The sequence below is a fragment of the Nocardia exalbida NBRC 100660 genome, assembly GCF_000308575.1.
GTDB lineage: Bacteria > Actinomycetota > Actinomycetes > Mycobacteriales > Mycobacteriaceae > Nocardia > Nocardia exalbida.
On the sequence record NZ_BAFZ01000061.1, the window covers coordinates 1 to 56,460 of the forward strand.

Here is a 56,460-nt window from a genome sequence, read left to right on the forward strand (position 1 = left end):
TCATGTAGCCGCCGTCCAGCCGCACGGCCTCCTCGGCGAACCAGCGGAAGAACTCCGCGGCGTAGACGACCTCGCCCCGCGCCTCGGCCAGCGGCTTGCCCATCTCCAGGGTCGCGATCAGCGCCAGCCGATCGGCCTCGTCGAGCAGCATCCGGTGCGCGCGCATCAGGATGTCGCTGCGCTCGCGAGGCGGCGTGCGCGCCCAGTCGGCCTGCGCGGCCGCCGCGGCGTCCAGTGCGGCGAGACCGTCCCGCGGCCCGGCATCGGCGACCGTGCGCAGCGTCCGGCCCGTGGCCGGATCGGTGACCGGCATGGTCGCCGCCGTCTCGCGCCACTGCCCGCCGATGTAGAGGCCGGTGGGCACGCTGTCGATGGCGGCCTGCTCGGCGGATGTGAGGGCGGCTTCGGTGAGCATGGCGATCGTTCCTCCCGGTCGGTCGAGGGCATTGCCCGACGCTTCGGACCCATGCTATACAGATTGTCAACAATCCTACAATGACCGATGAGGTGGTTGTGGATTGCGGCCAGCCAGGTACCGACGCCACGCTCCGGAAGGCGGATCACGATGACGGCACTGTCCCCCGTCCTCAAGCAGGCCACACCGATCACCGTCGACCACGGCGAGGGCTGTTACCTCTACGCCACCGACGGCCGCCGCTACCTCGACTTCACCGCCGGGATCGGTGTCACCAGTACCGGGCACTGCCACCCGCGCGTGGTCGAGGCCGCGCAGAAGCAGATCGCCAGCGTCATCCACGCCCAGTACACGACCGTCCTGCACAAGCCCCTGCTGGCGCTGACCGAGCGCCTGGGCGACGTGCTGCCGGACGGACTGGATTCGCTGTTCTTCGCCAATTCGGGCAGCGAGGCGATCGAGGCGGCGCTGCGGCTGGTCCGCCAGGCCACCGGCAGGCCGAATGTCGTGGTCTTCCACGGTGGCTTCCACGGCCGCACCGTCGCCGCCGCCACCATGACGACCTCGGGCACGCGGTTCTCCGCGGGCTTCAGCCCGCTGATGGCCGGTGTGCACGTCGCCCCGTTCCCGACCGCCTACCGGTACGGGTGGAGCGAGGAGCGGGCCACGGACTTCGCCCTGCGCGAGCTGGACTACCTGCTGACCACGCTCACCTCCCCCGCCGAGACCGCGGCGTTCTTCGTCGAGCCGGTACTCGGCGAGGGCGGGTACATCCCCGGCAACACCCGGTTCTTCCAGGGCCTGCGCGAGCGCGCGGACCGGCACGGCATCCTGCTGGTGTTCGACGAGATCCAGACCGGCTTCGGACGCACCGGAAAGTTCTTCGGCCACCAGCACTTCGACGTCCGCCCGGACATCATCACCATCGCGAAGGGGCTGGCCAGCGGCTTCCCGCTGTCGGGCATCGCCGCCTCCCGCGAGCTGATGGAGAAGGCCTGGCCGGGCTCGCAGGGCGGCACCTACGGGGGTAACGCCGTGGCCTGCGCCGCGGCGCTGGCCACCATCGACGTCATCGAATCCGAAGGGCTGGTGGACAACGCCGCCGAGCGCGGCCGGCAGCTGCTCGCCGGTGCGCGCGAGCGTGCCACCAAGGCCGTCGGCGACGTGCGCGGCCTGGGCCTGCTGGTCGGCATCGAATTCACCACGCCGACCGGCGAACCGGACACCGCGACCGCGGCCACCGCCCAGCGGCTCGCGCACGAGAAGGGCCTGCTGCTGCTCACTTGCGGCGCCTACAGCAATGTGGTCCGGATGATTCCGCCGCTGATCGTGACCGCCGAGCAGGTCGACGATGCCCTCGGCATCTGGTCCACCGTGCTCGACGAACTGTAGGGAGACACCGATGGCCCGCTACGTCACCATCACCCTCACCAAGGCCGGGGTGCGCTGCCGCGCCCGGCTGCTGGAGGACGAGGCACCGCTCACCTGCGCGGCGGTGTGGGATGCGCTGCCGCAGGAGGGCGACGCCTTCCACGCCAAGTACGCCCGCAACGAGGTGTACACGCTGGTGCCGCGCATCGTCGCGGCACCGCACCGCGAAAACCCGACCGTCACACCGATTCCCGGCGACGTGTGCCTGTTCGACTTCGAACCGTGGGAGATCGGCAACCCGGCCTACGGATACGAGCCCGGGTCCGAAGCCCACCACGCCCAGGGCGCAACGGATCTCGCACTGTTCTACGGCCGCAACAACCTCCTGATCAACGGCGACCAGGGCTGGATCCCCGGCAACGTCTTCGCCACCATCGAGGACGGCCTCGCCGATATCGCCGCGGCCTGCAACAACCTGTGGTTGCGCGGAGTCGAAGGCGAAACCCTCGCCTTCGCGCGGGAATCCGACTAGTACCTCGCGGCAGTTTGGGAGCAAGTGGGTCAACAGATTTCGCCGCTATGGCGGGCTTCGATCCGTCAAGGGCTGCATTGTCATCAACACCGCTTCGATCGGCGCGATGGTCGACCCGGCGCGGGCTGCGGCCGAGGCCGTCATTCTGTGCTGAAGAATCTCAGATCTAGTGACACTAGATGGTATAGCAATGCTAAAATCGACCTATGACGACCCAGACGCGGCGAGAACGAGAACGCGCGGAACGGCACCGGCTGATCATCGACACCGCTCGGGAGCTGGCCGAGTCGCAGGGCTGGGACGCGGTGACTGTGCGCAGGCTGGCGGAACGGATCGAATACAGCCAGCCTGTGCTGTATTCGCACTTCGCGGGCAAGGACGAGATCGTCACGGCGGTCGCCGAGGAAGGCATCGCGGAGATGGCCGCGTGGAGCCGCGCGGCGTTGGAGTCCGCGGGCGGCGAGCCGCGCGCAGCGTTGGCGGCGGTGGCGCGGGCCTATCTCGACTTCGCGACCGCGCGGCCCGCGCTCTACGACGCGATGTTCCTGATGAAGGTGAACCTCGCGTTCGGCGAGAATGCCTCGCAGCCGCTGCGGGACGCATTCGCCGTCATGTTCGCCGCCTTCTCGCCATTCGCGGGCGAGCATGATCCGGAGACCTTCACCGAGGTCGGCTGGAGCACCCTGCACGGCCTGGCGACCCTGGATCGCGGTGGACGTCTGCGGCCGGCTCAGCGGGATGCCCGCCTAGCGGTGTTGCTCGACCAATGGACCCGATAGGCCTCTGCCGAAGGCGCGGGTCCTCAGCCGCTGGTCGACCGCACGGGCGCGGACGCTGTCCCCACCAGCGCCGTCGTGCCGAACTCCACCCGCGAACACCATCGGGCGGCCGCCGCGCAGCAGTCTCACTGTCTGCCTGATGGCGCAGTAGCCCGTTGTCGGACACCTCGCGTACTTCGCGAGGCTGCGCACCGGGATATGCCCCGATGGCTTCATAGGCACCAGAGTCTGCCGCGGCGTGCATGAATGACGCAGTTGATGCAGCGCGCAGGAGCCGGTGGTGCGGCGCGCGCTCTGAAATCTAGCAAGGCTAGACAACATAGCGGACGAATGTTAACGTTGCTCTAGTTCCTAACGATGCTAGAAATTTGGGAAGGGAAGTCGAAATGCTCATTCTCACCGGCCAGGTCATCGCCGCCGCCGCAGTTCTCTCCAATGCCATCGTCTATGGCACCGATGTCAGCGTGGCCGTGATCACCCGGTCCGTGTACCGCAAGCTCGATGACGCGGCCGTGACCATGAGTGCGGGCTGGGGTCACTACTACGGCGACAAGCGCATGCCGGTTGTCGGTGTGGTGGGTGTGGTCACCGCCGTGCTCACGCTGCTGATCGCACTGTTGGCCGGGCAGATCGGCGCCGCCGTCTCGGCGGGGATCACGGTGGCGGCACTGTTCACCTGGCTCGCCTTCTACGTCCGCATCGCCAAGCCGATCAATTCCCAGCAGACCGCCGCCGCGCAGAGTGGCATCATCCCGGCCAATGCCCGTGCGCTGCAGGACAAGTGGGACAGTATTCTGAAGTACCGGGTCACCCTCCAGTTCATTGCCATTGCCGGACTGTGCGCCGCGCTGATTCTGTTCTGATCTCCGAACACGGGGTAGGCGGGGTCGCGCGGAGTAGGTGGTCGGCGCACCAGTAGAAAGTCCGCCGTCGCCGTCCCGCTCACGCAAGTCGCGCGGGACGCGGCAGGCAACAGCCCGCGCTTCCTCCGTCCGACAACTTCCGGCTGATCGCCGGGCACACCTGATATCGAATTCACCAAGGAGTAACGGTCATGACCTTCACCATCAATGAACAGCAGTTCCTCGCCGAGGCCGGGATCGGTCGGCTGGCCACGGTGTCGCCCGACGGTGTTGTGCAGAACAACCCGACCAGCTATCGGGTGAACGCCGACGGCACGATCGACATCGGGGGCATGGGGATGCGTGCCAGTCGGAAGTACCGCAATGTCGAGGCGGGCAGCCGGGTGTCGTTCGTGATCGACCAACAGGTTTCATCGGAGCCGTACGTGATCCGCGGCATCGAGGTCCGCGGCACGGCCGAGGCGCTCGATGACGAGGAGCCGCCGTTCCCACCCCAGGAGCGCGCGGTCATCCGCATTCACCCCGAACGGATCATCTCCTGGGGCATCGACGGCGGATCCTTCGACTTCACCAGTCGCCGCGCCGAATCGTGACGCACCATGGTGATCCCATCCGCCGCGGCGCCCCCAGTTCTTCGACGCCAATGCGCAGGCCGACGAGGCGACCATCACCCGGTCCCGGCGTCGAATAGTCGCAGTGTCGAATCCGCCGCCCGACAGTAAACCCTCCCGGCTGCGCGCCGGGAGGGTTTATCGAGTAGGCAAATTGCAACCCTCAGTCGCAGACCCGCAGCGCATCGGCCTTGTTGTCACCGCCGGCGGGCACACTGCCCTTGCTGTTGTCGGGGACCGAGACGAGCAGTTGCCACTCCTGACCGGTCCAGTTGTAGACGCCGACCGTCTTGCCGGTGCGGTTCCAATACGAGCTCAGACGATCTCCATTTCCTTCGTTACCGATGTCGTGTAGCAGGCAGTTGTTGTCGACCTGCACGAACATGCCGGTGCCGTTGCGGTGGTCGTAGCCGCAGAACAGTCCGCCCGGGCAGTCGTAGGCCGCCGACGCCGGCGTCGGCGCGAGGACCGCGCCGTACCCGGCGACCGCGAGGGTGGCCGCCGCCGCGATGCTGAGACGGCGAAACAGTGTGAGTGAGAACATGATTGACCCTTCGAAGCCGATGGGATCGAGTATCGATGCGGCGGAAATCCACCGCACCCATGATGGGTGGGCCGGGCCGCCCGCGACTATCCACCTCGCGCGAGTTCTGTCCGGGCCGCGCGGCAGGTTCGGCGTTGCGCGGCGGGTCAGGCGCGCAGCGTCACCGACGGCGGCACACCCCATCGCCGCCGGTACAGGGCCGAAAAACGGCCCAGATGCCAGAACCCCCAGTCCGCGGCCACCGCGGTGACCGTGGCCACGGTGGGGTCCGCGGCGGCCAGCGCCAAGTGCACGCCCACCAGCCGGGCTTCACGCAATCGCGCCGTCGGTGTGGTGTCGAGGTATCGGCGGAAGCCCTCCTGCAGGCTCCGCACCGAAAGTCCTACTGCCTCTGCGATATCGGTGACGGTGAGCATTTCGTGCGCATGGTCGGTAATGAGTTGTTCGGCCAGACGGATGGGACGCGGCGTCGACTTTCCTGGGACGCCGTCGAGCAGGAGCTCCGAGTAACTGTTCGGCTGGGCCAGCAGGAATTGGGACATCATCAGCTGCTCGATCTGCGGCCGCAGCCGCGGATCCAGGAACAGGCCGGGGCCTTCGGCGTCGGCCTGCAGCATGCGCAGCGATTCGAACCAGGTCCGGGCGGCCGGTGACCGCAATTGCATGGCGATGGCCATCCGCAGCGGACGATCCGGCGGCCGGCCCAGCATCCGCCGCAAATGGTCGTCCAACGCGGCACGGTCATATCGGACGAGGAGTTGCCTGCTGCTCTCGTGCCAGTTCATGTCCAGGGGCGCGTCCGGGTCCGGAACCGAGGCCAGCGCCGGGTCGGAGGCGATATCCGCGGTCCCGTTGAGTACCCGGGCCCACCCGGCCAGCGGTATCTGAACCAGGCGGAAGGTTTCGATGGGTTCGGTTCGGATCCGAACCTGAACCCCGTAATGCTTGTAGACCAGGCCGACATCGCCGTACCGGACGACATTGCAGCTGGCCTCCATGGTGGAGGCGCCCGGGTCGAGCCGGTGCTCACGCAGAATGCCGCTCATCCCCGCCCGGGCTACCTCGGGGTCGGCGGTGCGAAAATAGCGATGCCCCGACAGCGGTTCGACGAACATTCCGACTGCCCTCCAAGCAGCAGGCGCCGCGCGACCGGGCCTGATCAGTGGATGTCGAAGGTATTGTCCGTCGACACCTGCGGGCACGCATCAGGTTTCGCATTCCGCAGTGCGTCTTGTGGACGCTTCACCGGCGTCCGGAATTCCCGGCTGGGCTCGGTGTCGGCCGAATGTGCGAATACTGACGACTGGACGCTGCGACTGCGGAATCCGAAGACCGGGATCACGGTAGGTCCGGCGATCGACTGCGACCCCGGTCGCCTCATGAACGCGTCGGCGACCTGCCACATGGCGACCACAAGGTTCGAAGACGGCCGCGTCGTCGTAGCAGTGGCATTCGGCAGGATGCTGCGGATGGTGCACCTACGATCCGGTGAACATCCGGCCGGCTTCGACCTCGGCGCCGACATCACCTGCATGTGTTCGACGGGGGACGCCGAATTCGCTGTCGGACTCGAAGACGGGGTCGCTCTCCTGCGCATCAACAGCGTTCGACCTCCGAACCCACCAGCGTCTACCTGACTACCGGGCCTCGCGCCACCATGCCGCGGCCCGCGCCGCCGAAGAAATACGCCCGGCGACCGCAATCCGGATCAACAGCCGGAGGTAACACAACGAACCGTGGTTTGTGCTCGGCGGTGAGATCAGTGGGCGGTATCGCGCGTCGTCCGATCGGGCAGGACCCCGGACTGGACGAGTTCCTCGTAGATTCGCTGCTGCTCATCATCGAGATTCGAGTACAGCATGTCGTACGCCAGGTCTTCCTCGGCGAGCACCGCGACGGGATCCCAGTCGTCCCCGAGTGCCGCGAGGACGGCGCTGCGCCGTCGTGCCTCGTCCAGCGTGAGGTCGTAAGCAAAATTGTGGTCGGTCATTCGGGATCTCCAACGAGGTTCTTTCCGAGACGAATTGCTGACAATGCCCAACCGTGCCTTTCCCGGGCAATGGCCTGCATCACATTCCATGGCCGGACTTCGTCACATTTGACGCCGATGCGCGTACTCGACCCCCGCGTAGGCATCTGACCTGCACATTCGAACGGCGCAAAGTAGCGGGGGACGGGTTCTGATAGATTCCGGCCGCATGGGGTACAAGCGCGGCTGCGCACGGGTCTCTGCGGCCGGCCGGAACCCAGAATCACAGAGGACCGTTCTGCGCGCGATATATGTCGCCGTCGCGGCTCTGCTCACGTTGGTGTTATTCGTCCCGCAGGTGCGGCTGTATCGGGAAGAGCAGCCGCGTGCCGATGTCATCGCTCAATTGCGGTTTCTTCGTGCGGAATTGGGGTCGCGGCTCGGGGAGGAGATGCAGGGCATGTTCCCCGAGGGCTATTTCTTCTCCCACGTCTTGTACGGATTGGCGTGGGCTGATATCGCGCGTGGCGACACGTCGTATCGGGACGAGGCGCTTCGGGAGGCACGCTGGGCGCTGGAGCGTCTGGGATCGGCTTCGGCACGGGCGGTTTTCGATGCGCGGCTGCGCCCGGCCTACGGGGTCTTCTATGTCGGATGGTCCAGCCGGTTGCGTGGGGACGTGATCGAACTCGCCGGTGCCGGTGCGCCGGAGACGGCGCAATTCATCGCGGATTGCGAGGGACTCGCGGTCGCTTTCGGTATGGACGGGCCGTTCCTCGCGGCGTATCCGGGTCAGGCTTGGCCGGTCGACAGCGTGGTGGCCGTGTCCGCGTTGAGGTTGCACGACCGCATCCTCGGACCGCATTTCGAGCCGGTGATCGCCGAATGGCTCACCTCGGCTCGCTCACGCCTGGACCCGGCGACCGGTCTACTGCCGCACCAGGCGACTCCCGTGATGGAGGGTGCGCGCGGCTCGTCACAATCGATGATCCAGCGGTTCCTGCCGGAGATAGACCCCGCGTGGGCCGGACAGCAGTACAGCACATTCCGCCGACTCTTCATCGATACCCCACTCGGCCTGCCAGGAGTGCGGGAGTACCCGCACGGCCGCAGCGGCGCGGGCGATGTGGATTCCGGGCCACTCGTTCTCGGTATCAGCGCGTCGGCCACCGTGGTCGCCATCGGTGCGGCCCGAGTACACGGCGATCGCTCCCTCTCCGGTCCACTCACCGGCCTCGGGGAAAGTCTGGGCGTACCGGTCACTTCCGGCAACTCCAAACGCTACGCCTTCGGCGCCCTCCCCATCGGTGACGCCTTCCTGGCCTGGGCTTTCGCCGTACCGCTCGCCAGCACCGCGACATCGTTCCCGCCGGTGGTCCAATGGTGGTGGCGGGTAGTCTGGCACGCGCTCACGCTGACGGTCCTCACCCTGCTCTGGTTCCCGATGGTCCGCGGACTCGTTCGGCGCGTGCGCGCGCGTCAGCGCAGCACCTCTGCCATCCGCCAGTCGCGAGGCTGATCCAAGCGGTGATCCGGACACACGAGTAGTCATCCTTCGGAGAGTACGAGTTCGCGTCATGCCGCGGTCCGCTGTTCCCCGGCCCTTCGTGCACCACCAGGGCTCGAGGGACTCCGGGCGTCCGGTGGCTGAGATGACTCCACTGTCGGCCGTATCGCCCGTCAGCCCGGCGGGGCCGGACCATCGGATGCGGTCCGAGTCCTGATGGTCGGTTGCGAGGTCGATGAGGTTCGTGGCGGCGGCTCGGCTGTGGCAGTGACCGCGGGCTCGTGTGCGGTCAACCGGCGGGCACCGATAGTCGGATCGTGCCGAAATGTCACGGCTCTGACACGGTGTCCGGGCTGGTCGTGGTGCCGGTGGAATGAAATGCGGCGCCGGTGGGCCATCGCGGCGATCGTCTGGTCGGCCGTGGCGCCGATCCATGGTGTTCGCGATTCCTGGTAGCGAGTGGATTCGAGTTCGCAACAGGTCCCGCGGCTGGTGTTCAAGGAAGCCACGCGCTCATAGCGCGAGGGCGCTATCTCCTTGGCGGGCAAATGTAATTGCCGGGGTTCATCCGCCGTGGCTACGCTGGCACGTCGAATGAATATTCAAAATCTGGCAAATACACTGCAATGGTGCGTGCATCGCTGATGCGCAGCGTGGCGGTGAGAAGAAATGCCGGTCCCGAGCGGTGGCTCGGAGGAAGCGGTGATCTACCGGGACCGGATCAGGCGGCGGGCGGGGGCTGGTTCAGGTCCCGGACGCCGGTGATCGCATCGATGATGTTGACGATCGCGGAGGTGCCGCCGTCGAGTGCCGAGCTGCCGGAGTCGAGCATGGCGGAACCTGAGGACGAACCCGCGGAACCGGTGGACGAGCCACCGTCGGCCGAACCGGTGGCAGCGGAGCCGGTGGCAGCGGAACCGGCGGCGCCGGCACCGGCGGCGGAGGCCACCGCGACCGGGCCGAAGAACAGGGCGGCGGCGGAGACGGTGGTGGCGGCGATCAGGGCCTTGCGAGAGAACATGTACGAAGATTCCTTTCACGGTTGGATAACGACGCCATGGGGGCGTGCACCAGCAACGTTAGGAAAAAGAGATCTATAAATCCACTTCTCTTATTGTGGGGATAATCACCGTTAATAGTTGGCTAACGATACATTGTGCCGAGGTAACACCATTTGATCTTCACTTCGGATACAAATCATGATCGAATCGGTCGATATCTTTCATGGTGTCGCGTATCGCCGTGCGGCGGAGCCGATCTCGTAGCGGGGGAGTTTTGATCCCGGCTCGGAGCAACCGGGCTGTCGGCTACCCCGCGTGCCCTCCCGGATGTCGGCGTGTACCAACCGCGGCCACTGCTCCTCCACTGCCGCGCGGGTGGGCCTGACGAACATCGCCTGCCGGTCGGCTTCCGTCGGTGCCGACTCCCGGTGTTGTCTGATCGTGGAGGATCACTGGTGGGCGGGATCCGGACGAGCGACCGGCCGCCGGTCACTGCCTCTGTGCAGTACTGGCGCGGTGATCGAATCCGGTGAGGTGACCGAGGTGGTCGCCACTGTGGTCGAACGGGCGTTGCTCGGGGTGACTCGCTGATCGAGCAGGTCCGGCAGTGCTGCCGGAAACTCCACCCGCCGCGCTCGAAGCCTCACTTGCTGCCGACCGCGCTGAGCGTCGCCTAATGTGCGGAGCCGGTCAGCGCGGTGGGCGGGCGGGAGCCGTCATTCTCACGCTATCGGCGCGGGTGGGCGCCACGTCCCCCCGGGGGTGCGGTGTCGGCGGCAGGGGGTGTCGGCGCGGTCAGGGCAACTTGATCACCGACACGTACATTTCGATGATCGGCCGGTAGAGGTCGACGTCGTCGAGTTGGCTCCCGAGGACGACCGAGTCGCTGGTGGCGATGAGCATGTGCGCGAACGTCAGCGGGGGGATCAGCAGAGTTCCGCCTACCCGGTCGAGGCCCTCGGCGATGAACCTGCCCAGTGACTCGACGGCCTCGGCCCTTTTGGCCGCTACGCGTTCCCGGGCCTCGGGGTTGCGAAGCAGATACAACGTGAACTCGTAGCCCAGCGCGGCGTGATCGGTCCCGCGGTCGTGACCGAGTTGACGCCACCGCTGGGCGATCGCGTCGAGTTCGCGCGCTCCCACTTCCGACACCGAGGAGAGCACTTCGGCGAAAGTGTCGAAATAGCGACGCAAGTACCGGTCGCTCAGCGCCAAGAACAAGTCTTCCTTCGTGGCGAAGTGCTTGTAGATGGCGCCTTTCGTGTAACCCGCGGTATGCGCGATGTCGTCGAGAGTCGCTGCCGTGAAGCCTTTCTCGGCGAACACCGCCTCGGCGGCATCCAGAAGGAGCGAACGGGTGCGCTCGAGGCGGCGCTCCAACGTCCATCGCTCGACCATACGGGTCAGTGTAGCGGAGGATCTCAGAAACTACTTGGATGGTGAGATACTAAGTGGTATCTTGGCTGGACAGGCCCTCGACGGAGGGCACTTGATGACTTCTCCGTAGTCGAACGATGTCGACCACGGTCCCTGCTACATCGAGCTCATCGCCGATCCGTATCCCCCTGGTCGCACGGATGCGTGAGCGCTGTCCTGCAACTATCCGAAGGAGACAGTGTCATGAGCGGACTGTCGAACAGGAAGAACGCACCTCCCGTCACCGAGTCGCTCGGCGGAGTGGCCACGCTCGGTACCCAGGTTCGGTCCACGGTCGAGCCGGTCCGGATCTGGGCCGTTCTCGGCGGTGCGATCCTTGCGTTCCAGCTGTATGTGTGGATCCGCTGGGCGACCGGGCCCTATTTCGTGCGGGTGCCCACCGGGCCGAGCGATCCGCCGGTGTGGATGAAGACCGTCCTGATCACGTGGACAGCGGTGGTCTTGGCCGGCTGGCCGATCGGCGTCTACTACTTCATCGTCAGGCCATGGCGGCGGGAGCGGCGGATCACGACCGACGGCATGCTACTGGTGGCCTGCGGCCTGCTGTTCTTCCAGGATCCGCTGCTGAATTACTTCAACACCTGGAGCACATACAACACCTGGATGTTCAACCGGGGCTCGTGGGTGCAGCACGTTCCGGGCTGGCGGTCGTATGGGGAACCGGGCGAGATGATGGCGGAACCGCTGCTGATGAATGCGGCGGGTTACTCGTACGGAGTTCTGCTGTGCACGATACTCGGATGCTGGATCATGCGCCGGGCCAAGGCGAAATGGCCGAATATCGGCAACCTCGGATTGATCGGCGTTCTGATCGTGTGGACGTTCTTCTTCGATTTCGTCATCGAGGGCATGTTCCTGATGCCGATGGGTCTTTTCACCTATCCCGGTGCGATCCAATCGTTGTCGATCAATGCCGGTACCTACTACCAATGGCCGATCTATGAAGGGCTCATGTGGGGAGGTGTCCAGGCCGGTCTGTGCGCACTACGCTACTTCACCGACGACCGTGGCCGGACATTCGTCGAGCGGGGACTGGAACATGTCCGAGGTGGGTTCGCGCGGCAGCAACTCACCCGTTTCCTGGCGATCTTCGCCGCGTGCAGCGTGTTCTTCTTCGTGTGCTACAACCTTCCCGCTCAGTGGTTCGGCATGAATGCCGACCCCTGGCCCGAGGACATCCAGAAGCGCTCGTACTTCGACATGGGCATCTGCGGTGAAGGAACCGGGCGGCTGTGTCCTGATCCTGTTCTGCCGATCCCCGGCAAGAACACCGGCTACATCGATCCCGAAGGCCGGCTCGTTCTCCCCGACGGGGAAGAACTTCCGCAAGTCGTTCCCTTCGAGCGAGGAAATTGATATGTCGATCAGTCGAAACACCGCCGTACTCCAGGATCTGGAGGCGCCGTTCTACCGGGCGGTCGGCGACGAGGTAGAGGTCTTCCACGCCGCAGCCCGCCGCGGTTCGCCGGTGTTGTTGAAAGGCCCCACGGGATGCGGGAAGACACGCTTCGTGGAGGCCATGGCACACGAGCTCGGTCGCGAACTGATCACCGCCGCCGGGCACGAGGACATGACCTCGGCGGACCTGGTGGGCCGGTTCCTGCTCCAGGGCGGTGAAACGGTGTGGGTGGACGGGCCGCTGACCCGGGCCGTGCGCGAGGGCGCCATCTGCTACCTGGACGAAGTGGTGGAGGCCCGCCAGGACACCACCGTGGTCATCCACCCCCTCGCCGACCACCGGCGCGAACTACCGATCGATCGCCTCGGCAAGACATTGCGAGCAGCCCCGGGCTTTCAGCTGGTGATCTCCTACAATCCCGGCTATCAGAGCGTTTTGAAGAGCCTCAAGGAGTCGACCCGCCAGCGTTTCGTCGCCATCGAACTCGACTTCCCACCCGTCGATATCGAGACCGAAGTGGTCGCCTACGAAGCAGGAATCGGATCCGACGTCGCGCGTTCCTTGGTCTCACTCGGTCACGCGATTCGCCACCTGGACGGGGCACCGCTGCGCGAAGTCGCTTCCACCCGGCTGTTGATCCTGGCAGGTGGTCTCGTAGCCGAGGGGCTGAGCCTGCGCAGCGCCGTCCAGTCGGCCGTCGTCCAGGCCCTCTCCGACGATCCCGACGTCGTGCGTGCCCTCGGTGAACTCGCCGACGCCGTCCTGCCACGGACATGAACGCCTCGAATCCGGCGAACCTCGACCGCTTCCGGCTCCTCGCGACATTCGTCGCCGGTCGGTCTGTCGATGTGGCGGAAGCACCCGCGGGCCGAGCCGCTCACACCGACGGTCGGACCGTCTTCGTCTCGGCAGATCGGTCCACCGCGGAACAGCGCCGCGAGATGCTGGTCCAGACCGCCCTGCTCGGCGCGGGGAGCCTGGATCGGCATCTGGTCAGGACGCTGCGGGCACGCCCCACGGTAGCGCGCCGCTACCTGGCGCTGGAAGGTTGCCGAGTGCTCGCCGAACTCGGCGACAAGGTCCCTCTCGCAACAACACTCGGTCCCTATGAGCCACCCGGCACCGCGACCGCCGAGGAGTCGCTCGAAGTGGCCGTGGGCCGTGTGCCGGTTGCCGATCCACCCGAGTGGTTCGGTGTCATCAAACCTTCCCCGTTGCTGGCACCGACAGCCGGCCCGGGTGCACGGGCCACCGACAAGGAGCTGCGGTTGGATTTCGATCCCATCGACTTGCCCGAGGCCGACGACGATGACAGCGACAACGAGCAGGCCGCTGGAAGCAGAATTCTCAGATTGTTCGAGAATCCTCTGTTCGACTCGCGGGCTCTGTCGGATCGGTTACGCAAGCTGTTCGGCAACTCCCGTTCCGCGGGAGACGGAGCGGCAGGCGCGGAGATGCAAGTTCGCGCCGTCCGGCGGGTGCAGAAGGTGGGAGCAAATGCCCGGCCTCTGCCCACGCGTATCGGTTTCACCGTAGACGGCAAGCCCGGCGCCGCGCTCGGAGTAGGCGGCGCCCTTCATCCGGAGTGGGACGTACACTCCCAGCGATATCGACCCGAGTGGTGCCGGGTCATCGACTTCCCGTTGACAGTCGCCGCCGACATCTCCGCCGCCGGTGTCCCGCACGACGACGTGCTCCGGCGACGCCTGTCTCGCATCGGCCTCGGCTCGAAGGTGCTGCGCAGCCGCCCCGACGGTGACGAGCTCGATATCGAGGCGCTCATCGATCTCGTGGTCGATCTGCGTTCGGGATACTCGCCCGCGGAGAACATCTACCTGGAACGCCGCAAACTCGAGCGCGATCTCGGCGTCCTCATCCTGCTCGATGCCTCCGGATCGGCCACCGACACCGATCCGGCGGGCCTGACCGTCCACGACCATCAGCGACGGGCGGCCGCCACCCTGGCCCTCACGCTCGAAGAGCTCGGCGACCGCGTCGCTGTCTACGCATTTCGCTCGCAGGGCCGACACGCTGTCCACCTACCTGCGATCAAGACATTCGACCAGCGGTTCGGCGCGGTCGGACGAGCCCGGCTCAACCAACTCCAACCCTCGAACTACACACGTCTGGGCGCCGGCATCCGCGGGGCAGGCGAAATTCTCAAAAACGAAGCAGGTACGCCGAACCGGCTGCTGGTCGTCCTTTCGGACGGCTTTCCCTACGACGATGGCTACGAAGGCCGCTACGCGGAAGCCGACGCCCGCAAGGCCCTGGAAGAACTGCGCGCCGACGGCGTCGCCTGCCTGTGCCTGTCCATCGGCGCAGCCACCACCACCGACGCCCTCGAACGTGTCTTCGGCTCCACCGGTCACGCCGGCGCGACCACGCTGAGCGAACTCAGTCCGCGAATGGATGAATTGTTCCTGTCGTCCCTTCGAGAACTCGCCGCACCCAAATCGCGCTGACGACAAAGCGCGTCCGACCCGAAGGCCGACCGCCGTCTGGCGCGCATCGACAGGGGCGATCCGTGGCGGCCCCTAGCGACTCCGATCACGTCGACACCAAAAGGGAGGCTCATAGTGACACTCGATGAGGCCCCGAATATCCCTCCAGCCGCGCCCACCGCGGTCGCCGAGATCAAGAACTGGTCGAAGGAGTACGCACGGCGGCACCCGATCGCGGCGCTGCAGACCGTCGGACGGCAGGTCGCACTCGGTCGGCACGCCTTTCGCCATCTCCTCACCGACGTCGCCGGACGTCGCTTCCCTTTCGGCGAATTCGTCGCGCAAGCAGCGTTCATGGTCAAGACCTCACTGCTTCCGACGGTAGCGGTCGCCCTGCCCATCAGCGCGACGCTCTCCATCCAGTTCGGCCTGCTGGCCGGGCAGGTCGGCGCCACCGCGCTGGCCGGGGCGGCGAGCGGTTTGGCCGTGATCCGTCAGTCGGCTCCGCTGGTCACCGCCATCCTGCTCGCGGCAGCGGTGGGTTCGGCGCTGTGCGCGGATCTCGGTTCACGCAAGATCCGCGACGAGATCGATGCGATGGAGGTCATGGGCATCTCGGTGCTGCGCCGGCTCGTCGTGCCGCGACTGGCGGCGGGAATCGTCGTCGCCATGGCCCTTACCGGTGTCAGCTGTTTCGTCGGATTCCTCGCAGGCTACCTGTTCAACGTCTATGTCCAGGACGGGACACCGGGCAGCTACCTGGCGACGTTCTCCTCCTTCGCGACCGCGGGTGATCTGTACCTGGCCATGGTCAAGGCCGCGGTGTTCGGGGTGATCGTCGTGGTCATCGCATGCGAGAAGGGCTTGAACACCCGGGGCGGTCCAGGAGGTGTCGCGAACTCGGTCAACGCCGCTGTCGTGGCCTCCGTCGTCGTGCTCATGGTGATCAATCTCGGCTTCACCCAGATCTACACCATGCTCTTCCCGAGGACGACACTCTGATGGCCACCACCTATCTCCCACCCGGAGTTCGGACGGTGATCGCGCTGGCGCGACCACCGTGGTACGGGATCATCCGGCTCGGGCACATGTTCACCTTCTTCGTGCGCGCCGTGATCTCGATCCCGCTGGCCCTGCGGCACTACAGCCGGGAATCGATGCGAATCCTGTCCGACGTCACCTGGGGGAACGGCTCGCTCATCGTCGGCGGCGGGACCGCCGGGGTGATGATCATCCTGGGCGTCGCCGCCGGCGGCATCGTCGGTATCGAGGGATTCAACGCGCTGAAACTGCTGGGCATGCAGGCCGCCACCGGGATGATCGCGGCGACCGCCGCGACCCGTGAGCTGGCTCCGATCATGGCCTCCATCGCGTTCGCCGCGCAGGCGGGCTGCCGGTTCACCGCACAGCTGGGCGCGATGCGGATCTCCGAGGAGATCGATGCTCTGGATTCCATCGCGATCCGCCCGGTTCCGTTCCTCGTCTCGACGCGGCTGGTCGCATCCGTCGTGGCGATGATCCCGCTGTTCCTGGCCGGATCGGCCGCCGACTACCTCGCTGTGGAGCTGTTCGTCGGGCTCCTCGGCGGCCAATCGTTCGGCACCTACGAACACTATTTCGACCTCGTGCTCAGCGGCACCGACGTGGCCTACTCGCTGCTGAAAGCGATCGTGTTCGTCATCGTCACCACCACGATCCAGTGCTATTACGGCTACTACGCGCGCGGCGGCCCGCAGGGGGTCGGCGTCGCGGCCGGGCGGGCGATGCGCGCGAGCATCACCGTGATGGTCTCGGTGAATCTCCTGATGACGCTGGCGCTGTGGGGTTTCGACGCCGGTTCGAGAATCAGCGGGTAGCGCGATGGCGATCGTCTTCGAATCCGACGACAGGCACCTGTCCAACGCGGCGCTGTTCGTGCGCGGCTTGGTCGTCCTGGCTGTCATCACGGCCACCGTCGCGGCGATGATCGCCCGATCCGAAGGCAGGTTCGCGCGGACTGTCGAAGTCACCGCGCTACTGATCGATGTCGGCGACGGACTGCCCAGCAAGTCCGATGTCAAATACCGCGGCGTGCTGGTCGGCAATGTGCGGGAAGTGGTACCGGCAGCCCACGGCCGGGCCAACTCGGTGCGTATCGATCTGCTGGCCGAGCACGCCGACGGGATTCCGGCGACCGTGACGGCGCGTGTCGTCCCGAGCAACGTCTTCGCTGTGCCCTCGATACAGCTCATCGACAACGGCCCCGGTGCCGCCCTGGCGGAGGGGGCCCGGATCCCGGAGGACCACAGCCGCGCCGGCGTGCAGCTACAGACCTCACTGACCGCGCTGAGCCACATCGTCGCCGCCGTGGGGCGACCCCGCTCCGACCCCACCGTCGGAATCCTGGAAACCGTCGAGCGAGCGACCCGGGGCCGGGGTGAGGACGCGCTGGCAGCAGCGGCCCAGCTCGAGCGAATCGTGCGCGCTTACAACGCGGAGGCGACTTCTATCGGTGAATCGCCCCTGCTCACCGGACTATCGGAGGCGGTGCACGGGTTGCAGCAGTCCGCACCCGATCTCCTCGCCGCGCTGCACGACGCGGTCGGGCCCATGCGCAGCGTGGCCGAGCAGCGACTCCGATTGGCGGAATTGCTGACCGGCAGCATCGCGACCAGCGAACGGGTCGGCACAGCGATGACCAATCGGACCGGCACCATCATCGACCTCAACAGCAGAATGGGGCCGGTCCTGCAGATCCTGGCCGCAGGCAGCGGCAACTTCGTCCAGATGACGACATCCCAGACCCGAGTCGCACGAGTGTTCACTCACGATTTCTGGAACGCCGAGGACCAGAGCGGCACCGCCAAAGTCATCGTCGAGCTCACCCCGCACAAGCAGTACACCCGCACCGACTGCCCCCGTTACGGCGAACTGGCCGGCGCGAGTTGCCAAAACGGCCCTGCCGCGGGCCCGCCCGTCATCGGCACCCTCGACCCACCGGTGAGCGGACCTGAGCAACGACGGCGTCTCGCCGAGCGCCTGGGTCTGCCGCCCGAATCCGTCGGCCTCGCGGAGCTGCTCGGCCTGACCCCGCAGTCGCTCGCCGACCGCGCAACCGCGCCTGCCGATACCGCACCGGCCGCCCCCGCACCACCGGCAGGAGAACCACGGTGAAACATAAACGCGACCTCGCCGGACTCACCGCGTTCCTGCTCGTCGCCGCCCTGCTGACGTGGATGGTGCAGGCGACCCTGCGACGCGACGTCACCGGCGACACCCACTCCTATTCCGCGGTGTTCACCGATGTCTCCGGACTGCGAGTCGGTGATGACGTCCGGGTCGCCGGGGTGCGGGTGGGCCGAGTCGATGCCATCGACATCCACGGACCACACGCCGAGGTCACCTTCCGGCTGCACCGGGACCAAACCGTCTACGGCAACACCCTGGCCTCGGTCACCTACCAGAATCTGATCGGGCAGCGCTACCTCGGACTGAGCCTGTCCGACTTCGGGGACGCGACACCGCTCGCGCCCGGCGCGCAGATCCCGCTCGAACACACGGAACCGTCCTTCGATATCTCCGGTCTGCTCAACGGATTCCAGCCGTTGTTCAGCACCCTCGACCCCCAGGACGTCGACAACCTGACCGCCGCGTTGATCAGAGCGCTGCAAGGCGACGACGGCGCGATCGCCGCCTTGATCACCGAAACCGCGACTCTGGCGCAATCCCTCGCCGGACCCGACCAGATCCTCGGCACACTCATCGACAACCTCTCGGTGGTGATGACCACCCTGGCAGCGCAGAGCACCGGAATGCGGACGGCCCTCGCCCAGACCCGCAAACTCTTCGATGCACTGGAGGCCCGCCGCGACACCCTGATCGAGCAGACCGACCGCATCGCCACCGTCGTGTCCGATGCCGCGAGCGTCGTCGACGGCGCCGCCCCGTCGCTGAACGAGTTCATCCGTCGCGAGCCCGGCTTCGCACGACATTTCGTCGATGGCCGGGAACGGTTCGCCTACCTCGGATTCAACCTTCCGCTGCTGTTGCAATCCATGGTCCGCGCCACCGACAGTGGCGCATTCGTCAACGCCTATGTCTGCGACATCGGATTCGGTCTCGTCCCCGGAGTCGACCCGGTGATCTCGCGCATCCTGGGCGCCACCTCGCCCTCCGGCCATTCCCAGAACTCCGCCATCTGCAGGTAGAACCATGATCGAACAACTGCGCTCAATCACCCGCCGCCCACGGCTTCCCGGCACCACAGGCGTTGTGGCCGAAGTGGACACCTCGTTGCGCATCGGGCTCACCGCCGTCGTCTCGCTGGTGCTGGTGCTGGTCGCCGTGGTCGTGCTCAACTCGCTACACCTCGGCTCACGGACCTACCGCGCCGACTTCGCCCAAGCTGCGGGTATCGGCGCAGGCGACGCGGTCACCTGGGCCGGAATCCCCGTGGGCACGGTGACCGGCACCCGGCTGGCCGGTGACCATGTCGAGGTGACCATGACGATCGACAACGGTGACGTCACCCTGGGCGCGGACACCGAAGCCGCGATCAAACTGACCACCCTGCTCGGCTCCCGCTATGTCGAGCTTCGCTCCACCGGCACCGGCGAGCTTCGCGGCAACCGGATTCCCCTGTCCCGCACCACCGTCCCCTACGACCTCGAGACCGCCCTGCAAGACGCCACCACCACCTTCCATCAACTCGACGCCGACCAGATCGCCCGGTCGATGACATCTCTGTCACGCGAACTCGACGGCGTGCCATCCGTGCTCCCCGGCATCCTGCGCGATGTCCGATCCCTGTCGGCCGTCATCGCGCAGCGTCGCGACCAGATCGGCGCACTGCTCGCCGGCACCGGCCGGGTCAGCGCCGTCATCACCGAACAGCGGGCCGGCCTGGCCGCGGTGATCGGGCAGGGCCGCACCGTGCTGCAGCAGATCAACGCACGGCAAGCCGCGCTGCGTCGGCTACTCGAAGCGACGACCACCCTGGTACACCGGCTCGAACCCGTCGCTGTCGGTGAGCATGCCGAGATCGAGCAACTGCTGAACGACCTGCACGACATGACCGCGATGATCGCCGGCCACGACGACCTGCTGCGCAACATCCTGCAGATCCTTCCGGTTCCGTGGCGGCTGTTCGCCAACGCCACCGGGACGGGAGCGGAGCTGAACGCCAACGCCCCCGACGGAGCCTTCATCGACTCCTGGATGTGCGCGTTGAGCGCCACCGCTGTCACGGTCGGCGAAGCCCCCTACCTACAGGACTGCCGATGAGTGTCACTCTCGCCACCGTCAAACTGGCCGTGGTCACACTGACCGCCGCTTGCCTGGCCGGATGCTCGGCCGGACCCGGCGCGGACACCACCACCCTCACGGCCCGCTTCGCCAACGCCAACGGCCTCTACGAGGGCAACTCGGTATCGGTACTCGGGATGCGCGTCGGCCGGATCGTCCGCATCGACGCGCGCGGGACCGACGTCGAAGTCGAGATGACCATCGACAGCGGAACCCGGCTTCCGGCCGATGTGCAAGCGGTCACGATCTCCGACTCGATACTCACCGACCGCCACGTCGAGCTGACACCGGTCTACCGGGGTGGGCCCACCCTGCGCGACGGCGCGGTGCTGGACACGACCCGCACGAAGACTCCCGTCGAGTTCGACGCCCTGCTGTCGATGGCGCAGAAACTGTCGGCCTCCCTGGGCGGTGACGGCGCCGGCTCGGGCCCGGTCGCGGACCTGATGAACCTCGGCGCCGCGGCGACCAGCGGCAACGGCGACGACATGCGCGCCGCGCTCGGTGAACTCGCACACGCGCTGCAACCGGGCGAGGGCCACGGCGCCGCCACCCGCGACGCGATCACCAAGGTCGTCACCAACCTCGACGCCCTGACCGCGGCAGCCGCGCGCAACGACCGGACGTTGCGCGAATTCGGCTCCGCTGTAGCGCAACTCAGCGATTTCCTGGCCGAGCAACAGTTGGGCGCAGGCACAGCCGGCGCAGCACTGAACCGGATCATCGCGCAAGTCACCGACCTGCTGATCCGCCACCGGGACACCATCGCCGGGTTCACGACCGACGCGAACACCCTGTCGACGTCACTGGCCGCCTACGACTACAACCTCGCCGAATTCCTCGACGTGTTTCCCTTGGTCACCGACAACGCCTACAACGCCATCGACCACAACGTCGGCGCGCTACGCGCAGCGGTCGACATCAACAGGCTTCTGCTCGACGGCCAGATGGTCAAGCAGGTCTGCAATCTGTTGCAGCTGAACGATCTCGGCTGTGCGACCGGCACCATGCGGGACATGGGACCGGATTTCGGGATCACCGCCATCCTGGCGGGACTGGCGGAAAAGCAGGGCCGATGACACGACCGAAGCACATGCGCCTCCTCCTCGCCACCGTCGCCGCGCTCGCCCTGTCGGCCACCGGATGCGCCACCGGACTGGACCGGCTACCGTTGCCCGCCCCGGGGTCGAGCGGCGACACCTACACCCTGACGGCGACTTTCGGTAATGCCCTCAACCTGCCGGCCAAGGCGAAGGTGAAACTCAACGGCGCCGACATCGGCCAGGTCGAATCCATGTCGGCGCGCGACTACACCGCCGTGGTGACCCTGCGCATCACCGCCGCGGTGCACCTGCCCGTAGGCGCCTCGGCAGAGCTGAGATCGGCCACACCCATGGGCGATGTATTCGTCGCACTGAAACCACCTCCGGCCCCGGAACCGGGAACCGCGATGCTCGGCGACGGGCAAACGATTCCGATCGAGTCGACCTCGGCCGCCAGCACGATCGAGGAAATGCTCACTCGCGCGTCGCTTCTGGTCAGCGGCGGCACCATCGACTACCTCACCCGAGTGATCTCCGCACTCGGTGAATATGTCGGGGGCCGCGGCGAGCGACTCGCCGCGCTGCTGGAGCAGACCCGCACTTCGCTGGCCACCCTCTCGGCCCGATCCGCGCAAATCGACGACGTCCTGCGCTCCGCGGCCGATCTCGGCGCGACCCTCGCCACCCAGCAAGCCACCCTCGCCGACACCGTCGCCGCGGCAGGACCCGCCATGCGGGTCCTCGCCGACAACACCGACTCGTTCGTCACCCTCGTCGACCGCATTTATACGATCACCGCGCAACTCGCGCGGTTCCCCAGCCTCCAAGGCACCAACGACACCAGCATGGCAGTCAACCTCGATCAATTGGCCGCCGGCCTCAACGCCGCGGCGGTCAACCCGGAAGCCGACCTGGACGAGCTGAACACCATGCTGGGGATCGTCATCAAGATGATCAGCGGCCCGAACGGGCACGTCGATGTCGACGTCGCCCAGCTCGCCGTCGGCGCGGTCCCCGACCCGGGCTTCCCCGGCACACCCGGTGCCAGGCTTCCCGACGCCACGGACTGGACGGCCTTCGTGGGCTCGCTGCAGCACATGCTCGATCGACTGGGCACCCGGCTGTACGGCGCGCCACGATGACCACGAGTTCCCACCCCGGCAAAGGGGAACGGCCCGCCCGGCTGCTCGTGGGCATCATCCGGCGCGCGCATCGACACCGGCTCGCGATGTCACTGGCCGGTCTGCTGGCGATCTTCGTCGGCGCAGGCGGATATCTCCTCATCGGCACCCTCGATATCGACCCGCTCGACCAACCGTATCGAGTGCGTGTCGAACTGGTGCGGTCCGGCGGGCTGCTCCCCGGGCAGGACGTCACACTGCGTGGAGTCCGCGTCGGGCGCATCGAGACCGTCGATGTGGCCGGGGACAAGGTGATCGCGGTCGCCGCCATCGATGGGCATGTGCGGATCTCCGCATCCGCTGCCGTCCGGGCTGCGGCCCTGTCCGCGGCCGGCGAGCAGTACCTGGACTTCCTGCCCACCACCAACGACGGTCCGTACCTCGCGGACGGCGCTGTCATCACCGCCGACCGTACCTCCACGCCCGTGCCGCTGTCGGAGATGCTCGAAAGCCTCAGCGGCACACTCGCTCAGATCGATCCCGCCCAACTCGCCGCGATCTCCCGCGAACTCGGCGTCGGCCGGGCCGGCCCCGACAAACTGGCCGCGATCATCGACGGCGGCGCCTTTCTCGTCTCGACGCTGGACGCGGTCCTGCCCCAGACGGTGAACCTGCTGCACAACAGCAGAGTCGTGCTGGCGACCCTGCACGACGGGCGTGCCGTCCTGCGGTCCACCGCGGCGAACCTGTCGGCCACACTCGGCGGCGTCTCCTCGATGACCGGCGGCTTCGAACAACTCGTCACACAGACACCGCCGATGCTGTCGGCCCTCGACGCCATCCTCGCGGAGAACTCACCCACCATGGTCCAACTCCTGGGCAACCTCGTCACCGTCTCCCAGGTCGCCTATTCCCGGATCCCCGCCCTCGACGAATTCTTCTTTCCCCAGCAGCGGACCGGATCAGCGCTCGACGCCGTCACGTCGGCATTCCACGACGGGGGAGTCTGGGCACTGGCCAGTATCTACCCCCGTTACGCCTGCGACTACCACGTGCCACGACGCCCCGGTTCGGTGCCCGACTACGCCGAGCCGTATCTCCACGCGGACTGCACTGACCCCGACACCACGCTCATTCCCCGCGGCGCGCGCAACGCTCCACGCCCGACCGACGACCCCGTGCCTCCCGCCCCGCGGCGTGATCCGCTGGAGACCGCTGCGCCCCCGCCGATCGGGCCGTTGTCCATCCCCACTCCCTACGGCGGCCCCTCCGCCCCTGTCGCGGTCCCCCGATGACCCACAGCACGGCGAGCCGAGTACACCGAACTCCTCGAGGCAATCCCGGTCGCAAGGAAGGACGCAGGCCACCGCGAGGTCTTCGAACTCGCCCGATGCCCTCATTTCTCCCACGAGCAAGTTTCCGATCCGCCGAGAGTAACTGTGTTACTGTGCCGTGGGTCGCACTGTGATGGACGTCATCTTCGTGATCTGGGTCACTCACGGCGGCAAGTCGCGGTGGTGGAGTTCTGGGGAGTCATTTGATGGATCAGCAACGTCTCGTCGGAAGCGCGAGCGCGAGCCGGTCGGATCGCGGCGGCGGTGGCCGTGGTGGTGGTGGCTGGATGGGAATCGATAGTCGCGAGGCGGCGGTCGGCTCGCTGTGCGCACTACCCGGGCCGAGGGGGCGGTGATGCGGAGATATCGCCTCGATGTGGTCGCGAGCAGTGTTGCCGATGCCGTCGAGCACGCCGGTGGCTGGCTGTTCGATCGGGCGGCGGCGGGCTGGAATGTGACAGTGCTCGTCGCGGACATGTCGGATACCCGGCCGCTGCGCATCCTGGGCGCGAAGGTGGCGCCACTCGAGGCCGAGCTCGCCTCGTCGGGGGAGGGGCGTCGGCCGGCCGCGCTGGCTGCCGGTGCGAACATCTGCGCAACCGATCGCCGCGCGCGCCGGGGCTTGCTCGAGGCATTGGACGACGGCGGTGTGGAAGTGGTCGTGTGGGGTCAGGGATGGCCGTCTCTATCCGGACATCGGGTCGATCCGGTTCTGCACCGATTGAGTATCGCCGCGCAAGCGTTCAAAGCGCAGGCGTTGCATGCCGCGACGATCACCGGGGCCGCGGTCGGCGCGATCGAGGTGTTCCGTAGTGGGTTGTCGGCCGTGGCTCCGGTCGGGGCCGACCTCAGCCCGGTCGGCCGCCCGCGCCGGCCTACTCGGACCGATTTCTCGCCGACCTTCGGGGGATGGCGATGACGCGATTCCAACTTTCGAGTAACCGTGTTACCGTTCCGTAGGTTGCACGCTGTGACGTAGTTCATGTCATTCGGCTATTGCGACGCAGGACACCCGGCGACGGTGCCGGGTGGAGTTCACGGAGAGTTGATCGATGCAACGACAGCATGGGCGTTCCCGATGGGGTTGGCGCTGGGCCGCTCCGGTGGCGGTGGTGGTGGCCGCGGTGTGCGTCACCGTGGTGACCGTGGTGGGAGTCGACACGCGGGAGGCGGCGGCCGCGCCGGTCGGAGATTTCTACCTTCCGCCCGCGCAGATCCCGTCGGAACGAGGCGCGATCATCAAGACCGCGCCGATGGCGCTGTTCGCGACGCTGCCCACGGACAAGGGGTGGCCGGGCAAGGCGCAGCACGTCATGTACACCTCGCGGTTGCAGGACGGGTCTCCGGTGGCGGTGTCCGGGACGTTCATCGATGCGACGGGACCCTGGCAGGGGCCGGGTCCGCGTCCGACGGTGGTGATCGGTCCGGGTACGTCGGGGCAGGGTGATCGCTGTGCGATGTCGGTGGCGTTCTCCACCGGGTTGACGGTGTTCGCCGATCCTTCGCCGAGTTTGTCGGCGAATCAGGAACTTCCGGCTTCGGTGGTGTGGAGCGGGTTGGGTGCGCGCGTGCTGGTGACCGATTACATCGGTCTGGGCACGCCGGGAATTCATACCTACGCCAACCGGATCGAGGCCGGGCACGCGGTGCTCGACGGGGTGCGCGCGGCTCATAATCTGGCGGGTGTGGGACCGGAGACCCCGGTGGTGCTGTGGGGTTACTCGCAAGGCGGCGGTGCGACCGCGGCGGCGGCGGAGATGCAACCGGACTACGCGCCGGAACTCAACCTCAAGGGTACTTGGGCAGGCGGGCCGGTGGCGGACCTGGCGGCGATCCTGGAGCGTATCGACGGCGCGTTGATCGGTGGTGCCATCGGGTTCGCGATCAATGGTCTGCTCGCGCGGTACCCGGACTTGAACAAGGCTGTCGATCGGGTGACCTCGCCCGCGGGGCGGGCGATGTTGGAGACGCTCAGCGATGAATGCATCGGCGACATCATCACCCGTCACCCGTTTTTGAAGACCAGTTCGCTCACCAACGACGGCCGTTCGCTGAGTGAGCATCTGGCGGCGATTCCCGAGGCCGGGCCCGCGCTGGCCGAGTTGCGTATCGGTAATCTCACCCCGGCGTCGCCGGTGTTGATCACCAGCGGTTTGAACGACGACACCGTCCCCTACGGTCAAGCGCGTCAGCTGGCCGAGGATTGGTGTGCGAAGGGCGCCACGGTGACTTTCCGCACCAATGATCTGCCGCCGATCCTTCCCGGGGCCACTATCCCGAATCATTTCGGGCCGGAGATGATCGACGGTTTCGGGCCGGACAACGCGATCACCTACCTGCTCGATCGCCTCGCGGACAAACCCGTCACCGGCTGCACTTTCGACTGACCGCCCCTCGCGCCGGGCTCGAATCGGCGCTGATCTGGATCTCCGACCGCCCGAGCCGGCCTCGCCCGGCTTGCGGCGGAGATCGCCTTGCCACGCGCACACCACCTGATCCGGCAGTCGGAAGCCCGGCTCGCACGACGCTCAGGAGGTGGTTCGACATGTATTTGCCACCGAAGGATCTGTAATGCCAGCAATCTCGCGCCGGTCACTGTTGACCGGTATCGCCGCGACCGGTGCCGCTGCCTTGGCCGTCCGCGCACCCGTGCCTGCCGCCGCACAGGTGAACAACGTCGCGCTGACCCACGAGGAGCACCGCGTGGTGGTGGTCGGCTCCGGTTTCGGTGGCGGAGTCAGTGCCCTGCGCCTGGCACGAGCGGGTGTCCCCGTGACCGTGCTCGAGCGCGGGATGCGCTGGACCACCGGACCGAATGCCGAAACATTCCCCCGCGCCTCGTCACCGGACAAGCGATTGCTGTGGTATCGCTCCAGTCCGAATCTGTTCGGGCGGCCGATGGTGTTCGAGCCCTACACCGGCTTGGTCGAAGCGGTGCCGGGAGTGAACATGACCGCCCTGTGCGCGTCGGGCGTCGGTGGCGGTTCCCTCGTCTATCAGGGAATGTCGCTACAGCCCACGCAGGAGGTGTTCGACACCCACTTCCCCGCGGAACTGGATTGGGCGCTGATGAACAGGGTCCACTATCCGCGAGTGGCCCGGATGCTGGGCTTGGCCGAGGCGCCCGACGAGCTGATCGCCAGCGACAACTACCGGGCCGCACGAGTTTTCGCCGATCGCGTCCAGCGGGCCGGGATGCCGCTGTCGAAGATCCCGATGCCCATCGACTGGGATTTCGCGCTGGCCGAGTTGCGCGGGGAGATGAAACCGTCCTACACCAATGGTGACGGCGCGATGGGCGTCAACAACGGCGGCAAGCACTCGGTCGATGTCACCTATATCGCCGCCGCCGAGGCCACCGGTCTGGTGCGGGTGGAAACCCTGCACGAGGTCACCGACGTCGAACGCGCATCCGACGGCCGGTGGATCGTGCATGTGCAGCGCCTGGATACCACCGGAACGGTGGTCGAGAACAAGATCCTCACCACCGGCGCGTTGATCTTGGCGGCGGGCAGTCTCAACACCACCCGCCTACTGATGCGCGCGGGCGCCAAGGGGCTCATCCGTGATCTGCCGGACGGGTTGGGCCAGGGCTGGGGTTCCAACGCCGACCGCATCTACGTCTGGACCGATCCCTCCGCCGAATTCGGCGCTCCCCAGGGTGGGCCGGTGGTCTACGGCAGCAAGAACTGGGACGATCCGCACGCCGCCCACACGGTGATCCAGGCATCCATTCCGCCTTTGTCGCTGGACCCTCGCAGCACCATGATGGTCGGATACGGCGTCAGCGACGGACGCGGCACGTTTACCTACGATTCCGCACGCGACGACGCGATCCTGCACTGGCCCACCGACGGTGACAGCTACATCCAGGACAATCACATCGGCCCCGCCGTCCACCGGATCGCCGGACCCGACGGCATGCTGCTCGACACCAATGCCCTGTTCCCCTCGACCTGGCATCCCCTGGGTGGGGCGGGGATGGGCGTGGTCTGCGACCTCGACGGCCGCGTGCACGACCAACCGGGGCTCTACGTCCTCGACGGAGCGTTGATGCCGGGCAACACCGCGGCGTGCAACCCGTCGATGACCATCGCCGCGGTCGCCGAACGCGCCATGGACAATATCGTCGCCCGCGACATCGGCACCCGGATCTGACGCGCGAGCTTCCCTCGACGGAGCGGTGATCATCGTGAAAACTTCTGTAATGGCTCCTGCGACTTCGGTCGAGATCCTCCCCGGCAAGCGACTCCGGCGACGCACCCGCATGTGCGGTGCGGCGCTGGTCGCTGTCCTGCTCGCGGCCGGAGCCGCGGCGGTCGTGGGGGATACCGCGACAGCTCGGGCGCAGCCTCCCGAGTGTCGCGGGGAGCATTTCGTGGCGTCGTGGACGGCCAGCCCCACCGATTCGGTGACTCCCCTCGACGCGGCCGGAGGGCCGATTCCGGTCGCGGTCGACGATCAGAGTTTTCGGATGGTCATCACTCCGCACCTGGGTGGATCGCGACTGCGTGTGCATCTGACCAACCGGTTCGGGCTGACGCCGGTCACATTCGAACGGGTGAGCATCGCCGACCAGGTATCCGGCGCGGCGGTGGCGAACCCGGTGCCGGTGCTGTTCGGCGGGCAGGCAGCGATCACCTTGCCTGCCGGAGCCGATGTCGTCAGCGACCCGGTGTCGTTCGATGTCTCGGCGTTCGCCCCGTTGGCGGTCAGCATCTACGTTCCCGATCCGGCGGGGCCGCCGACCAAGCACTGGAACGCCAACGCCACCTCGTTCTACTCTCCCGCCGGTAGCGGTGATCTCACCGGGCGGCCAGGCTCCGACGGATTCGGCTCCACCACCGGTTCCTGGTTGTATGTCGCCGCTCTGGACGTTCTCGCACCCTCCGATACCCGTGCGGTGGTGGCGTTCGGTGACTCCATCACCGACGGTTTCGTGGGGGCGACCGCTTTGAGCGTGCCGGTGGATCGCGGGGTGGCCGACACCAACGGGCGCTATCCCGACGTGCTGCAACGCCGTCTGGACGCCGCGGGCATTCCGCTGTCGGTGGTGAACGCCGGAATCGGCAGCAATCGGGTGCTCACCAGCGGTGAGCCGCTTCTGCTCGGCCCCAGCGGGCTGGCGCGCTTCGAGCGCGACGCGCTCGCTCAGTCGGGTGTCAGCGGGGTTCTCGTCCAAGAAGGCATCAACGATCTCGGCCTGCCGCCGCCCGCCGGGGCCACCCAGATGATCGCGGGCTACGAGAAACTCATCACCACCGCACACGCGCACGGCAAGAAGATCTGGCTGGGCACACTGCTTCCCGCCTCCGACGCCCTCGTCGACGGTGTACTTCTGGCACCCCGCAGCGAGACCGACCGGCAGCAGATCAACGCCTGGATACGCACCCAGAACCTCGCCGAGGGCATCGTCGACTTCGACGCCGCCCTGCGCGACCCCGCAAACCCATCCGTGCTGCGAAATGACTACGGCAGTCCGGATCGCCTGCATCCCAGCCTCGCCGGCTACCGTGCGATGGCCGAGACGGTCGACCTGGCTCTACTCGGCAACTCTCCATCACCGGGCTGCTGACGAGCCTCCGCTACCGACCGGCTACGGCTCGCGGGAGTGTCGGTGCGCGGTCGTCGTGGCCGAGCTGGTAGGGCGTGCGGCGTATTCGCGAGTCGGCGGATTCTTCGGCCGCCGAGATAGCGAGGCTGCGACGCATGGCCGAGCCGTGTATCAGGCCGAGGGAGAACGGTTCTCGTCGTCGCGAGAGCCGAACTCCAGCTCGGCGGGCAGGGGTTCGGCATCCGGGTCGGACCGCAGATCAGCGCTGTTGAAGACCATGGCCAAGCACAGATAGGAGCCGGTGACGAACATGAGTTCCATCAGCTGCCGGGTGTCGAAGTGCGTCCCGAGCTCGGTCCAGGTGTCGTCGTCGATGCGGTGCCGGTCCAGCAGCTGGTCGGCGGCGGTGAGTAGCAGCCGCTCCGGTCGGGTCCGGAGTTCGGCGCCCGGATTCTGTCGTACAGCGGCGATCTGTGTGGGGGACAAGCCCGTTCGCAGACCGATGCGGACATGCTGTTCCCATTCGTAGCGCGAACCGCTGCGCCAGGCCACACGGAGGATAACCAGTTCACGCCAACGCGGGTCCAGGGTGCAGCGCTCGAGGAGCAGGCTGTTGTAGGTGAGCCACGCGGCGGCCAGCTCCGGATGGTGCCCGAGCACTCCGAGCACGTTGGGCAGGGGAGGGGCGTCGGGGGCGCCGGACAGGTAGCGGTCGGCCATGGTCAGCCGTCCGCGCAGCATCTCCCGGGCCTGCTCGTCCCACTGGTGGATCGGCAGCGGTGGCAGCCGGGGCTCGGATGGCGTCATGTCGCCGGTCGTTCCCGGCGGAGGTGAACGGTCGTGATGCTGTGCACCCGCACACCGTAAGCGTGATCGCGGGCCGCGAACAAGGTCAGGATCGGCCGCTTCCCGCGGCGCGCGTCTTTCCGGGGCTGCGTTCGCCTTCCACGCTGCGCAGGAAGTTCTCGATCAAGGCGATCGTCTCGGTGTGTCCGGTGTCGATGTCGAAAGACTCCTCCATGCGCAGGAATCGCGAGATGCTGGACATCAGCATGACGAGAGTGGTCGGTGTCCACATGGGCGCGACGTCGGGGTAGCCGCGCAGGATGTCGCCGACCGCCTCGAGTTGCAGGAGCCGGAATCGCCGTGAGGACTGGGCGATCTCGGCCCTGATCGTCTTGCGGTGATTGGCCATCGAGACGAATTCCATGGTGAGCGCGGTCTGTGACTGATCATGGATGGCCTCCCACAGCGCCCACAGCGGCTGGGTGGCCTCGAGGGCCTCGCGCTGGCGCTGGTAGCTGCGGTCGGCCCCGCGACGGAACAACTCCACGAACAGGTTGTCCATGGTGTCGTAGTGGTAGTAGACCAGCCCCGGGTTGACTCCCGCCCTGGCGGCGAGGCGCCGTGAGCTGACGGCGGCATAGCCCTCTTCCAGCATGATCTGCTCGGCCGCGTCGAGCAGTGCCACGCGGGTGGCCGCACTGTGGGCCCTGCTCGCCCGTTCCACCTTCATCGCCTGCCGCCTCCCTTCGCTGTCGCTGCCCGGCACCGAGAACCGGCGGCGGTCCGCGGTCGCACGCCGCCACTCGATCATATTGCCGGCGAGGTCTGTCAAGCCTTGACATCGCGCCCCGGCCGACCTTATAAATTTAACCAGTCGATCAAATTAACCGTTCGATCAAACTTCTCGGGCCGGGCCTTCCCGGCGAACCGAATGGAGAACGCGGTGCCGATTCCAGCGGAGGAAGCCGCGCTCCGGCCTGGCATCCGGACGCACCCGGTGCGCGTGGCCGACGTGCGCACCGAGACTGCCGACGCCCGCTCGTTCGTTCTCGACATCCCGCCGCGGCTCGCGGACAGGTACGCGTATCGGGCCGGGCAGTTCCTCACTCTGCGGGTGCGGATCGGTGCGCAGGTCCATCACCGGTCCTACTCGATGTCCTCCTCACCGGTGACCGACCCGCACCCGCAGATCACCGTCAAGCGGATACCGCGGGGACTGGTGTCGACCTGGCTCACCGAACAGGTGCGGCCCGGCGACACCATGGACGTCACGGTCCCGATGGGCGCGTTCGTCCTGCCCGACTCCGAGCGCGACATCGTCGCCTTCGCGGCGGGAAGCGGTGTCACTCCGGTGTTCTCGATCGTGAAGACGGCACTGGCCACCACGACGCGCCGGGTGCGCCTGTTCTACGCCAACCGCGATCGCGATGCGATCATCTTCGCGACCGGCCTGGCCGACCTTGTCGCGCGCTACCCCGGTCGGCTGACCGTCGTCCACCACATCGACACCGAATCCGGTCTGCTCACGGCCGGGCGGATCAGCGAAACACTCTCCGGCGCAATTGATCACGAGTACTTCCTGTGTGGTCCGGCGCCCTTCATGGATGTCGTTCGCTCCGGCCTGTCGCAGGGCGGTGTTCCGGACGAGCGGGTGCACCTCGAACGCTTCACCCCCGGTGAAGCAGCCGCTCCCGAGGATCCGGCCGGCGGCGAGCCCGCGCGGGTCACCATCCGCTGCGGACGCCGGACCGCCGGCGGCGAGCACCGCGGCGGTACCACCGTCCTGCAGGCGGCGCGGGCACTGGGCCTGCGCCCGCCCTCGTCCTGTGAGACGGGCAGCTGCGCGACCTGCATCGCACGAGTGGTCGAAGGCAGTGCGGTGATGCGCAACAACGAGGTGCTCACCGCGGAGGAAATCGCCGACGGCTGGGTGCTCACCTGCCAGGCCGTCCCGACCGGCCCGCTGCTGCGGGTCGACTACGACTAGGAGCGCCACCGATGTCACTCCCGCACACCTCCGAGAAACCGGCCGGGCGGACCGCTGTCGTCACCGGCGGAGCCTCCGGCATGGGCCTGGCGATCTGCCGCCGCCTCGCCGCCGCTGGCGACCGGGTGGCGATCCTCGACCTCGACGGCGCCGAGCGCGCCGCCGAGGAGATCCGTGCGACCGGTGGCACGGCAACAGGTTTCGCGGTCGACGTCACCGATCGCGCGGCCGTCGAAGCCGCCCTGACCGCCACCCGCACGGCCTTCGGCCCGGTGGACATCCTCGTCACCAGCGCCGGATTGGTGGCTTTCGAGCCGTTCACCGACATCTCCCTGGAATCGTGGAATCGCGTCGTCGAGGTCAATCTCACCGGCACGTTCCACTGCGTGCAGGCTGTCGTCCCGGACATGCTGGCCCGCCAGTGGGGGCGGATCGTGACCATCTCCTCGTCGAGCGCCCAGCGTGGCTCGCCGGGGATGGTGCATTACACCGCTGCCAAAGGCGCCGTGATCGCGATGACCAAGGGGCTCGCCCGCGAATACGCCTCGCGCGGCATCACGGTGAACACGATCCCGCCGTCGGGTATCGACACCCCGATGTCGCGCGGTTCGCAGGCGGCCGGGCATCTGCCGGACAACGCGACCATGGCGAACGCGATCCCGGTCGGCTTCCTCGGCACCGGTGACGACATCGCCGCCGCGTGCGCGTTCCTGTGCTCCGAGGACGCCCGCTACATCACCGGGCAGGTGGTCGGCGTCAACGGCGGCACCGTCATCTGACCCGTCCCTCACCGCAGAAGTGGAGTACCACGATGACCGACTGGCCCAAGCCCACCGCGGGTAGCTGGACCCGACACTATCCGGACCTGGGCACCGGCCCGATCTCGTTCGAGGATTCGGTGTCCCCGGAGTTCTTCGAGTTGGAGCGGGAGGCGATTTTCAAGCGTGCTTGGCTGAATGTGGGTCGGGTGGAGCAGGTTCCGAGGGTGGGGAGTTATTTCACGAAGGAGATCGATGCGGCGCGTACGTCGGTGATCGTGGTGCGTGATCGTGCGGGGCGGGTGCGTGCGTTCCACAATATTTGTCGTCATCGTGGGAACAAGTTGGTGTGGAACGATTTTCCGAAGGAGGAGACGTCGGGGACGTGTCGGCAGTTCACGTGTAAGTATCACGGTTGGCGTTATGGGTTGGATGGTGGGTTGAGCTTTGTGCAGCAGGAGGGGGAGTTCTTCGATCTGGACAAGGATCGGTTCGGGCTTGCTGTGGTGCATTGTGAGGTGTGGGCGGGTTTTATTTTCGTGAATTTGGCTGCCGAGCCGGCGCAGACGTTGCGGGAGTTCCTGGGTCCGATGGTGACGGCGTTGGAGGGCTACCCCTTCGACCGCATGACGGAGTGGTACGAGTTCCGGGCCGAGAACCAGAGCAACTGGAAACTGTTCGCCGATGCCTTCCAGGAGTACTACCACGTGCCGGGTCTGCACTCGCAGCAGGTTCCCGGCGCGGTGCGCAAGCCGGATGCCGGATTCACCTGCGCGCATTTCCAGCTCGACGGTCCGCACCGAATGGTCAGCACCGGGGGTGCTCGGCGCTGGACACTGCCCGCGGAGTACATGTACCCGATCGAGCGGGTCACCCACAGCGGTCTGGTGGGTCCGTGGGAATCACCGGACATCGGTGAACTGCCACCAGGTATCAATCCCGGCCGGGTGGAGCCCTGGGGAATCGATAACTTCCAGATCTTCCCCAACATCGAGATCCTGTTCTATCGCGGCTGGTATCTGCTCTACCGCTACTGGCCCACCTCCTACAACACCCACGTGTTCGAGGGCACGCTGTGCTTCCAGCCGGCCGACACGGTGCGCAAACGCGTCGAGCACGAGGTGGCCTCGGTCGTGTTCAAGGAGTTCGCGTTGCAGGACGCGGGCATGTTGACCGGCACCCAGACCGCACTGGAGCAGGCCTACCGCACCGCGAACGTCACCGATTACCCCGTCAACGACCAGGAGATCCTGGTGCGGCACTTCCACAAGGTCGTGGCCGACTGGGTGGACGACTACCGCGGCGAGCGCGTGGGAGCCCGGTCATGAGCGGGCCCATGCTGCCTCCGGCCTTCGCCGAGTTCGAGAAATTCGCGCCGACCTGGTGCCTGGAATCCGAGTCCGCCCGATGGGCCCAGCGGCAGGCGAGCACGATGGCGGAGCTCAACGCCTTCTACGACGCGTTCTTCCCCCGCCTGGACGACGCCATCGTCTATTGCGACAAGTTCCCCCTCGACGAGCTGCCCGACGACGCCCTCAACCTGCTGCACCTCGTCTACTCGCTGGTCATGGTGGCGATGGCGGTGGAGATCTTCCAGCAGCCCGCCCCGGTCGACAGCGCCGACGCCTGGCTGGCGCGGGTCGGCGAGCCCACGCCCTGACCGGCCGAATCCGAAGGATCAGATCATGACAACACTCACCGTGGAGAAGCTGGCCCACGACGTCGGCGCCGAGATCGTCGGCCTCACACCCGACCGGCTCGTCGGCGACCCCGCCGTGCCAGGGGCGATCAAGCAGGCGCTCGAGGACAACGGCGTACTCGTCTTCCGCGGCCTGAACCTCGACCCCGAGACCCAGGTCGCGTTCTGCCGCACCCTCGGACCGATCGACACCTCCCCGGGCCACCACCCGGTGGAGGGGATCTACCGAGTCAGTCTCGATACCTCGAAGAACTCCTCGGCGGGTTACCTGCGCGCCACCTTCGACTGGCACATCGACGGTTGCACCCCGGAGGACGACGCGTACCCGCAGATGGCGACGATGCTGTCGGCGAAGGCCGTGGCGGACCGCGGCGGGGAGACCGAGTTCGCCAGCACCTACAAGGCTTACGACGATCTGAGCGAAACAGAGCGGGCCTATCTGGCCGGATTGCGGGTGGTGCACTCGCTGGAGGCATCGCAGCGGAGGATCACGCCGGACCCGACGCCCGAGCAGCTCGCGGCGTGGCGGCGGCGGCCGGTCCGCGAGCATCCGATCGTGTGGACACACCGGTCCGGGCGGCGTTCGCTGGTGCTCGGCGCGTCCGCCGGCGAGGTGCTGGGCCTGGATGCCGACCGGAGCCGTGCTCTGTTGGAGGACCTGCTCGCCCGCAGCACCGCACCCGAGCGGGTGTACCGGCACGAGTGGTCCGTCGGCGACACCGTGATCTGGGACAACCGCGGCGTGATCCACCGCGCCGCGCCCTACGAGCCGGATTCGCCACGGGAGATGCTGCGCACCACCGTGCTCGGCGACGAACCCATCCAGTGACCCGGCCCGAACACAGCACAGGAGGACGACCATGCCCCGTTGGCCCAAACCCCCGAAGGAAGCTGGACCCAGCATTACCCCGACCTGGGCACCGGCCCGGTGTCCTACGAAGACTCCATCTCCCCGGAGTTCTTCGAGTTGGAGCGGGAGGCGATTTTCAAGCGTGCTTGGCTGAATGTGGGTCGGGTGGAGCAGGTTCCGAGGGTGGGGAGTTATTTCACGAAGGAGATCGATGCGGCGCGTACGTCGGTGATCGTGGTGCGTGATCGTGCGGGGCGGGTGCGTGCGTTCCACAATATTTGTCGTCATCGTGGGAACAAGTTGGTGTGGAACGATTTTCCGAAGGAGGAGACGTCGGGGACGTGTCGGCAGTTCACGTGTAAGTATCACGGTTGGCGTTATGGGTTGGATGGTGGGTTGAGCTTTGTGCAGCAGGAGGGGGAGTTCTTCGATCTGGACAAGGATCGGTTCGGGCTTGCTGTGGTGCATTGTGAGGTGTGGGCGGGTTTTATTTTCGTGAATTTGGCTGCCGAGCCGGCGCAGACGTTGCGGGAGTTCCTGGGGCCGATGGTGACGGCGTTGGAGGGCTACCCCTTCGACCGCATGACCGACCGCTACTACTACCGAGCCGAGGTCGGCGCCAACTGGAAGTTGTACATGGACGCCTTCCAGGAGTTCTATCACGCGCCCGTCCTGCACGCGAAGCAGACGCCGGACAATTACTCGACCGCCGCGCAGCAGGCCGGATTCGAAGCGCCGCACTACCAGTTGGACGGTCCGCACCGGTTGGTCAGCACTTCCGGCGTGGTCGCCTGGGAACTCGACCCCACCATGCGCAAGCCGATGGAGGACATCACCCGCAGCGGATTGTTCGGGCCGTGGGAGAAGCCGGAACTGGGCCCGATGCCGCCGGGGCTCAACCCGGCGAAATGTGATCCGTGGGGGCTGGATTCCTTCCAGCTGTGGCCCAATTTCGTGATCCTCATCTGGTCCGGCGGCTGGTACCTGACCTATCACTACTGGCCGACCAGCCACAATCGGCACATCTTCGAGGGCAATCTGTATTTCGTTCCCGCGCGCACCCCGCGCGAACGGGTCGCCCACGAGATGGCGGCGGTCACCTTCAAGGAGTACGCCCTGCAGGACGGCAACACCCTCGAAGCCACGCAGACGATGCTCGAATCGCGCGCCGTCACCGAATTCCCGCTCAACGACCAGGAGATCCTGTTGCGCCACCTGCACAAGGTGGCAGGCGAGTGGGTGCAGTCCTACCGGAACGAGCGCACCGAGGCGGGCACCCGATGAGCGCCCTGCTGCCGCCGGAGTTCGCCGACCTCGAACCCTTCGCCGAAACCTGGTGCCTGGAAACCGAACCGGAGCGCTACGCCCGGCGCCTGGCCGGCTCGATGGACGACATGCAGCGCTTCTACGACGCGATCACCCCACGCGCCGAAGCGGCGATGAAGTACCTGGACGAGTTCGCGCTCGACGAGCTGCCCGACGACGCCCGGCGCCTGCTGTTGCTGCTGTACTCGATGGTCATGATCTCCTTCCCGGTGGAGGTGTGGAGCCAGCCCCGCGTCCCCGACTCCGGTGCGGCGATGCTCGACTGCCTGATCGAGCCGCGGCCATGAGCACCGAGACCGTCGTGCTGCGGGCCGCCCGCCGGGTCGACGTGGTGACCGGCGAGGTACACAGCCCCGCCGTGATCGTGGTGCGCGGCGAATACATCGAGGCGGTGGACCCTACCCTGGAGCCCGCCGACGCCACGGTGCTCGATCTGGGCGACACCACCTTGCTGCCCGGGCTGATGGACATGGAGATCAACCTGCTCATCGGCGGACCGGAGAATCCGTCCGGGTTGCCCAGCCCGATGCACGGAGTGCAGGACGACCCGGTCTATCGCACGCTGCGCGCCACGATCAATGCCCGCACGACGTTGCTGGCCGGTTTCACCACCGTCCGCAACCTCGGGCTGATGGTGAAGACCGGCGGATACCTGCTCGACGTCGACCTGCACCGCGCCATCGAACAGGGCTGGTTCCCCGGTCCGCGGATCGTGTCGGCGGGCCACGCCATCACACCGACCGGGGGACACCTGGATCCGACCATGTTCCAGCGTCTCGCCCCGCACATCATGCCGCTGTCGGTGGAGGAGGGCTTGGCCAACGGCGTCGACCAGGTGCGGCACGCGGTGCGGTATCAGATCAAGTACGGCGCGGGCGTCATCAAGATCTCGGCATCGGGCGGGGTCATGTCGCACAGCACCGCCCCGGGCACCCAGCAGTACTCCGATGAGGAACTGCGCGCCATCGTCGACGAAGCCCATCGCGCCGGGCTGAAGGTGGCCGCGCACGCGCACGGCGACGCCGGGATACGCGCGTGCATCCGGGCCGGTGTCGATTGCATCGAACACGGGTCACTGGCCAGTGACGACACCATCGCCATGATGGTGGAGCACGGCACGTTCCTGGTTCCGACCAGCTACCTGTCCGAGGGTCTCGACGTGTCCAAGGCGCCGCCCGCCCTACAGAAGAAGGCCGCGACCGTGTTCCCGCGGGCGCGACGCATGCTCGGCAAGGCCATCGAGGCCGGCGTCAAGATCGCCTGCGGCACCGACGCTCCGGCCGTTCCGCACGGCGACAACGCCAAGGAGCTGTGGGCGATGGTCGACCGGGGAATGACCCCCGCCCAAGCGCTGCGCGCCGCCACCGTCACCAGCGCCGAACTCGTCGGCGCCGAGGATCGCGGCAGGCTCGCGCCCGGCCTGCTCGCCGACATCATCGCCGTTCCCGGCGATCCCACCCGCGACATCACCGTCACCGAACAGGTGCGTTTCGTGATGAAAGGCGGTGTCGTGCACAAGAATACGACCGCCGACCGCGCCGCCGCGGTGCCCGTCCGATAACCCCGTCACACCAGGAGAAGGCACATGCCCACCGGAATTCTCTTCGTCGAATCGCGCCCGAACTCGGCCGAGGAGGCCGCCGCCTACCACGACTGGTACGAGAACACCCACCTCGCCGAGATGTGCAAGCTCGACGGCGTCGTCTCCGCCCGCCGCCTCGCCACCGTCGACGGCGACCCCAGTTACATCGCGCTCTACGAGATCGAGGCGAGCGACCTCGAGGCCGTGCGCGTGGCGCTCGGGCAGAAGTCCCGCTCCGGGGAGATGTCGGCGCCGGTGGGCTTGCAACTCGATCCGCCGCCGGTCGTGCGGCTGCTCCGCGACATCGCCGCCTACCGGCCCTGACCGGACTGTCCGATGCGTGAACACACCAGCCTGTTCATCGGCGGCGAATGGCGTGCCCCCAGCACCGACCGCACCCTCGAGGTGGTCGCACCGCACACCGAAACGGTGATCGCGCGGCTCGCGGCGCCGGACGCCCGCGACGTCGACCTTGCCGTGGCCGCGGCCAGGGAAGCCTTCGACCACGGCCCATGGCGGGGCTTCGGCGCGGAGGAACGCATCGGCATCGTCCGCGACCTCGCCGACCGCTACGCCGAGCGCGAGGACGAACTCGCCCGCCTGATCACCGCGGAAATGGGTGCACCCCTGCGGTTCTCGCGCTCCGCGCACGCTCGGCTTCCCGGGGTGATGATGCGCTCGCTCACCGACATCGCCGCGAATTTCCCGTGGGAGGAGACCCGGCCCGGTTACTTCGGCGCGGGCGTCCTGGTCTGTCACGAGCCCGTCGGCGTCGTCGCGGCGATCGTGCCGTGGAACATGCCGATGTTCCTCACCGTCGCCAAGCTGATCCCTGCGCTGCTGGCAGGATGCACCGTGGTGCTGAAACCCTCCCCGGAGACGCCGCTGGACGCCTACCTCATGGCCGATCTTCTGCGGCACAGCGGTATTCCGCCCGGAGTGGTCAGCATCCTGCCGGGGGACCGTGACATCGGTGCCCATCTCGTCGCCCACCCCGGCGTGGACAAGGTGTCGTTCACCGGCTCCACCGCCGCGGGACGGCAAGTCGCCGCCGCCTGCGCGCCTGCGCTGCGCCGGGTGAGCCTCGAGCTGGGCGGCAAATCGGCGGCGGTGGTGCTGGACGACGCCGATCCCGGGCAGGTCGCCGACGGGATCAGAGTGGCCGCGCTCATGAACGGCGGTCAGGCCTGCGTTGTGCAAGCGCGGATCCTGCTGCCCCGCAATCGGTATCGGGAGTACGTGGAAGCGCTCAGCGAGATGGTGTGGTCGCTGCGCGTCGGCGACCCCTTCGACGAAGCGACCGACATCGGCCCGATGGTGTCCGAACGCCAGCAGGCCCGGGTGCGTGGCTACATCGACACCGGAATCCGCGAGGGCGCGCGCCCGGCTGTCGGCGGCACGGACATGCCGGTCGGCTGTGACCGGGGGTGGTACGTCCGCCCCACCCTCTTCACCGAGGTCGACCCACGGATGCGGATCGCCCGCGAGGAGATCTTCGGCCCCGTCCTGACCGTCATCCCCTACACCGGCGACGACGAGGCGATCGCGATCGCCGACGATACCGACTACGGATTGTCGGGCTCGGTCTGGTCGAGTGACCCGGACCGGGCGCTGGCGGTCGCGCGCCGTATCCGCAGCGGAAGCCTCGGCATCAACCAGGCCTACAGCATGGATCCCGTCGCGCCCTTCGGCGGCGTCAAGGCCAGCGGCATCGGCCGCGAGTTCGGCCGCGAGGGTCTGGCCGGATACCTGACGACGAAATCCGTGTCCGGCGTCGGATGAGAATTTCCACCGCCCGGGCCGGAAGCCGCTACCGCGTAACAGATTGTCGATGCCGAGGTGTTGCTTTTCCGCCTGAAGCAGATCGAGCGGGTATCGCGGCTTGCCGCAGGTAGCTTCGCCGTGTGGAAATCGTGCCTGTGTCGCCCCAGCTTTCGGCGCTGCGGTTCGCCGAGGTGAACGACCTCAACGTCTATGTGTGGAACGACGGCGCGGAGGTGACGCTGATCGACTGCGCGCTGCCCGGCGCGGCCGAAGAGATCGGAAAAGGTCTCGATGCGCTGGGCTTCGCCGCTGACCGAGTACGGCGCGTGATTCTCACCCACGCCCACGACGATCACATCGGGTCGGCGGCCGATCTCGCCGAGTGGGGAGCGGAGATCTGGGTCCATCACGCCGATGCCGATATCGTGCGAGGCGAACGTCCGCAACCGGCGCCTGTGCTGCGGGACTGGGAACGCCCGATCGCCGACGCCCTGGAACTGGGCCCGCCTCCGCGCCCGGCCCCCGTGCATCGCGAATTGCGCGATCGTGAGGTACTCGACTTCGGCGGCGGCGCGGAAGTATTGGCCGTCCCCGGCCACACGGAGGGCAGTGTGGCGTTGCATCTGCCGCGTCACCGTGTGCTGTTCACCGGCGACACACTCGCCAATGTCCGCGGTGTCCCAATGCCGGGTGTGTTCAACCTGGACAGCGCCGCCGTCGAGGCGGCCGCCCACCGGCTGACCGAGTTGGATGTCGACGTCGTCTGTGTGGGCCACGGCGACGTGTTGACGGCGGCGGCCCTACAGGCCTGGCGGAGTCGGCGGTAGGCCTGGTGGCGCGGCTCCTCGCTCGGCATACCGAACGGGGGCGGGCGGCGGTTCCCGCTCCTCGGGTGACGCGCGGGGTCTCAGCCGCGCCAGGTTTCGAGCACCTGGTCGACGGTGGGGCGGATGCGGGCCCTGGCCTCTCTGCGGGGGATGCCGGTCATGAGGAGGTGGTCGTAGTCGGTGTCGCGGTGACGGATGGAGGCTATGACGGCGAGGGTGAGCGCTTCGGGGGAGAGGAGTTTGGCTGCGGCGGTGCGGCCTACCCGGCCGCTGCCGCGGGCGGCGGCGTGTTCGGCGATTTCGGTGGCACGATCGGTGGGACAGCCGGGGAACAGCCGTTGGATTTCGTCGGACATGCGGGCGCAGTATTCGACATCCTGGGCGGCGCGGCGGACGCCGTCGCGCTCGCGGCGTCGGGCGCGGGCATCGTCGTCGGCCAGGCATTGCTGTTCGGCGCGGGTCAGGGCGGCCTCCTCGACAAGGATGCCGAGCCGTTCGTAGCGCTTACGTCGCTGGTTCAAGCGCACCACGACCGCCGCGAGGGGGCTCTCCTTCTTGGCGCGCCGGCTCAGCGCCGCGTTCCCGGCGGGCAGGAACTCCAGATGGTCGAGGTCCGAACACGTCAGGCACAGCGGTCCGGCGGCGGAGGTGATCAGATACGGGCCGGTCTCGGCGCACTCGGTGCAGGTCCACGGCTCAGCGGCCTCGACCACCGTCAGATCCGGGGCACGGTTCTGGCGTTGGACGACCTGTTCGCGCTGCGCCGGGGTGAGCTTTCCCGACAGCCAGTGCACCCGGAACACCTCGTCTTCACCGGTGTCGACGAACCGCAGCGCCTCGCGATCGCGCCCGCCCGACAGATACGCCGCTGTGCTCGCGGTGAGGTCGCGCTCACGGGCCCATTCGCCCAGCAGTTGCGCCGCGTCGTGCATCCGCCGCCCGTCCACCGCCGTGACCTGCTCCAACGACGGCACCTGCCCCTGCCGCCAGCGATCGACATGACTGGATCGCACCCACCCCAGAACGGCGAACACATCGACCGCCGACACGTATTTGCGCTGGGCCAGAGCCGCTTCCGCAGCCTCGGCCACGCGCCGCCGCAGCTTGGACACGGGATCGAACCCTAGCGCACGCCGCGGGTGAGCTCGGCGCTCGCCCGGTGTGGAATCGCCAGGACCAGGCTTCCCGCCGCGTGTGCGCCACGGTGCCGCGCCCTACCGAACGACCTCGGATCTCGGTGACCAGGTCGGCGGAGGCGCCATGCCCGGTGTTTCAGAACCGCTGCTTCGGGCACCACTCGTTCAGCGCGGAAGTGCTGGCACCCACGCGCGTGACCGAGAGATGCGTTCGAGCGAGGCGAACCGAGATGGCTACAGATCGCGGCAGACTGAACCGGCACGAGGACGAGGCTGTCGACTCGTCGGGTACGCGCAACCGCGTGGAGGCACGAGGCCGCACGACCGATACCGGAGCTCGGCCGGATCTCGACCCGAACGAGCCGAGCAGCCCGGTCGAACTGTCGAAACCATCGTTGCTCGCGGTGGTCAAACGCGCGGGCAGGGAGTTCCAACGTGACAACTTGACCGACCTGGCGGCCGCGCTCACCTACTACGCGGTGTTGTCGATCGTGCCGGGCCTCATCGTCCTGGTTTCGCTGCTCGGGCTGCTGGGGCCGAATGCCGCCGAGGAACTCATGAACCAGGCGCAGCAGATCGCGCCGGGCTCCAGCGCCGAATTCGTGCACACGCTCATCACCCAAGCCCAGGCCAACAAGCAGGGCGCCGGCCTCGGAGCGATATTCGGTCTCGCCATCGCGCTGTGGTCGGCGTCGGGCTACGTCGCGGCGTTCATGCGTGCCTCGAACGTCGTCTACGGCATCGGGGAGGGGCGCCCGATCTGGAAGACCGCGCCTATCCGGCTCGGCGTCACCCTCATCGCGGTGATCCTCCTGGTGATCAGCACCGCCATCGTGGTGGCGAGCGGGCCGGTCGCCCATCAGATCGGCGATTTCCTCGGTCTCGGGAACACCGCGGTGACGCTCTGGAACATCGCCAAATGGCCGGTGATGTTCGTGCTCCTGTCGGTGCTGCTCGCCATCCTGTTCTGGGCCAGCCCGAACGCCAGGCAAGGCGGGGTGAAATGGATCAGCCCCGGCGGTGTCATCGCAGTCCTCATCTGGCTGATCGTCTCGGTGTTGTTCGCGGTCTATATCGCCAACTTCTCCTCCTACGACAAGACCTACGGGTCGATGGCGGGTGTCGTGATCTTCCTCGTGTGGTTGTGGCTGACCAACATCGCGCTGTTGCTGGGAGCCGAGATCAACGCCGAACTCGACCACGGCAAAGCCATCGCCCAGGGATTGCCGGAGGACATGCAGCCCTTCGCCGAACCGCGCGACACCCGCAAGCTCGACGAGGCGGAGAAGGACGCGGCGCAGGCCGCGAGGTCCGCTCGGGGCGAGTGATACGCGGCCGTCTCAAGTGACGCGGACGGCTCCTCATCCCAGGGGTGAGAAGTGCGGTGGGGTTCATGCGCATGTCAGCCCGGAGCCGTTCTCGCCGACGGGGTTCGGCAATCGCATCGCCGGACGGGCTTTTCGAGAGGATGGGTTACTGTCCTGCGGGCCCGTGCGCCAGGCATCCAGTCGCCCGGGCGGTCGAGTCGTATTCCGGAATCGAGGCAAGCGAATGAACCATAAGCTCTGGCTGCTCGGACGGTCTGTCACGGTCGGTGCTCACATCATGGGGGAGAAGATCTTCCGGCCGAAGGCCCGGGACGTCGACGACGTCCCGGTGTCCGGCGAAACGGTGACACCGCAGTGGCTGACGGCCGTCCTGTGCCGCCATGTCCCCGGTGCCGAGGTGCTCTCGTTCGAAACCTCCAACGGCAGCCGCGGTACGTCCACTCGCGTAGCGATACGCGTGGAGTACAACGACGCGGGCAAGCAGGCGAATTTGCCGACCGATCTCTTCGCGAAGACGACAACAGCCTTCTCGCAGCGGATTCTGCTCGGCGGCGGGATGATGATCGACGGTGAAACCCGTTTCTTCAGGGACTTCCGGCCGCAGGTCGATATCGAGGCTCCGTTCGGCTACTGGGGCGCCGCCGACGCCGGGTCGTGGCGTTCGATCGCGCTGATGGAAGACATCGCCTCGACCCGTGGTGCGCGGTTCATCGAGCCGAACGCCCCGATCGCCCGCGACCAGATCGAAGATCTGGTGCGCAATCTCGCTCGGCTGCACCGCGCCTTCTGGATCCACCCTTCGATCACGGACCTCAAAACCACGACCGAAGCCCTCCAGGCGTATCTTGCCGCCATCGACATGAAGAAGCGTTGCGAGGTCGGACTGCGGCGGGCCGAGGAAGTGGTGCCCGAGGCGCTGCACGGGCAAGCGGATCGGCTGTGGGCCGGTGTCGAGCGAGCGATCGACAAGGCGACGAACGAGCTGCCCCCGACCCTGCTGCACGGTGACCCGCACATCGGCCAGACCTACCGAACCGATTCCGGGCGAATGGGATTCGTCGACTGGCAGGTGGTGATGCGGGGCGGCTGGGCGCACGACTTCGCCTACACCGTCAACTCGGGATGCGAGCCCGAGGATCGCCGGGCCTGGGACCGCGAACTGCTGGCGGCCTACCTCGACGAACTCGGCCCCCTCGACGGCCGGGCCCCTGCCTTCGACGACGCGTGGCTGGCCTACCGGCAACAATCCATGTTCGCCTACGCGGCGTGGGCGTTCACGATCGGCAGGGCGGTGTACCAGCCCGAGATGCAACCGGTGGAGACGTGCCTGACGCTGCTGAAGCGAATCACCACGGCCATCGACGATCACGATTCGCTGGATGCGCTCGGAGTCTGATAGAACTCTGTCCCGCTGCCCATCGCTGTGTAGCGGCCGGACCGAAGTCCGGCCGCGCGGGACCGAAAAACATTCTGGTCAGCACGTTTCTGTGCGCTGACGAGGCTGATTCGTGCGCGCTATACCATCGACCGGTTCCGACGTGGCCCCGGCGCCCCGCTCCTCGCTCGAGCGGTGGGCCGGAATATCAGCAATCGTGCAGTGCATACCGACAGTTTGGGAGTTTGCTTCTTGAGTACGCCGCAGTCCGAGGTTCCAGCTCCGTCGTGCCCGGTCGTGCACGGTTCGCCGATCGATTCGGACGACACACGGGTGCCCCTGTATTCGCCCGAGTTCGCCGCCGAGCCACACCGCGCCTACCGCGAAATGCGCCGCCAGTACGGGTCTTTGGCGCCGGTGGAGTTGGCGCCCGGCGTACCCGCCACCTTGGTGATCGGCTACGGCACCGCGGTGCGAATCCTCAACGATCCCGAGCATTTCCCCGCCGACCCACGCGCTTGGCAGAAGAACATCCCAGCCGACTGCCCCATTCTCCCGCTCCTGGAGTGGCGGCCGATGGCCAGTCGCAGCACCGGGTCCGACTTCACCCGCTACCGGGGAGCGATCACCGCGAGCATCGATGAGGTGGATCTGTACGCCCTCCACACCGTCGTCGAGGGACTGGCCGTTCCGCTGATCAACTCCTTCTGCCAGGACGGCAATGCCGACCTGATCCGCCAATACGTGTTCCCCCTCGTATTCGAGGTCGTGAACTATTTGCTGGGCTGCCCGCCTGATATCGGCGGGCAAGTCGCCGCGGGTACCGCTGCCCTGCTCGAGGGTGTCGACGCCGAGAAGGGCAATCAGATGCTCGGGGAGGCGCTGATGAAACTGGTGGCACTCAAACGCGCCGAACCGCAACGCGACATCACCTCGGTCCTGCTCCAGCATTCCGCCCGGCTGGACGACGTGGAGGCGTCTCACCATGTGTCCCAGGTTTACGGAACCGGGATCGAGTTCGAGCTGAATCTGATCACCAACACCCTGCTGCTGATCCTCACCGACGAGCGCTTCGGCGACAGCTTCCTCGGCGGCAACCTGTCGTCTCGCGATGCCCTCGACGAGGTCTTGTTCAACGACCCGCCCCTGGCGAATTTGCTGATCACCTATCCCCGCCACCCGATCCTCATCGACGGCGTCTGGCTGCCCGCGCACCAGCCCGTCGTCATCAGCATGGCCGCGTGCAACAACGATCCCGCGATCCGTACCGGGGACCTGACCGGCAATCGCTCCCACCTCGCCTGGGGCCTCGGCCCGCACGCCTGCCCGGCGCGATCCTTGGCCTATCTGATCGCGCAAGAGGCGATCGACCAACTCCTCGACGCGCTGCCGGAGATCGAACTGAATCTGCCGGACCGGACACCGAACTGGCGGCCGGGTCCCTTCCACCGGGCATTGACCGAATTGCCGGTCACCTTCCCGCCCACCGCTCCGCTGAACACCTGACAGCTCCACCTACGGTTGTGTCGATCGAGTTTTCTCGGGGCGGAGCCGTGGCCGGGTGAGGGTCCCCGTCTGGTGCCGGTGACAATGTGGCACCGCACAGGCTGGGCAGCTTGTGGGGGCCGGTCACGGCGCCCGTAGCGTTAATCCATGTCTATACGTAGATATGCGCATCTAACTATGTCCGGCAACGTCCTGTCCGTCCTACAGCAGTAGCGTTTGCGGACCGCAGGCGCATCCACCCCGCCGGGGACCCGACGCGCTTCGCCGGCGCCCAGGCGGGCCTGCCGCCCAGGGTCCTACCCACGATCGGAGGACTCGGCAAGATCACCTCGGCGTGGCAAGGCCCGGCCGGTCAGGCGCCACGGCCGGTCCGCTGCTGCAACTCGTCGATGAGCTGTGATGCCTCCGCCTTGGTCAGGCCCTCGGGCACCTCCTCACCGGCCTCCTGGGCCAGGGTGCGCAGGTAGGAGTCTTGCGGACCGGTCATCGGTTCGTCGCCGGTGGTCCACTGGTCCGGATCCTTTTCCGGTTTCGGCTGTACCATCGTCGCTCCTCACGCTCGGCAGAACATGTGTTCGACTCCTGTCTACCCGGGTCGTGGAGGTTCAATCACCGGAGGAACCGCCGCCGGGTCGGCGGTCCGTCGGTTCCGCGGGCTCGGTCTCGTCGTGCGGTTGGTGGGGTTCGACCGTTCCGCGCCATCGCCCGATCAGCCGCATCGCGTGGTAGATCACCAGCGCGGCGATGGCGCCGAGGGCGATGCCGCCGAAGTCGAGATCGCCTACTTTCCATGTGAAGTCGGCGATGCCGATGACCAGCGGTATGGCCGCGGTGAACTGGTTGATCGGTGTGCCGAAGTCCACCCGGTTGCTCACCCAGATGTGCACGCCGAGGATCCCGACCAGGCCGTAGAGCGCGGTCGTGACACCACCGAGCACCCCGGCCGGGATGGCTGCGATCACCGCTCCTACCTTCGGTGAGAGGCTGAGCGCGATGGCGGCGGCGCCTGCCACCCAGTACGCGGCGGTCGAGTACACCTTCGTCGCCGCCATCACGCCGATGTTCTCCGCGTACGTGGTGGTCGCCGAGCCGCCGCCACTGCCGGCGAGGACTGTCGCGAGGCCGTCGGCCGCCAGCGCGCGGCCCATGCGCCGGTCGTAGTCGATACCGGTCATCGTGGTGATCGACTTGACGTGTCCGATGTTCTCCACCACGAGTACCAGCACCACCGGCAGGAACATCGGAATCACGGAGAGGTGGAAGCTCGGCGCGTGGAAGTCGGGCAGCCCCACCCATGCGGCGCGCCCGATGCCCGCCGTGTCGACCTCACCGCGCGCGAGCGCGAGCAGATAACCGAGCACGACACTGGCGACGATGGCCAGCCTGCCGAGCAGTCCGCGGAAGAGTACGAGACACGAGATCAGCAGGATGAGCACGACCGTGGCCGTGATCGGATCCTTCTCGAAGTTCGTTTCGGCGGTCGGCGCCAGGTTCAGCCCGATGAGGGCGACGATGGTCCCGGTGACCACCGGCGGCATCAGCGCCTCGATCCAGTGCGTGCCTGCGAAGTGCACCACCACGCCGATGACGATCAGTAGGGCGCCCACCACGACGATCCCGCCGAGGGCCGCACCCATGCCGTCGGAGGCGGTGGCCGCGAGGACCGGCGCGATGATCGCGAAACTGGAACCGAGATAGCTCGGCAGCCGGTTGCGGGTGATCACCAGGAACAGCAGGGTGCCGACCCCGGAGAAGAGCAACGTCGCCGACGGCGGGAACCCGGTGAGGACCGGCACGAGGAAAGTGGCGCCGAACATCGCCACCACGTGCTGCAACCCGATCCCGATCGTGCGCGGCCACGTCAATCGCTCGCCGGGGGCGATCACACCGCCGGTGCCGACCTCGGTCCACCGGAACATCGGTCCTGTTCGCGTCTCGGGCGTCGTCATGGGAGCAGTGTGCGGCATTCTCGGTCGTCACGCCGTGTTCGCTCACCGGACCTGCGGGCGCGGTTCGCCGTCGGCGCGCCGCGGTGGGTGGTGCGAAGGGAAGGCGGTCCAAGCCCCGCCTGATCTGCGCGTCGCGATCGAATGCACCGCGTTGAACGGTTGCCAGCCGCGATACGGCGACGTGTCCGGCTCACTCGCGGGTGGCCAGGGGAAATTCTCGGCGCCGATCCCGGCATCGCCAACCCGGCCGGCAACCGACGCAAGCCCTCGGTACGGAACCGCACCGGTTCGGGAGAGCCGTCGACCGGAGTCTCCGGGACGGGACCGTCGCCGAACAGATCACAGCGTTGCCACGCGCGGGTGGCATCGAGGTCGGTCACCGATTCCAGTGCCGCGCAGTAGATGCGCCTGCCCAGGTTCTCCGCAGTCGGAGGCATGCCGATCGCCGGAAGTCGAGCAGATCACCGCTTAACAGCGAGTAATGGTGCGACACAGCGCATCCCGCCCGGCACACACCCTGGGGGATCCCGCTTTCTCGTCCGAGTCCAGGAAGACGTTCGCCGCCGTCTCCGGCTGCTGCTCGCCCAGCCAACGCACGAGGGCGACGGCTCGCACATTGTCCCGACTCGAATGACTCAGGAAGCCCGGGTCATCCCACCTCCGCCACGGAGAACTATTGGCCGTCAACACTATCCAGGCTGTGCGGTTACCCCACCGACTCGGTTCGCGTACAGCAGGCACCGGTCGAGCGTGGGTCGGGCAGTGGCACGGGGCTGTGGGCGGTCGCGCGATCACACCGTTGCCGTTGTGGCTCTGTCGTCGTTGTTTGGTCTCTTCTGACCAGGGAAAGTAATGGGAGATAACCGGTTCCGTAGCCGGGGCTCGAGTCAGGGAGGTCGCTAATGCCCATCAAGTACCGTCAGCGTAGATCCTTCGGACCGCTGAAGTTCAATTTCACCCAATCGGGTCTGTCCTCGTGGGGTATCAAGATCGGCCCGTGGTCGTGGAACTCCCGCAGCAAGAAGAACAGTGTCGACCTGCCGGGTCCGCTGAGCTGGCGCCAGCGCTGAGGGGATCGGCGAAAGCCGTTGACGGCTCACCGGTTCGAACCGGCCGAAGCCGCACCCAGACGAGACGCCTCCGCGCGAAAATGTTGGGTCGCAGGTCGCGCGGCCCTGCGCGGTCGGCGGCGTGAAACTCCGGCCTCGGTGCCGGGCCCGATCGCCGTTGGCGACATCCTCCCGCGGCGAGGTTGTCTCTGGGCGCGAGCCGCAAGCGCGCTGCCGAGCGGCGCGGCCTCGACCCCTGGCGGAGGCGTGGTGCCTCTCCCGCGGCCGGGGTTCGCGTCGGCTCGACCGGTTCCCGCTGAGCTGCTGATCGTCCCGCGCTTGACCTTGACACTGTGACATGGTCTTCACTGGGTGCAGGAGGTGGTCCCCATCAATTCGGCACACAGGAACTCACACGACCCGCGGCTGCTCGAAGCATTGTCCGCCGGAGACTCGTCGACGCGGCTCCGGGCGGCGCTGGCGGTCGGCACGCACCCCGACAACGGCTTCGTCGACGCGCTCGTGGCACGGTGCGCGATCGAGCCCGACTTCTTCGTGCGCGACATGCTCACCTGGGCGTTGACGCGCTTCCCAGCGGAGATCACGGTGCCCAGACTCCACGCGGAGCTGCGGTCCGAGCGCTCCCAGGCCCGAAGCCAGGCGTTGCATACGCTGTCGAAGATCGGGGACCGGGATTCGTGGCCCGCGATCACCCGGTCGTTGCTGCACGACGCCGACGACGAGGTCGCGCGAAGTGCGTGGCGTGCCGCCGTCGTCCTCGTGCCCGCCGGGGAAGAGGAAGGTCTGGTCGCGGAACTGGCCGCACAACTCGGTCGCGGTGACCGGAATGTGCAACGGAGCCTCAGCCGGGCACTCGTCGCGCTCGGAGACGTGATCGAGCCCGCCCTGCGGACCGCACGGGCGAGTGCGGACCCGGCGGTGCGTGCGCATGCCCGCGCCACCCAGCAGCTCCTGGACGACCCGGATGCCGGTTTCGACCCGGCCGTCGACGAGGCGAAACGGATCGTCTCGCTCGGCCCGGAACGGGTCGAGGGAACAGCGTGCTGATCGGCGAGGTGGCGCGCCGTTCCGGAGTGAGTACCCGGATGCTCAGGCACTACGACTCCCTCGGACTGGTGCGGCCGACCGGCCGCACCGTGGGGGGCTACCGCGAGTACTCCGCCGAGGACATCCGCCGGATCTTCCACGTGGAAAGTCTGCGGTCCCTGGGACTGTCGCTGCGGCAGATCGGATCCGCCATGGCGGATCCAGCCTTCACCCCGTCCGCGCTGGTCGGCGACCTCATCCGACGGACCGAGGAGCGATTGCGGCGCGAGCAGGAGCTGCTCGAGCGACTGCGTGCCGTCGACGCCTCGGCGCCCACCGGCTGGCAGGGCGTCCTGCGCATCGTCGAACTCCTGCACGGCCTGCACTCGCCCAGCGCTGCGCGCCGCCAGCAAACCGTCCTGGCCCCGCCCGAGGACGTGCCGGTTCCCCTCGAGTTGCTGGCTGAGGCGGTGCTCGCCGAATCCGATCCGAACGTCGCCGGCGCCCTGCGGTGGGCCTTGGCGCGGGCGGGCAGCGACGGTGTGGCGAGCGTGGCATCCGGCGTGTACTCCGAGAACGTCGACATCCGGCGGCGCGCGGTGCAGGCGATCGCCGAGATGTCCGGTGACGAAGCGACCTCGCTGCTCGCGGACGCCCTCGGGGACCCCGACGCGACAGTGCGCAGGCACGCGGCTCTGGCATCGGGTACACGTGGCGTGACCGCAGCCGTGCCCGCGCTGGTCGGCATGGTGGTCGAGGGTGCGAACGACGTCGAGGCGGCCGAGGTGCTCGGCGCACTGGCACTGGATCCGGAGTGCGCGGACCGGATCATGAGCGCGCTGGCCGATGAACTCGCCGCACCCACCGCGGACTCCGCCGTGCGGATACGCCTGACTCAGGCCCTCGCCGAGATGCCGGGGACCGTCGCGCTGGGCATCCTGCGGCGAACGGCCCAGGACGATGATCGGGCGGTCGCCATGATCGCCGCGGCCCTCGCCGGAGTGCTCGAGAAGCGGACCACGACCGGACCTGAGGCGTGACATCCGCGCTGTGGAACTCCTACGGCCGCCCGGTGACCACCAAGGCGCCCGCGCGGATCTTCGCCGACGAGGTCTGGCTCGACACCTCAACGCCGCCCGGTACGCGACCGACGGTGAGCCCGTGGTCGGTCGCGAAATTCAATCCAGGCCGGCCCGAGTGGCGATCTGTGTCGCGCCCGCACCGGGCTCCCAGCCGGGAGGTCCGAAGGTGTAGCCGAGCCAGTCGCGTACGTGCCGTGTGGAGCGGAGGTCACGCCACAGCGCACCGAATTGGTAGTACTGGAGTGTGAGGATATCGGTGCTTTCGATGTTCTTGGTGAGTCCGTAGGTCGGACGGAACGTTTCGGCGCGGAAGCTGCCGAACACGCGGTCCCAGAGGATGAGGATTCCGCCGTAGTTCTTGTCGAGGTATTCCGGATCGCTGGCGTGGTGCACCCGGTGGTGGGAGGGAGTGTTGAACACGAACTCGAACCACCGCGGCAGTTTCCCGATGGTCTCGGTGTGCACCCAGAACTGGTAGACGAGGTTGAACGACCAGGCCGTGAACACCATCCACGGCGGTACGCCCAGCAGGGGCAGCGGCGTCCAGAAGAGCAGTTCGAACCACGGATTCCACTTCTGCCGCAGCGCTGTCGCGTAGTTGAAGTACCGGCTGTTGTGGTGCACCTGATGCGCGGCCCAGACCAGCCGGACGCGGTGTGAGACCCGGTGATAGAGATACCAGAGCAGGTCCACGCCGACCATGACCGCGACCCATGCCAGCGGATCGCGCGGATCGAGCTGCCACGGTGCGCGCACATACAGCGCCGCGTAGGCGATCAGTGCGGCGAATTTCGCCGCGCCACTGATGAATACGGATACCGCCCCCATGATCAGGCTGGAACGGGCATCGGCCTTCGCGTAGCCGGCCAAGTCGTCGTGCCCGCGCAGGGCGGCGATCTCGAGCGCCATGGCCAGGACGAAGAACGGGATGGCGTAGGTCACCGGTTGATTGATCTGTTGCCACAGGGACATGGCCTGGTCCTCCCACACCCTTGATATGACCTTACGGTCACTTCCGTTGAAGTGACCGTAAGGTAAGTTCGAGGCCATGTCAACGGCCGCGGGTCTGGGAACCAAGGGCATGCCCTCCGGCGATCGACGCCAAGAGATTCTGGCGGCCGCCTTGCGGGAGTTCGCCGAGCACGGATTCGCGGGAGTGTCGATGGTCTCCATCGCGGCGCGCGCGGGTATCTCCAAAGCGCTGGTGTATCAGCACTTCATCTCGAAGGAGCAGCTGTACGCCGAATGCCTGACCATCGTGGGGGAGCCGCTGCTCGAACGCCTGGATCTCGAAATGGGCAGCGAGGCGGAGTTTTTCGCCGTACCGGCGAACGCGCTGCGCGGCATCTTCGAGACTCTCGGCCCGGACCGCACCGCCTGGCGCGTCATCCACGACCCCACCGCTCCCGATGCCGGGGGCGCGGGAGAATCGGCCCACGCCTACCGGGAACGGATCGCGAACCACGCGGCCTCGGGAGTGCGCCGATTCCTGCACGAACTCGGCGACACCGACGAGAAGGACATCGACGCGCTCGCCCGGATCTGGACAGCCGCGGTGGACGCGATCATGGCTTGGGCTCGGGAACATCCGGAGGAGTCGGCCGAGGGGCTCACCCGCCGGTTCGGCCGGCTCATCGACACGGTGTTCTCCATCGGCTCCAGCCGGGGGTGACCGCAGGCGGGTCTGTCGCATCGATCTGAGAACGACCGTGCGACCCGCGAATCGGCAACCGGGCGAGGGGTAGGCGATCGCCTACCCCTCGATATGCAGGACGAACCGAGGAAAGCCATCCAGCGGCGATCTCGGAGTTCCGGCGGCCGATCGATATCGCTTGCGCCGCCGGGCTGGTCCCGAGGCCTCCGGAGTCGGAGCCGGTCGATCAACCGACGCCGGAGACCTCGCGCGTCAGAAGCTCTGCCCGCGAACCCTGTTCATACGCTCGGCCGCCCTTCTGAACGGGAGCCGGGTGCCGTTCACTGGGGCCCTGAGACGCACGGACTCGGAAGCGCGGACATCGTGGCCAGGTCGCAGATTCCACTGGTCAATATCTGCAAAGGGGCGGCGACCATGAGCACGAGAATTCCGATGATGTCGCCGCGCTCGAGGTAGTACAAGCCCGTGCGCGCCGCCGCCGATCCGGAGTCCGCCGCCGACGAGCCGGTTCCGGCCGCGACGGTGGTCACCGGGGCGGAGCTGATCGGTTCGGCCGTCGCACCGGCCGCGGTGACGACGAGAGTCGCCGCTGCGGCCGAGGCGGCGGCGAGCCGAAGGGGGGTACGCATCATCGCGCTCCTCTGTTCGTGAATCGTTGTTCACATACTACCGTGCATCCGTGCCGTCTTGTCTGCGGAATCGCAAAGCTACCGGCTCCCGAGGGGTAGGGATCGGCCCGCGGCGACGAATAGAAGACTGGCTCTAAACAGCGCATAAGGTCGGTCGCCGAATGTCGAAGCTGTCATGCGGCACGAGTGGGGCACTTACAGCGCCATCGCGGCGCCAACGGTTCTACTACTCATATATTTCGCGAATATTCAGTCACATACGGGTGGGTCGTACCCGAAAGCTTGGTAGCCCGTCGAGTCGGTGCCGTCTCCGGGCGCCGGTCGTGTCGGTGGCCCTCGACAAATTACGCCACCTGACTTAATCTCGCGGTGACGAAGAGCGGAGACAGATGGCACGCCACAGCGACGCGGCCCGGCGGGCTCTGATGGACGCGGCCGAGGAACTGTACGGCCGCCACGGCATCGACCAGGTCTCCAGCCGGCGTATCGCGGAGCGCGCGGGCAATGCCAACCACTCCGCGGTCGCCTACCACTTCGGCGATCGGGACGGATTGATCGGCGCCATGCTGGAGCGTTACACCGAGCAGTCCGAGCCGATGCGGGCCGCCATGCTGGCCGCGCTCGGACCGGAGCCCACCCTGGTGGAATTACTGCGCTGCCTGATCGTCCCGGCCGTCCGCAGCCTGGCCGACCGGCCCGCACCGTCGTGGCGGGCGCGGTTCGTCAACCAGGTGCGCGCCACGCCGTCGACGGCGGCGCTACTGGAGCGGCCGATCGGCGGACGCGCGGCCACCGACGCGATCATGGCGGCGACCCGGGAACGGTTGCGGTCCATCGACCAGCGAGTGCTGGACGGGCGCGGCTGGATTCTCACCCGGATGGTGTTCGAGGTCTGTGCCGCCTACGAAGCCGAGGTCGCGGCGGGGGAGCGGGAGCCCGACTGGGCGGCATTGGGCTGTTTCCTCACCGACGCGGCGGCCGGGATGCTCGCCGCGCCGGTCACCGTCTCCGACGGGTTCGCCCCGGACCCGTCGTTTCTTCGCATCTGAGAGGATCTGTCATGGCAGGACGTGTAGCAGGCAAGGTCGCGCTGATCACCGGCGCGGCGCGGGGGCAGGGCCGGGCACACGCGGTGCGGCTGGCCCAGGAGGGCGCCGACATCATCGCGATCGACCTGGCCGGGCCGCTGCCCGGCGTGCCCTACGACTCGCCCACCCCCGACGACCTGGACGAGACTGTGCGGCAGGTGAAGGAGGCAGGCGGACGGATTGTCGCCACCATCGCCGACGTGCGTGATATCGACGCCTTGCGCTCGGCCACCGACGCCGCGGTCGCCGAACTGGGCAGACTCGACATCGTGATCGCCAATGCCGGCATCTGTATCCCGGCCGCATGGGACGAAATCACCCCGCAGGCGTTCCGGGACACGATCGACACCAACGTGATCGGAGTCTGGAACACGGTCATGGTCGCCGCCCCGCACGTGATCGCGGGCGGCTGCGGCGGCTCGATCGTGCTCACCAGCTCCTACGCCGGGGTGAAGATGCAGCCGTTCATGGTGCACTACACCGCCAGCAAGCACGCGGTGACCGGGATGGCGCGGGCCTTCGCCGCCGAACTCGGCAAGCACGAGATCCGGGTCAACAGCATCCATCCCGGCGGTGTGAACACACCCATGGGTTCCGGTGACATGCAGTCCGCGCTCGCCGCGGCGGGGGAGACCAACCCGCTGCTCAACGGGATGGGCACCCCGTTCCTGCCGCGCTGGGCCGCGACCGCCGAGGAGATCGCCGACACGGTGCTGTTCCTGGTCGGCGACGAATCGAAGTACATCACCGCGGTGCCGCTGTCCATCGACGGCGGCGCCGCGCACTTCTGAGGCGGACCCGCCGCGAGCGAGCAGCGCGCGGCGGGGCGGCGGTCAGCTGCCCCGGTTCTCCGACTTGATCATCCACGCCAGCTTCTCCAGCGAGGCGATGACCTGATGCAGCAGATCGCTGGTGCTGGGGTCCTCGGCGTCCACGGCGTCGTGCACGTCGCGGATGGTGTCGATCGCCGCGTAGGTCCGCGTCGTGATCAAATCGACGACGTCGGTGGTGTTCACCTCTCGAGCGGGAAAGGGCGGCAGGCTCGTCGTCGCGGCGACGGTGTCGGAACGCCCGTCGGGGACGGCGTCGAGGGCTCGCATCCGCTCGGCGATGGTGTCGCTGCTCTCGCGGGCCGCGTCGACGAGTTCGTCGAGCTGTAGGTGCAGGTCGCGGAAGTTGGTCCCGACGACGTTCCAGTGCGCCTGCTTGCCTTGCCGATGCAGTTCGATGAGATCGGCGAGCACGCGCTGTAGGCCTGCGGCCAGCCGGGGGGAAGCGGTGAAATTCCGGACATCGTCGGCGAGGCGGCGATTGGTCCGCTGCTCGGTCCGAGGTGCGGCAGTCATGGTTGTACTCCTTTCGGAATCCTTCGGTAGGACCAACCGCCGCTTTATTGGAATCATTCCAGAATGTACTGTCGGGTGGGTCACTGCGCTACGGATCGACGTAGCGGTTTTCGCTGGTCAACCGCCGTCCGCCGATCAACGACAACGGCAGGCTCGGTCGCGCCGCACTCGAGCAGGTGTAAGCCCGTTAAGAGGCGGTGGGTTTCGTCCGAGCGCGGCTGACTTCCGTGGCCGTCTCACGGGCCGAGCGGAGTTGGACAGGGGGCAGCGGCGTGTCCGGCGCGGCCCTACACTCGACGCACACACACGCTTTCGACGGAGGTGATCGGCGGTTGAATCCCATGGATCCGCGCGACCAGCACACCGCACGTTACGAAGCCGGTTACCAGCCGGGAAATTACCGTGATCCCGGGTACGGCCAAGATCACGGGTACAGCCAAAGCCCTGGGCAGGGCCGGGATCCCGGATACGGCCAGGGGGCCGGG

The 56,460-nt window shown here is 67.2% G+C and carries 56 protein-coding genes and 1 pseudogene (1 of these 57 only partly in view); 43 read left to right on the forward strand and 14 right to left on the reverse strand.

The genetic code is table 11. From position 1 onward, the window contains the following. A partial coding sequence (locus ON29_RS13935) for an aldehyde dehydrogenase family protein (protein WP_040866688.1) occupies window positions 1–415 on the reverse strand: 415 nt, incomplete at its 3' end. A gap of 150 nt (window positions 416–565) precedes the next feature. On the opposite strand from ON29_RS13935, the gene ON29_RS13940 reads away from it, so the two are divergent. The 5 genes from ON29_RS13940 to ON29_RS13960 all read left to right on the forward strand — a co-directional run bounded on the left by ON29_RS13940 (window position 566) and on the right by ON29_RS13960 (window position 4,553). Next, window positions 566–1,807: an aspartate aminotransferase family protein gene (locus ON29_RS13940; protein ID WP_040866689.1), complete on the forward strand. Its 1,242-nt coding sequence runs from the start codon at window positions 566–568 to the stop codon at window positions 1,805–1,807. A 10-nt stretch (window positions 1,808–1,817) separates the two neighbouring features. Further along, the gene (locus tag ON29_RS13945; RefSeq protein ID WP_040866690.1) at window positions 1,818–2,318 is read left to right on the forward strand and encodes a DUF3830 family protein; all 501 of its coding nucleotides are present in this window, start codon (window positions 1,818–1,820) and stop codon (window positions 2,316–2,318) included. A gap of 206 nt (window positions 2,319–2,524) precedes the next feature. Continuing rightward, window positions 2,525–3,097, forward strand: a complete 573-nt coding sequence (locus tag ON29_RS13950; protein WP_040866691.1) for a TetR/AcrR family transcriptional regulator — start codon at window positions 2,525–2,527, stop codon at window positions 3,095–3,097. A gap of 386 nt (window positions 3,098–3,483) precedes the next feature. Then, entirely contained in the window at window positions 3,484–3,960 is a 477-nt protein-coding gene (locus ON29_RS13955; protein ID WP_040866692.1) for a hypothetical protein, read from the forward strand. Window positions 3,961–4,151: 191 nt separating this feature from the next. Next, on the forward strand, window positions 4,152–4,553 hold the full coding sequence (locus ON29_RS13960) for a PPOX class F420-dependent oxidoreductase (RefSeq protein WP_040866693.1): 402 nt from the start codon (window positions 4,152–4,154) through the stop codon (window positions 4,551–4,553). Window positions 4,554–4,734: 181 nt separating this feature from the next. On the opposite strand, the gene ON29_RS13965 is transcribed toward ON29_RS13960, so the two are convergent. After that, window positions 4,735–5,115 (reverse strand): peptidase inhibitor family I36 protein, encoded by a 381-nt coding sequence (locus tag ON29_RS13965; protein WP_040866694.1) that lies wholly within the window; start codon window positions 5,113–5,115, stop codon window positions 4,735–4,737. 146 nt (window positions 5,116–5,261) lie between these two features. Beyond that, window positions 5,262–6,230, reverse strand: coding sequence for an AraC family transcriptional regulator (locus tag ON29_RS13970; RefSeq protein ID WP_040866695.1), 969 nt, complete (start codon window positions 6,228–6,230; stop codon window positions 5,262–5,264). Window positions 6,231–6,293: 63 nt separating this feature from the next. Between ON29_RS13970 and ON29_RS35805 the strand changes: the two genes are divergently transcribed. Then, complete coding sequence (locus ON29_RS35805) at window positions 6,294–6,752, forward strand: hypothetical protein (RefSeq protein ID WP_157172773.1); 459 nt, start codon at window positions 6,294–6,296, stop codon at window positions 6,750–6,752. Between the two features lie 122 nt (window positions 6,753–6,874). Here the strand turns inward: ON29_RS35805 and ON29_RS13985 are convergent, their stop codons facing one another. Further along, a complete protein-coding gene (locus ON29_RS13985) occupies window positions 6,875–7,105 on the reverse strand; it encodes a DUF6400 family protein (protein ID WP_040866698.1) in 231 nt (76 codons plus the stop codon). A 319-nt stretch (window positions 7,106–7,424) separates the two neighbouring features. Here ON29_RS13985 and ON29_RS13990 point away from each other — a divergent pair, with 319 nt between their 5' ends. Beyond that, the gene (locus ON29_RS13990) at window positions 7,425–8,603 is read left to right on the forward strand and encodes a hypothetical protein (protein ID WP_157172774.1); all 1,179 of its coding nucleotides are present in this window, start codon (window positions 7,425–7,427) and stop codon (window positions 8,601–8,603) included. A gap of 709 nt (window positions 8,604–9,312) precedes the next feature. Here the strand turns inward: ON29_RS13990 and ON29_RS13995 are convergent. Both ON29_RS13995 and ON29_RS14005 read right to left on the reverse strand, forming a co-directional pair. Next, window positions 9,313–9,612 carry a hypothetical protein gene (locus tag ON29_RS13995; protein ID WP_040866699.1) on the reverse strand — a complete coding sequence of 100 codons (300 nt, stop codon included), beginning with the start codon at window positions 9,610–9,612 and terminating at the stop codon, window positions 9,313–9,315. A gap of 775 nt (window positions 9,613–10,387) precedes the next feature. Next, on the reverse strand, window positions 10,388–10,990 hold the full coding sequence (locus ON29_RS14005) for a TetR/AcrR family transcriptional regulator (RefSeq protein ID WP_040866701.1): 603 nt from the start codon (window positions 10,988–10,990) through the stop codon (window positions 10,388–10,390). Window positions 10,991–11,212: 222 nt separating this feature from the next. Between ON29_RS14005 and ON29_RS14010 the strand changes: the two genes are divergently transcribed. From ON29_RS14010 to ON29_RS14080, 15 genes are all read left to right on the forward strand, one after another. After that, a complete protein-coding gene (locus ON29_RS14010) occupies window positions 11,213–12,385 on the forward strand; it encodes a spirocyclase AveC family protein (RefSeq protein ID WP_040866702.1) in 1,173 nt (390 codons plus the stop codon). 1 nt (window position 12,386) lies between these two features. Beyond that, window positions 12,387–13,205, forward strand: a complete 819-nt coding sequence (locus tag ON29_RS14015) for a CbbQ/NirQ/NorQ/GpvN family protein (protein ID WP_040866703.1) — start codon at window positions 12,387–12,389, stop codon at window positions 13,203–13,205. Beyond that, window positions 13,202–14,893, forward strand: a complete 1,692-nt coding sequence (locus ON29_RS14020; protein ID WP_040866704.1) for a nitric oxide reductase activation protein NorD — start codon at window positions 13,202–13,204, stop codon at window positions 14,891–14,893. The genes ON29_RS14015 and ON29_RS14020 overlap by 4 nt, the downstream gene beginning before the upstream one ends. A 114-nt stretch (window positions 14,894–15,007) precedes the next feature. Further along, entirely contained in the window at window positions 15,008–15,874 is an 867-nt protein-coding gene (locus ON29_RS14025; protein WP_051175189.1) for an MlaE family ABC transporter permease, read from the forward strand. Then, entirely contained in the window at window positions 15,874–16,728 is an 855-nt protein-coding gene (locus ON29_RS14030) for an ABC transporter permease (protein ID WP_040866705.1), read from the forward strand. Before ON29_RS14025 ends, ON29_RS14030 begins: the two co-directional genes overlap by 1 nt. A gap of 4 nt (window positions 16,729–16,732) precedes the next feature. Beyond that, window positions 16,733–18,025, forward strand: a complete 1,293-nt coding sequence (locus ON29_RS14035; RefSeq protein ID WP_040866706.1) for an MlaD family protein — start codon at window positions 16,733–16,735, stop codon at window positions 18,023–18,025. After that, window positions 18,022–19,059, forward strand: coding sequence for an MCE family protein (locus tag ON29_RS14040; protein WP_040866707.1), 1,038 nt, complete (start codon window positions 18,022–18,024; stop codon window positions 19,057–19,059). Before ON29_RS14035 ends, ON29_RS14040 begins: the two co-directional genes overlap by 4 nt. A gap of 4 nt (window positions 19,060–19,063) precedes the next feature. Further along, complete coding sequence (locus ON29_RS14045) at window positions 19,064–20,134, forward strand: MCE family protein (RefSeq protein WP_083863480.1); 1,071 nt, start codon at window positions 19,064–19,066, stop codon at window positions 20,132–20,134. After that, on the forward strand, window positions 20,131–21,234 hold the full coding sequence (locus ON29_RS14050) for an MCE family protein (RefSeq protein ID WP_040866708.1): 1,104 nt from the start codon (window positions 20,131–20,133) through the stop codon (window positions 21,232–21,234). Before ON29_RS14045 ends, ON29_RS14050 begins: the two co-directional genes overlap by 4 nt. Next, window positions 21,231–22,340 carry an MlaD family protein gene (locus ON29_RS14055; RefSeq protein ID WP_040866709.1) on the forward strand — a complete coding sequence of 370 codons (1,110 nt, stop codon included), beginning with the start codon at window positions 21,231–21,233 and terminating at the stop codon, window positions 22,338–22,340. Before ON29_RS14050 ends, ON29_RS14055 begins: the two co-directional genes overlap by 4 nt. Further along, complete coding sequence (locus tag ON29_RS14060; RefSeq protein WP_051175190.1) at window positions 22,337–23,614, forward strand: MlaD family protein; 1,278 nt, start codon at window positions 22,337–22,339, stop codon at window positions 23,612–23,614. The genes ON29_RS14055 and ON29_RS14060 overlap by 4 nt, the downstream gene beginning before the upstream one ends. Before the next feature lie 394 nt (window positions 23,615–24,008). Beyond that, entirely contained in the window at window positions 24,009–24,572 is a 564-nt protein-coding gene (locus ON29_RS14065; RefSeq protein WP_051175222.1) for a hypothetical protein, read from the forward strand. Window positions 24,573–24,705: 133 nt separating this feature from the next. Further along, window positions 24,706–26,040 carry a lipase family protein gene (locus tag ON29_RS14070; RefSeq protein ID WP_085994878.1) on the forward strand — a complete coding sequence of 445 codons (1,335 nt, stop codon included), beginning with the start codon at window positions 24,706–24,708 and terminating at the stop codon, window positions 26,038–26,040. Between the two features lie 184 nt (window positions 26,041–26,224). After that, a complete protein-coding gene (locus tag ON29_RS14075) occupies window positions 26,225–27,811 on the forward strand; it encodes a GMC oxidoreductase (protein ID WP_040866711.1) in 1,587 nt (528 codons plus the stop codon). 49 nt (window positions 27,812–27,860) lie between these two features. Next, on the forward strand, window positions 27,861–29,228 hold the full coding sequence (locus ON29_RS14080; RefSeq protein WP_245548950.1) for a GDSL-type esterase/lipase family protein: 1,368 nt from the start codon (window positions 27,861–27,863) through the stop codon (window positions 29,226–29,228). 150 nt (window positions 29,229–29,378) lie between these two features. Here ON29_RS14080 and ON29_RS14085 read toward each other — a convergent pair whose 3' ends face one another. Further along, the gene (locus ON29_RS14085; protein WP_040866712.1) at window positions 29,379–30,014 is read right to left on the reverse strand and encodes a carboxymuconolactone decarboxylase family protein; all 636 of its coding nucleotides are present in this window, start codon (window positions 30,012–30,014) and stop codon (window positions 29,379–29,381) included. Window positions 30,015–30,099: 85 nt separating this feature from the next. Then, on the reverse strand, window positions 30,100–30,723 hold the full coding sequence (locus ON29_RS14090; RefSeq protein ID WP_040866879.1) for a TetR/AcrR family transcriptional regulator: 624 nt from the start codon (window positions 30,721–30,723) through the stop codon (window positions 30,100–30,102). 105 nt (window positions 30,724–30,828) lie between these two features. On the opposite strand from ON29_RS14090, the gene ON29_RS14095 reads away from it, so the two are divergent. The 11 genes and pseudogenes from ON29_RS14095 (at window position 30,829) to ON29_RS14145 (ending at window position 40,786) form a co-directional block, all read left to right on the forward strand. After that, complete coding sequence (locus tag ON29_RS14095) at window positions 30,829–31,980, forward strand: ferredoxin--NADP reductase (RefSeq protein ID WP_245548951.1); 1,152 nt, start codon at window positions 30,829–30,831, stop codon at window positions 31,978–31,980. A gap of 11 nt (window positions 31,981–31,991) precedes the next feature. Next, window positions 31,992–32,759, forward strand: coding sequence for an SDR family NAD(P)-dependent oxidoreductase (locus ON29_RS14100; RefSeq protein ID WP_040866713.1), 768 nt, complete (start codon window positions 31,992–31,994; stop codon window positions 32,757–32,759). Between the two features lie 32 nt (window positions 32,760–32,791). After that, entirely contained in the window at window positions 32,792–34,066 is a 1,275-nt protein-coding gene (locus ON29_RS14105) for an aromatic ring-hydroxylating oxygenase subunit alpha (RefSeq protein WP_040866714.1), read from the forward strand. Continuing rightward, window positions 34,063–34,398: a hypothetical protein gene (locus tag ON29_RS14110; protein ID WP_085994879.1), complete on the forward strand. Its 336-nt coding sequence runs from the start codon at window positions 34,063–34,065 to the stop codon at window positions 34,396–34,398. The genes ON29_RS14105 and ON29_RS14110 overlap by 4 nt, the downstream gene beginning before the upstream one ends. A 25-nt stretch (window positions 34,399–34,423) precedes the next feature. Then, window positions 34,424–35,266 carry a TauD/TfdA dioxygenase family protein gene (locus ON29_RS14115; protein WP_040866716.1) on the forward strand — a complete coding sequence of 281 codons (843 nt, stop codon included), beginning with the start codon at window positions 34,424–34,426 and terminating at the stop codon, window positions 35,264–35,266. 31 nt (window positions 35,267–35,297) lie between these two features. Next, window positions 35,298–36,571 (forward strand): annotated as a pseudogene (locus tag ON29_RS14120) (aromatic ring-hydroxylating oxygenase subunit alpha). After that, a complete protein-coding gene (locus tag ON29_RS14125; protein WP_040866718.1) occupies window positions 36,568–36,900 on the forward strand; it encodes a hypothetical protein in 333 nt (110 codons plus the stop codon). The pseudogene ON29_RS14120 and the gene ON29_RS14125 overlap by 4 nt, the downstream one beginning before the upstream one ends. After that, window positions 36,897–38,174 carry a metal-dependent hydrolase family protein gene (locus ON29_RS14130; protein ID WP_040866719.1) on the forward strand — a complete coding sequence of 426 codons (1,278 nt, stop codon included), beginning with the start codon at window positions 36,897–36,899 and terminating at the stop codon, window positions 38,172–38,174. The genes ON29_RS14125 and ON29_RS14130 overlap by 4 nt, the downstream gene beginning before the upstream one ends. A 24-nt stretch (window positions 38,175–38,198) precedes the next feature. Next, the gene (locus ON29_RS14135) at window positions 38,199–38,519 is read left to right on the forward strand and encodes a DUF4286 family protein (protein WP_040866720.1); all 321 of its coding nucleotides are present in this window, start codon (window positions 38,199–38,201) and stop codon (window positions 38,517–38,519) included. A gap of 12 nt (window positions 38,520–38,531) precedes the next feature. Next, on the forward strand, window positions 38,532–39,977 hold the full coding sequence (locus tag ON29_RS14140; RefSeq protein WP_040866721.1) for an aldehyde dehydrogenase: 1,446 nt from the start codon (window positions 38,532–38,534) through the stop codon (window positions 39,975–39,977). Between the two features lie 122 nt (window positions 39,978–40,099). Further along, window positions 40,100–40,786, forward strand: a complete 687-nt coding sequence (locus ON29_RS14145; protein WP_040866722.1) for an MBL fold metallo-hydrolase — start codon at window positions 40,100–40,102, stop codon at window positions 40,784–40,786. Between the two features lie 80 nt (window positions 40,787–40,866). Here the strand turns inward: ON29_RS14145 and ON29_RS14150 are convergent, their stop codons facing one another. After that, window positions 40,867–41,898, reverse strand: a complete 1,032-nt coding sequence (locus ON29_RS14150) for a DUF2293 domain-containing protein (RefSeq protein ID WP_040866723.1) — start codon at window positions 41,896–41,898, stop codon at window positions 40,867–40,869. Window positions 41,899–42,152: 254 nt separating this feature from the next. Between ON29_RS14150 and ON29_RS14155 the strand changes: the two genes are divergently transcribed. The 3 genes from ON29_RS14155 to ON29_RS14165 all read left to right on the forward strand — a co-directional run bounded on the left by ON29_RS14155 (window position 42,153) and on the right by ON29_RS14165 (window position 46,131). Next, the gene (locus tag ON29_RS14155; protein ID WP_083863483.1) at window positions 42,153–43,250 is read left to right on the forward strand and encodes a YihY/virulence factor BrkB family protein; all 1,098 of its coding nucleotides are present in this window, start codon (window positions 42,153–42,155) and stop codon (window positions 43,248–43,250) included. 223 nt (window positions 43,251–43,473) lie between these two features. Then, on the forward strand, window positions 43,474–44,646 hold the full coding sequence (locus ON29_RS14160) for a phosphotransferase (RefSeq protein ID WP_040866724.1): 1,173 nt from the start codon (window positions 43,474–43,476) through the stop codon (window positions 44,644–44,646). 231 nt (window positions 44,647–44,877) lie between these two features. Continuing rightward, window positions 44,878–46,131, forward strand: a complete 1,254-nt coding sequence (locus ON29_RS14165) for a cytochrome P450 family protein (RefSeq protein ID WP_040866725.1) — start codon at window positions 44,878–44,880, stop codon at window positions 46,129–46,131. A 352-nt stretch (window positions 46,132–46,483) separates the two neighbouring features. On the opposite strand, the gene ON29_RS14170 is transcribed toward ON29_RS14165, so the two are convergent. Both ON29_RS14170 and ON29_RS14175 read right to left on the reverse strand, forming a co-directional pair. Beyond that, window positions 46,484–46,675, reverse strand: a complete 192-nt coding sequence (locus ON29_RS14170; RefSeq protein ID WP_040866726.1) for a DUF3072 domain-containing protein — start codon at window positions 46,673–46,675, stop codon at window positions 46,484–46,486. A 61-nt stretch (window positions 46,676–46,736) separates the two neighbouring features. Further along, window positions 46,737–48,050, reverse strand: a complete 1,314-nt coding sequence (locus ON29_RS14175; RefSeq protein WP_040866727.1) for a uracil-xanthine permease family protein — start codon at window positions 48,048–48,050, stop codon at window positions 46,737–46,739. A 932-nt stretch (window positions 48,051–48,982) separates the two neighbouring features. Here ON29_RS14175 and ON29_RS34710 point away from each other — a divergent pair. The 3 genes from ON29_RS34710 (at window position 48,983) to ON29_RS14185 (ending at window position 51,216) form a co-directional block, all read left to right on the forward strand. After that, window positions 48,983–49,150 (forward strand): DUF4236 domain-containing protein, encoded by a 168-nt coding sequence (locus ON29_RS34710; protein WP_083863484.1) that lies wholly within the window; start codon window positions 48,983–48,985, stop codon window positions 49,148–49,150. Window positions 49,151–49,510: 360 nt separating this feature from the next. Continuing rightward, on the forward strand, window positions 49,511–50,197 hold the full coding sequence (locus ON29_RS14180) for a HEAT repeat domain-containing protein (protein ID WP_373283877.1): 687 nt from the start codon (window positions 49,511–49,513) through the stop codon (window positions 50,195–50,197). After that, complete coding sequence (locus tag ON29_RS14185; protein ID WP_040866729.1) at window positions 50,191–51,216, forward strand: MerR family transcriptional regulator; 1,026 nt, start codon at window positions 50,191–50,193, stop codon at window positions 51,214–51,216. The genes ON29_RS14180 and ON29_RS14185 overlap by 7 nt, the downstream gene beginning before the upstream one ends. 138 nt (window positions 51,217–51,354) lie before the next feature. On the opposite strand, the gene ON29_RS14190 is transcribed toward ON29_RS14185, so the two are convergent. Next, window positions 51,355–52,230: a sterol desaturase family protein gene (locus tag ON29_RS14190; protein WP_040866882.1), complete on the reverse strand. Its 876-nt coding sequence runs from the start codon at window positions 52,228–52,230 to the stop codon at window positions 51,355–51,357. A 76-nt stretch (window positions 52,231–52,306) separates the two neighbouring features. Here ON29_RS14190 and ON29_RS14195 point away from each other — a divergent pair, with 76 nt between their 5' ends. Continuing rightward, on the forward strand, window positions 52,307–52,930 hold the full coding sequence (locus tag ON29_RS14195) for a TetR/AcrR family transcriptional regulator (RefSeq protein ID WP_040866730.1): 624 nt from the start codon (window positions 52,307–52,309) through the stop codon (window positions 52,928–52,930). A gap of 302 nt (window positions 52,931–53,232) precedes the next feature. On the opposite strand, the gene ON29_RS14200 is transcribed toward ON29_RS14195, so the two are convergent. Further along, window positions 53,233–53,541 carry a hypothetical protein gene (locus ON29_RS14200; protein WP_157172775.1) on the reverse strand — a complete coding sequence of 103 codons (309 nt, stop codon included), beginning with the start codon at window positions 53,539–53,541 and terminating at the stop codon, window positions 53,233–53,235. Window positions 53,542–53,930: 389 nt separating this feature from the next. On the opposite strand from ON29_RS14200, the gene ON29_RS14205 reads away from it, so the two are divergent. Both ON29_RS14205 and ON29_RS14210 read left to right on the forward strand, forming a co-directional pair. Continuing rightward, a complete protein-coding gene (locus tag ON29_RS14205) occupies window positions 53,931–54,590 on the forward strand; it encodes a TetR/AcrR family transcriptional regulator (RefSeq protein ID WP_040866732.1) in 660 nt (219 codons plus the stop codon). 11 nt (window positions 54,591–54,601) lie between these two features. Continuing rightward, the gene (locus tag ON29_RS14210; protein WP_040866733.1) at window positions 54,602–55,420 is read left to right on the forward strand and encodes a mycofactocin-coupled SDR family oxidoreductase; all 819 of its coding nucleotides are present in this window, start codon (window positions 54,602–54,604) and stop codon (window positions 55,418–55,420) included. 42 nt (window positions 55,421–55,462) lie between these two features. On the opposite strand, the gene ON29_RS14215 is transcribed toward ON29_RS14210, so the two are convergent. Beyond that, window positions 55,463–55,975: a Dps family protein gene (locus tag ON29_RS14215; RefSeq protein ID WP_040866734.1), complete on the reverse strand. Its 513-nt coding sequence runs from the start codon at window positions 55,973–55,975 to the stop codon at window positions 55,463–55,465. Window positions 55,976–56,316: 341 nt separating this feature from the next. Between ON29_RS14215 and ON29_RS14220 the strand changes: the two genes are divergently transcribed. After that, window positions 56,317–56,460: the 5' portion of a DUF6069 family protein gene (locus ON29_RS14220; protein ID WP_040866735.1), read on the forward strand. 498 nt of this gene lie beyond the right edge of the window; the window shows 144 of its 642 coding nt (coding positions 1–144); it begins with the start codon at window positions 56,317–56,319; the stop codon falls past the right edge of the window.

Excerpts from the sequence above, each read along its gene's own strand:
- ON29_RS13965 (WP_040866694.1), bottom strand. The coding sequence starts at position 5,115 with ATGTTCTCACTCACACTGTTTCGCCGTCTCAGCATCGCGGCGGCGGCC.
- ON29_RS14055 (WP_040866709.1), top strand. The coding sequence starts at position 21,231 with ATGACACGACCGAAGCACATGCGCCTCCTCCTCGCCACCGTCGCCGCG.
- ON29_RS14100 (WP_040866713.1), top strand. The coding sequence starts at position 31,992 with ATGTCACTCCCGCACACCTCCGAGAAACCGGCCGGGCGGACCGCTGTC.
- ON29_RS14075 (WP_040866711.1), top strand. The coding sequence starts at position 26,225 with ATGCCAGCAATCTCGCGCCGGTCACTGTTGACCGGTATCGCCGCGACC.
- ON29_RS14115 (WP_040866716.1), top strand. The coding sequence starts at position 34,424 with ATGACAACACTCACCGTGGAGAAGCTGGCCCACGACGTCGGCGCCGAG.
- ON29_RS14215 (WP_040866734.1), bottom strand. The coding sequence starts at position 55,975 with ATGACTGCCGCACCTCGGACCGAGCAGCGGACCAATCGCCGCCTCGCC.
- ON29_RS14015 (WP_040866703.1), top strand. The coding sequence starts at position 12,387 with ATGTCGATCAGTCGAAACACCGCCGTACTCCAGGATCTGGAGGCGCCG.
- ON29_RS14200 (WP_157172775.1), bottom strand. The coding sequence starts at position 53,541 with ATGCGTACCCCCCTTCGGCTCGCCGCCGCCTCGGCCGCAGCGGCGACT.
- ON29_RS14020 (WP_040866704.1), top strand. The coding sequence starts at position 13,202 with ATGAACGCCTCGAATCCGGCGAACCTCGACCGCTTCCGGCTCCTCGCG.
- ON29_RS14085 (WP_040866712.1), bottom strand. The coding sequence starts at position 30,014 with ATGACGCCATCCGAGCCCCGGCTGCCACCGCTGCCGATCCACCAGTGG.
- ON29_RS13945 (WP_040866690.1), top strand. The coding sequence starts at position 1,818 with ATGGCCCGCTACGTCACCATCACCCTCACCAAGGCCGGGGTGCGCTGC.
- ON29_RS14170 (WP_040866726.1), bottom strand. The coding sequence starts at position 46,675 with ATGGTACAGCCGAAACCGGAAAAGGATCCGGACCAGTGGACCACCGGC.
- ON29_RS13995 (WP_040866699.1), bottom strand. The coding sequence starts at position 9,612 with ATGTTCTCTCGCAAGGCCCTGATCGCCGCCACCACCGTCTCCGCCGCC.
- ON29_RS14065 (WP_051175222.1), top strand. The coding sequence starts at position 24,009 with ATGCGGAGATATCGCCTCGATGTGGTCGCGAGCAGTGTTGCCGATGCC.
- ON29_RS13950 (WP_040866691.1), top strand. The coding sequence starts at position 2,525 with ATGACGACCCAGACGCGGCGAGAACGAGAACGCGCGGAACGGCACCGG.
- ON29_RS34710 (WP_083863484.1), top strand. The coding sequence starts at position 48,983 with ATGCCCATCAAGTACCGTCAGCGTAGATCCTTCGGACCGCTGAAGTTC.
- ON29_RS13960 (WP_040866693.1), top strand. The coding sequence starts at position 4,152 with ATGACCTTCACCATCAATGAACAGCAGTTCCTCGCCGAGGCCGGGATC.
- ON29_RS14160 (WP_040866724.1), top strand. The coding sequence starts at position 43,474 with ATGAACCATAAGCTCTGGCTGCTCGGACGGTCTGTCACGGTCGGTGCT.
- ON29_RS14060 (WP_051175190.1), top strand. The coding sequence starts at position 22,337 with ATGACCACGAGTTCCCACCCCGGCAAAGGGGAACGGCCCGCCCGGCTG.
- ON29_RS13940 (WP_040866689.1), top strand. The coding sequence starts at position 566 with ATGACGGCACTGTCCCCCGTCCTCAAGCAGGCCACACCGATCACCGTC.
- ON29_RS14090 (WP_040866879.1), bottom strand. The coding sequence starts at position 30,723 with ATGAAGGTGGAACGGGCGAGCAGGGCCCACAGTGCGGCCACCCGCGTG.
- ON29_RS14080 (WP_245548950.1), top strand. The coding sequence starts at position 27,861 with ATGGCTCCTGCGACTTCGGTCGAGATCCTCCCCGGCAAGCGACTCCGG.
- ON29_RS14130 (WP_040866719.1), top strand. The coding sequence starts at position 36,897 with ATGAGCACCGAGACCGTCGTGCTGCGGGCCGCCCGCCGGGTCGACGTG.
- ON29_RS13970 (WP_040866695.1), bottom strand. The coding sequence starts at position 6,230 with ATGTTCGTCGAACCGCTGTCGGGGCATCGCTATTTTCGCACCGCCGAC.
- ON29_RS14195 (WP_040866730.1), top strand. The coding sequence starts at position 52,307 with ATGTCAACGGCCGCGGGTCTGGGAACCAAGGGCATGCCCTCCGGCGAT.
- ON29_RS14190 (WP_040866882.1), bottom strand. The coding sequence starts at position 52,230 with ATGTCCCTGTGGCAACAGATCAATCAACCGGTGACCTACGCCATCCCG.
- ON29_RS14140 (WP_040866721.1), top strand. The coding sequence starts at position 38,532 with ATGCGTGAACACACCAGCCTGTTCATCGGCGGCGAATGGCGTGCCCCC.
- ON29_RS14105 (WP_040866714.1), top strand. The coding sequence starts at position 32,792 with ATGACCGACTGGCCCAAGCCCACCGCGGGTAGCTGGACCCGACACTAT.
- ON29_RS14045 (WP_083863480.1), top strand. The coding sequence starts at position 19,064 with ATGATCGAACAACTGCGCTCAATCACCCGCCGCCCACGGCTTCCCGGC.
- ON29_RS14175 (WP_040866727.1), bottom strand. The coding sequence starts at position 48,050 with ATGTTCCGGTGGACCGAGGTCGGCACCGGCGGTGTGATCGCCCCCGGC.
- ON29_RS13955 (WP_040866692.1), top strand. The coding sequence starts at position 3,484 with ATGCTCATTCTCACCGGCCAGGTCATCGCCGCCGCCGCAGTTCTCTCC.
- ON29_RS14210 (WP_040866733.1), top strand. The coding sequence starts at position 54,602 with ATGGCAGGACGTGTAGCAGGCAAGGTCGCGCTGATCACCGGCGCGGCG.
- ON29_RS14205 (WP_040866732.1), top strand. The coding sequence starts at position 53,931 with ATGGCACGCCACAGCGACGCGGCCCGGCGGGCTCTGATGGACGCGGCC.
- ON29_RS14125 (WP_040866718.1), top strand. The coding sequence starts at position 36,568 with ATGAGCGCCCTGCTGCCGCCGGAGTTCGCCGACCTCGAACCCTTCGCC.
- ON29_RS14030 (WP_040866705.1), top strand. The coding sequence starts at position 15,874 with ATGGCCACCACCTATCTCCCACCCGGAGTTCGGACGGTGATCGCGCTG.
- ON29_RS14010 (WP_040866702.1), top strand. The coding sequence starts at position 11,213 with ATGAGCGGACTGTCGAACAGGAAGAACGCACCTCCCGTCACCGAGTCG.
- ON29_RS14135 (WP_040866720.1), top strand. The coding sequence starts at position 38,199 with ATGCCCACCGGAATTCTCTTCGTCGAATCGCGCCCGAACTCGGCCGAG.
- ON29_RS13985 (WP_040866698.1), bottom strand. The coding sequence starts at position 7,105 with ATGACCGACCACAATTTTGCTTACGACCTCACGCTGGACGAGGCACGA.
- ON29_RS14035 (WP_040866706.1), top strand. The coding sequence starts at position 16,733 with ATGGCGATCGTCTTCGAATCCGACGACAGGCACCTGTCCAACGCGGCG.
- ON29_RS14050 (WP_040866708.1), top strand. The coding sequence starts at position 20,131 with ATGAGTGTCACTCTCGCCACCGTCAAACTGGCCGTGGTCACACTGACC.
- ON29_RS14110 (WP_085994879.1), top strand. The coding sequence starts at position 34,063 with ATGAGCGGGCCCATGCTGCCTCCGGCCTTCGCCGAGTTCGAGAAATTC.
- ON29_RS14005 (WP_040866701.1), bottom strand. The coding sequence starts at position 10,990 with ATGGTCGAGCGATGGACGTTGGAGCGCCGCCTCGAGCGCACCCGTTCG.
- ON29_RS14070 (WP_085994878.1), top strand. The coding sequence starts at position 24,706 with ATGCAACGACAGCATGGGCGTTCCCGATGGGGTTGGCGCTGGGCCGCT.
- ON29_RS14155 (WP_083863483.1), top strand. The coding sequence starts at position 42,153 with ATGGCTACAGATCGCGGCAGACTGAACCGGCACGAGGACGAGGCTGTC.